The organism is Colwellia sp. MEBiC06753 (assembly GCF_053470325.1).
Genome location: NZ_JBQMTM010000027.1, coordinates 1 through 49,561, shown reverse-complemented (window position 1 = coordinate 49,561; position 49,561 = coordinate 1). Strand labels below are relative to the sequence as shown.

The following is a 49,561-nucleotide window of genomic DNA, read 5'->3' as shown; positions in this document are numbered from 1 at the left end:
TGATTAATGACATCTAGGGCTTGAGAAACGAGCATAAAAAATCCGATAAACAATGTTTATCGGATTTTTACATACTCAGAAGATCGTTCAATTGATCTGTAAATAAATGCCTAACTGATCGGCATTAGAGCCTACGGCCCCTTTTTTTGCAACACCTTGTGTATTAGCCTTTTCTGAAACGGCGTACACCGAGCAAGCCAAGCGCCAACAAACCAAGCGTCGCTGGCTCCGGGATATCATTAGGATCAATGTTGGCTACAAAAAATACGCGACTATCACTTCTCGTAACAAATTCGAAATCATTGCCGGTCACATTAAATCCCCAACCCGGAGACAGGTCGCCACCACCATTTGCATGTAGGTGATAGCTTAATCCACTGGCCGCCTCTCCACCGGCGGCAGCCTCGCGATAACCAATGCCATTAGAAAGTGCAACATCTGCTGAACTCAGATCCACCACATCAGCAGTTGTGAAGCCCCAGGAGCCATGCCCTGACGTTCTGTACCAGTTAAGACCATTGCTCCAGTTGTCCAGGGCGCCGTTGACGATATCATCGTTATCGGCACTATAAGAAGAACTGTACGAGGCGTAGGTGATACCAGTTACAATGTCAAACTCACCTGCTCCGGCAATGGCGTATACACCCTCACTTGCATCCCACAATGCCATCATCATATGACTGCCAGTGCCACAGGCATCGAGTACACCCTTCGTGGAAGTATTGTCATAGCCACCAGAGCGATGACATTCCGTCCATCCCCAGTTATCAATATCAGATTGGCTCAGGTCTGACTGAAGACCAAAAGGCAAAAATGAAGCGAACGCATTCGCTGACAGGAAGATGGTTGCGAGCAGTACTCTTTTTAGTGTTGAATACATTGTTAGACTCTCTCCGGTAATTGTTTGTATTTTATACAAATAGTATTTCTCAATGTTGCCACCCACTATGCATCATCCATGCCCATATTTATACTCAACTGTTTTAGTTGGATTTTTCTATCAGCGGGCACGAATTATGCTGGCAACTGTAAACTATGCTGACAATTTTTCACTCTAGTGCCCACACGGAATTTGCTTTGTGGGAGGTTAGATTTAACGGCAGCAACACACAGGAATCGAAAGCTGAAACACACTCCCAATGACTGGCTGCTTGTTGTCTGAAACAGACCACAACCTTCGCGGTAGTGACGGTCTGAAACTCGCTCTAAACAGCCATTGAGTTTCCACTAAAAAGCAAGCTAAGATTGTGTAGATAACGGATATCGACACAAATAGCAGACAGCCTACTCTACGGATTTTTGTGTCAGCTGTTTGCTGATAAAGTTTCGAGTATCTTTTAACAGTGACACTCTCGCAGGTTCATGCACATACATCATATGTCCACCATGGTAGTAGTAATAATCAATTTTATCAGCGTGTATTCCATGTCGGTTTAATGTGTATTCGGCATCAAAAAAAGGCGTAACCATATCGTAATAACCTGAGGCAACCATGACTTTCATCTCTGGATTGCTTCGTAGCGCATAAGATAAATCTGGTGCAGTATTTACGTATTTAGGCTCCCAGCTTTTACCATCAGGCTTCGTACGCCAGCGCCAATTATCTGATAATTCCGGATCAGAAGGGTTTAAGTATTTTCTTGTCCAGTCAACATTTAAGTCTGTCCGAATATAATGCATTAATGCCGCTTTATATGCCGGTGAAATAACGGTCGCGGCGTCTATCTTAGGGTCAGCGGATATATCATCTCTTTCATCCATTTTATAGCGACCATCTAAAAGCCCAATTGCAACACCGTCTGCGCGTAACAGTTCTTTGGCGAATCTAAAGGCATTAATACGTAAATCAACCCGTTCTATGTATTGTTTGCTTAGTCCGGTATAGCGCTGTAACCCCTGAACAATTTGCTCTCTTTCTGCCAAGGTTAAGGTATTGCCCTTAAATAATGCCGGAAGCAACTCATCAACAGCGAATTTGCGGCTAGCAGTTATAAACGCTTCAAAACTTCCAGAGGTGTCGACTTTTTTATGGTGCCAAGCGGTTGCGGCTAATGTCGGTATATAGGTGATGTAGGAGATAATGTTATCGTCGACATAAGGGCTAGAGCCTTGATAGTCCAAAGCCTGAGAAACAAAAATTATCCCATTTACATTAATAAGGTGTTTGTCCATAAGTACTTTAGTGACCGCGGCGGCCCTTGTCGTACCAAAGCTTTCTCCCAATAAAAATATTGGTGCATTCCAGCGATTTTCGGCAGTCAGCCACTGTGCGATAAAGTCAGCAATAGAAGAAGCGTCTTCATTCAAGCCCCAAAAGGCTTGGCTTTTAGTTTCGCCCAATGCGCGTGAAAACCCTGTGCCGACCGGATCAACAAATACCATGTCAGTAACATCTAAAATGGTCTCAGGCGCTGCTTTTATTTCATAGGGAGCGGTGCCAGGATGCGAGGCATCACTCGGTACAACAATACGTTTAGGCCCATAAGCGCCCATGTGTAACCAATTAGAAGATGAACCAGGACCACCATTCCATATAAATGTAACTGGCCTGTTTTTTTTGCCATTTTCTACCATGTAATCAAATGAAAAAATTGAGGCTGTCGGTTCTTCGTCTTTATCTAATAAATAGGTTTCACCTGCGACAACCTTATAGCTTAGTTTTTTACCATTAAAGGTGCCTTTGTGCTGTGTTACAAATTTAGTGGCTGCGACATTGGGTTTCTTACTTTTATCAGTTTTTGGTGTTTCTGCGGCAAATACGCCATTTGCAAGCAAGGCTAACCATGTAAACAGTACTATCGTTTTGCAACTCGTCAAATACGCCATGTATTATTCTCCCTTCGTAATTTATCTAGATACCTGATTTATCTACATACCTGTTTTGTACAGTACTGCGGCGACCTTTTACATTAGTTATACCACTACATTGATAAATTGGCATTTTTATGCGGGAAGTAATACGCCCTATGTAACTTCTATCTCGACTTGATCTGAAGAAATAACCTTAACATTGGCGAGCTTATTTCTGGCTAGAGCTTCAAAAAAAGAGTCATAAGCAAACGTTGACTAGTTTGAGTTATTGTCAGTATTTATTTGCTCGACTTTTTCTAACATTGCCCTAACATTTTGTTCTGTAACACTTTTAGTGTCATCAATAATATGAATTTTACGCTGGGTTAATCTTAATGAGGGCAAGCTATCTTTGTGTGGTGGGTAATTAACGAGTAACTTTAGGTAGTTGTTATTTTGGTTAAGCTTATTAAGACCATATTCAATGCGCTCAGCAAGTGCATCATTATGCTTAGCGACAAAAAAATATATGTTTAATGGATAAACGATCAAATGGTTTTTATCCATTGCTAAATTAGGCGATTGATAATTTTTTAGCTCAGAGCTTACTTCAAAAACTCCCCTTAACACATAATCATACAGTCCCTTTGCCGTATCATTGTATAAATACTCATACCAATTAGTTTCTTGAACATTAAATTGATGACTCTTCAAAATGGTGGTATCCGGCCAGTCATAGCCTTGCACAAGTATGAGTTTTTTTAAGTCATTTATAGAAGATGATTGAGTAAACTGTGCTTTAACTTTGTTGTTATAAACCGCTATTCGATAACCTAATAGGCCTGCCATCAGTGGAAATTTAATTGCTTTTGCTTGGTGCTCTCTTTGGGGGGTGGATGCTGTCCAAGTGATGTCTAGCAAGCCAGTATTTAAACTTTTCAACTGTCGCTCTTGCTGCATTGGTATTTCGACCGTTTTTAGCTTACAAGGGCCATATTTATCTTCTGAGGCCTTACATGCTAGATCTAAAATATACAGATAGAAATTCTTTTGCGGATCATTATTTTCTAACGCCGTAACGTGCTTAATAACGGTAATTTCAGCATAGGCCAATGCGCCAAAAGGATTGAAGGCACATATCGATATCACTACTAAAATAAGTCCCCTAGTTAACATCATTTGACAACTCGATACCTTGCTCCATCACCAATAGACATCCCGCTAATTGTTATCTGATAATGGCTTGAGCAAAGTGCGCAATTCACTCAAGCTTATATTTCATTAACCCCTACTGTTTTGTGAGTTTTCCAATAAACTCACAAAACAGTAGAAGCAATATTGATTCACACCAAGTATAACTTGTTTAACAAATTAATCAGGTCTTTACTTGCTAACGGCTTTGATTCATTGAGGCTATGCCAGCATTTAGATTAAGCTATTCGATGTTAATAATAACGAGATTTATGTTAGCTTAGAGCAAACAGTGTCTAGTGAGCCAGCAGGTTTACTGTAATTAAAAAAAGGACAAACAATGAAACTTTATACCTTCCCCGTAGCACCAAATCCAATGCGAGTTGGATACCTTTTAAAATACAAAGGCATTGAAATAGAGACAATAGAAATAAACTTAAAAGAAAAACAACAATTTACCCCAGAATTCCTAGCAGTAAATCCAAATGCAACCGTACCTGCTCTGCAACTTGATGACGGTACCTTACTCACCGATGCCATTGCCATTTGTTTGTACCTTGAACGTAAATTTCCAGACAAACCATTGTTCGGTAAAACTGATGAAGAATATGCCCAAGTTGTTGGCTGGTTACACAAACTTTATGTAGAAGGTTTAGCGGCAGTTGCCGATATATTAAGAAATGGTAGCGAATTTTTTGAAGATAGAGCCCTACCAGGTAAAATTGCCGTTCCACAAATTCCTGCCTTAGTCGAGCGCGGTCAGTTAAGATTGCAATGCTTTTGGGAAATGTTAGATCAACACCTGCAAAATAGAGAATTTATCGTTGGTACAAACTTAACCCAAGCCGATATTGATGCTTATGTGGTATGTAATTTTGCAAGTTGGGTGAAGGCTACTATACCTGAGCAATGCAGCAATTTGCTTCGCTGGCATCAAGGTATTGCAAAAATATTAGATGCTTAGTCTAGCCACAACTAAACTGACATTGCTTTAATCACTCAGCAAACTTTCCCTAAGCCATCTTGTATAACAGCGCAAAATGTTAAAACTTGATGGCAAGGGTCATACTTAACTAGCTCACTTAAATTTTTTAACGAACATTTGACAACAAGCAGCTAGTCTTTTTTATCTAAACTTTCGTCCAGCCCTTTAACTAAACGATAACGCTCAAATACGTCAGCCGTTTTATAACCTAAATTTCGATCAGATTGAATTGGTTCTATCGCTTTACTGCCAACAAAGTGCTCACGTACATCACTGCCATCGTTATCGCAATACGCCAGCATAAATCCTATATTTTTACCCGAATGCAGTGACTCTTTTGATAAGGTATTTTCGCTATTGAACAGCGAAAACTTATCATTGTGCACGGTTATCGCTAATTCCCAATAGACACTATGATTAGCATCTAAACTGCGGCGCCAAACACTTTTTATATGATCGTTCAACAGGGCTGGTTTTCCTTTACCATTTCCCGCGGGCACAATGTCCGTGACCTGATTGTCCAAACCAATATGATAGGCAAACGCGTTGAAATTATTAAGGTGATCACCACCCGATGCATTTTCATCAATAAACACTTCTAAACAATCATCATCCCAATAATTTTGCAATGGATTTGGATGACGGTCATAAAGCACATCATCAACAATATTGGCCAGCAGATAAATATATTGCTCGTCCCATAACAGTTTAAATTTCCCTGAAAAGTCTGATGGTGAAGGCTCTGAGCCTAGAATAATCTGGTCAATCGGTTGCCAGTGCACCGTATTCCATTGTGGGTCCTGTGGGTCACCGTCTATTTGAATAGGATTAGGCGTATATAAAATCTGTTGACTAGTATCATCGGCCCTTTGTGATTTAGTCGGCCCTTTAGTTAGTTCGGTACTTAGTTGTTCAGTACTTAGTTGCTCGGTACTTGGTTCTTTACTTAGCGCTACATTGCTAACATTGGCAACAAAAAACACCAACATAACAAACATCATCAAAATTACTTTACGCATTTATTCTTTCCCATTTAAAAATCACTTGTTACCTTCGACGCACAACGCGATATTGATTTAGTTAATTTGAGCTAAAAGGTTTGCCAACAATTGATCAAAATTTTGGTCAATTTTCAGCACTATCGTGTCTGGATCATCACTATTAATTGCTTCAAATTGTGCTAATTGACTCGGCAGTAATGAAGATGAAGCAAAATGGCCTTGGCGTTGGTTAAGTCTTTGCTCAATAATAGTTTCATCGCCGTGCAATAAGACAAACTGTGACGCTGGTGTTATCGCCGCTATTTGCTTGCGGTGACAGGATTTAAGCCCAGAAAAAGCTAAAACGATTGCAGTAGCCGACTCCCTCAGTTTCAACGAAAGATCTGCAATCAAATTATCTACCCATTGTTGACGTTGTTGCTCACTAATGGCTATTCCCTGTGCCATTAGGTGTTTTGCCTCGTTGGTATGAAAATCATCAGCATCGACATAATAACAGTTAAGACGTTGAGCTAACGCCAATGCTAGCGTTGATTTTCCCGTACCACTAATTCCCATAATGACGATGAGTCGGCTTTCTATAGTTCTCATGGCTAATTTTTCACTACATTATATTTATTGAGTTTACTGAGGCATTTGGATTAATAATTGATAATGTTGGTTTGGCACAATATTGCCTATGGCATTGCCACTAACTAACACTCCATCTAGCCATATTGTCATCTGCTCAATTGTTGATTTTTCGATAGAAAATTCAAACGTTCCGCCCGCAAAGAGACGCTTACCAGCAAGCTTATCAATACAGTCAGGTAGTTTAGGTTGAACCTGTAATCGTCCCTGACGCCCTTTCAAACCACATAGTTCTTCAATAACACAGCGGTACATCCAAGCTGCCGTACCTGTGTGAATTAACTGGCTGCTTCGTCCGGCCATGTCAGGCAGTTGATAGTAAGCACCTCGATAGTAGTTCGGTATAAAGTTTGGAAGCTGGCCTTTAATCAACATATCACTCTCGTCTGGTAACAACCGCGTTAACACTTGAAAGGCTAGATTGTATTCACCAATTTGATAGAGGCTATAGGCATAAAATACCGCGGCATGATTGTATACCGAGCCATTTTCGGCAACGCCAGGATATTTTTGCGTTATCCTGCCAATATCATCAATAAACGATGTATAGCTAGGCGCTAACATCATTACCCCAAAAGGCGTATTTAAGTGCCGTTCAACCTCACTTAATATGCTATTTTTTTTAGTTTCAGTGGCCGCACCACTCAATAACGCCCAGCTTTGTGGGTTTAAGTAAATAGCGCCTTCATGCTCTGTTGCAACACCAAATAACCGTCCATGATCGGTAATGCCTCTAGCGTACCAGTCGCCATGCCAACAATATTTATTTACCGCTTCATTAAGGGATAATTTCAGCGTTTCTAACTGCGGTACTGACTGAGTTACTGACTGAGTTAATGCTGTTACGCCGTTTCCGTAGTGGTTAATGACCTCAATCCAACAACCAATGGCATAAGCCAGCGCTAACGTTAACCAAGTTGATACTCCTTGACCGAGATGACCAACCATATTCATTGGATCACACCAGTCGCCTTGGTGTATCAAACATAAGCCGCGGTGATCGCGTTGCGTCAACACATAATCAATCGCCAATTCAATATGGCGGTACAAAGGGGCTTGTTCTTCGGAATCAGCAAAACCTACTGAGGTAAGTAAACAATCAATATCATTGGTTTCGTTGAGGTAAGCCAATAATAAAATAGGCAACCAAATATTAGCGTCGGCGTGAGGTATTTGATTAATGTATTTAAGCTGGGCACCGCTATTTAATAACACCCCATCAGGCATTTCCCCTGAGCAAGATTGTTGACTCAGTGCTCTAATCAACACTTGCTTGCTGTGCTCAGGTGCGATGAAGCACATCCCTATCGCATCTTGTAAATAATTACGGGTTTGAGGATCTGTTGTTAAACGATGTAAACGACCAAGGCAATTAACTTGATTGGGTAACCAGTAATTAACAAATTCACAAAATACCCCATTACTATCAAAGGCTAACTGTGCCAAAGCGTATTTGTCACAGGCGTGATTTTGAGTATCGTCCAATTGCTGATACGGCTGATTCGACTCAGTATCCTGCGCCACTTTCGGGTCAAGCCACAGGCGTTTTTTTATCGCTAAAATATCACTAGGTGATTTTGCTGGACCAAAGGCAAAGCGATAATCTGAAGAATGTTGCGGCAATAGCTTAAGCTCAAACTGCATGATCGCGGCTGGGTCTTCATAGCGAGCAGGCGCTTTATTTAGTAGACTACCTTTCAAGGCCTCTGGCTCACTTAATTGACCATTACCTTCGAAGATCTGTTGGTTACACAGCCAAGCATCCGGTTGTTGTTCACTTAGTAAAAAGGTGGAATCTTTATATTGAGCCACTTGCGGCTGCTCTTCTAATCGCTGATATGGCGATATTGATTTAGCAATTATTGCTTGTAAGGATGGATCATAATTCGCTTCACGATACATCCAAGACTGGTAGCCAATTGAAAAATAAGGAAAGACACTGAGGTCTCGGCGAGTATCACCATGATTAGTTAATGAAATTTTCCAACACTCAATAGCATCTTTATCATCTAAGGTAAGAATGACTTCAATAGCCAAATCACCATATCGAATATCCCAACTAATCTGATGGTGAGTTAATTTAAATTCAAAGCTATCGGCGTTTTTGCGACAAGGCTCAAAAGGCACCGAAAACAGTTCTCCAGTGTGATTATCTCTAATATAAAAAAAGCGGCCTGGATGATGGCTAAAATAGCCCTGCTCTGGCTGAAAAAAAGTTTTTGCTTCCAATTGTGGACCAAAACTATATTTTGCCGGCTCAGGTTGCATGTGTGTTGCTCTAGCAAACCCTCGACAATTCATTTGAATCATCATTGAACTGTTATACAAAAAACCGGTAGCAAGCGGTAAAGCATTCGCCGAACGTAAAGTTATTTGTCCCTGTTTCATTTCGACATCGGCATTGTGGTGACGCTGGTTCATACTCTGCCCTCGGACGTATTGATAACAGTTTGGTTGTGATGAGCGAGATCTTGAGATTTCTTAGCCAGTTCAAGGTGGATATTGGCCAAGGATTGTGCGGTCAAAGGGTACCGTTGCACAATAATGACCGCCAATAGTGCAAAAGCAGCGGGAATTACCGTCATCAACCAAACTATGCCCTGCTCAGAGCTTACAGACTGAACAGCGTTAGCAATATAGCCCATACTCGATAACATCCAACCTATCATTGCCCCAGCTAACGCGCCGCCTAGCTTCTGAGCGAATGCTGCAGCGGAAAATATCATCGCTGTCGCGCGTCGACCTGTTCGCCATTCACTGTAATCTGCAGTATCAGCATACATTGAAAAAACCAAGGGTGATTTTGGCCCAAGCGCTAAACCAATCATGGCTTGCAAGACAAACATTAAAAAAATTTGGTCTTTGGGTAAAAAGAAAAACAGCCCAGACAGCACTGCAACAATGAGCATCAAAATCAACAACAACTTTTTCTTATCAATATACTTTGTTAACAGCGGCGTAATGGCCGCGCCTACCCCTAACGCAATAAGATATGTCGATGTAAAGCTACCAATGAGTCGTTCTTCTCCAACATAGTATTTAAAGTAAAATGTACCGGCACTTGCACGTAATGAAATAGTCACCATAATGACCAGCGCCAAAACAAATAATACACACCAAGGTTTATTAGCAAATAAATCACTAATATCGGTAAAGACTTTTGTTTGCTTCGATTGAGGAGGCGCTACACGTTCTTTGACAGTAAGAAAAGTGATTAAAAATAATACTCCGGCAACGGCACCATAAAGCGCCATGGTATATTGCCAACCTTTAGCCTCATCACCGCTGCCAAGCAGTTGTACTAGTTCAGGGGTCAAAAATGCCACTAGGCTGCCACCACTAAATGCGCCAATAAAACGAAAACTGGTTAACATGGTTCGTTGCTGAGAATTACGAGTAATAACGCCTAGCAAGGCACCATAAGGTACATTAATAAATGTATAAGCCAGCATCATAAAAATATAACTAGCATACGCCCAAATCACCTTACCTTCGCCACTTAAATCAGGAACAGTAAAAGTGAGTACGCCAGCTGAAAATATCGGAATAATGCCCCAAATTAAATAAGGCCTAAATTTGCCCCAGCGGGTCACCGTTCTGTCAGCAATGGCTCCCATGACAGGATCTGAAACCGCGTCAATTAACCGCGTTACTAGCATCATGGTACCAACGGTTGCGGCAGGCAAACCAAATACATCGGTATAAAAAATAAATAGAAATACGTCGAATACTCGCCAATAAAAGTTAGATGCTACATCCCCCAATGCATAACCTACTTTTTCTAATACTGGCAATCGACTATTGGCTGTTTCCACTTTGCCAACCCTCTTGCTTGTCATTATTGTTATTGATACGACGCTTTCTTTTTCTATAGCTTAAGGACTCAACCTTGAGCATTTCTTTTCTGCCATCAGTTCATTGCTATTTTTTCACTATCTTCCCATCGAGGAACAACTTAATTTGTTGTTTTTTATCCCTTCAATTCACGGTGCGTATAATGATTTATTAAACAGAAACCAATACAAATGTAAGCGCTTTCAATCAATATAAACACTGTACAAAAAAAACACAACCTTAATTATTTGAGTTAACGAAACAGTGCCGACATAAAAATTTATTATTTTTTTACAATCAGTTATCTAACTATATTTATAAGCTGTCAAAAATAAATTGATTAATTGTCAGTCAAACTAGCTAAATTTATTCAAAATTTGAGTTGACTGTATTTTTAAATTAAACTAGCTTAATGTAAGCGCTTTCAAAATTTTTCGGATGTAGTGCTCCGATTTTTTTTGACCGAACATGTAAGCGCTTACAAGTAATCATTACATTATAAAAATGATATAAAAATGAAAATCGAGGGAAATCTGATGACGTATAACAAGTTTAACAAAACAAAGTTGGCGACTAGCCTATCTTTGATTTTGGGGGCTACCGCCGCAGTGCCCGCCTTTGCCCAAGAGCAAAGTGCAGATGCTGAACAACAGGTAGAAATTATCGAAGTACGAGGTATTCGTGGCTCACTTGTACGAGCGATGGATATCAAACGCAGCAGCTCTGGTATTACTGATGCAATCAATGCAGAAGATATTGGTAAATTTCCAGATACTAACCTAGCTGAATCTTTACAACGTATTTCCGGTGTTGCTATTGACCGTGAAAATGGTGAAGGTAGTAAAGTGACTGTTCGTGGTTTTGGCCCTGACAGAAACTTAGTATTATTAAATGGTCGTCAGATGCCGACAACGACAGGTGATCGTTCGTTCGATTTCGCGAATATCGCTTCGGAAATTATCAGTGGTGCCGAAGTACACAAAACCAGTAATGCTACCATTGCTACAGGCGGTATTGGCGCAACAATCAATATTCTTACTCATCGCCCTCTTCAACGTCCTGGCCAAGTTGCAACAATTGGTGTTAAAGCGCTAGACGATACGTCGACAGAAGATGGTAGCGTCACACCTGAAATGTCTGGTATGTACTCAAACACCTTTAACGACGATACCTTTGGCATCTCGATTTCAGGTAGTTATTCAAAGCGTGAAAGTGGTAACCAGCAAGCTGAAGTTGGTACAGGTTGGCGCTCGTTCCCTGCTACTAAAGACCAAGATTGGTCAGGCGCGCCTGGTGCCGATCCTGCATGGGGTGGCGTTCCAAAAGAAAACCAAATTAACCGACCGTTAGGCGCCGATGAAATTTATTCTGTTCCTCAAACCACTATTTACAAATTTGAAGAACAACAACGTGAACGTTTAAACGGTCAGTTAGTGCTGCAATACGCACCAACATCAGATTTTACTGCTACGTTAGACGTAACACATATGCGCAATGAAATTGATCGTCAATATAACGATATTTCCGCATGGTTTACCTTTGCTCCTTCTGAAAACGTTTGGACTGATGGCCCTGTTTCATCACCACTTTATTATTCAGAAGACTACGCTGCCAATGGCATTGGCAACCAAGATTTATCAATGGCAGCTTCTAAGTCAGCTACTAAAGCAGAATCAACATCAGTTGGTTTAAATTTAGCTTGGCAAGTCACTGACAAGTTATGGGTTGAACTTGATCATCACTCATCTGATGCCAAACAAACACCTAATAGCCCGTGGGGTAGTTCAAACACATTATCTACTGCAGGTTTTGTTCGCCAAGCGGCCGCCACTGACTTTACAGGCGACTTACCTATCCTAGCGGTACGTGGCTCATCAGGAGTCTCTGCAGCTGATATGTTGGTAACCGGTTCAGTATTTACTAACGAAGATAACCGCTCAGAAATCGACCAAACTCAATTGAATGCCAAATACGAATTAGACGAATACGGCAGCATTGATTTTGGTGTTGGCTATATGAAAGCGAACAAGCACAATCGCGTTGTTAACGTACAGCGTAACGATTGGGGTGGTGTTGGCGCAGCAGGTGATTTAGCTAATATTGAAGCGGATATTACTGGCGTTCAAAATAAATTTGATGATGTTAGCGGTGGTGACTTTAAAGACCATCCAGATGGTGCAGAGAATTTTGAAATTGTTGATAAGATCATTAAGTTTGATTTTGAAGCACTTCGCGCATTTGCCGCAGCTAACTATACGCCAGCAGACCTAGTTGGCTTAGTGGGCGACTGCGGCAATCAATTCTGTCCATCTTCGGACTATGCAGCTGATACCGATCGTTTTGTTGAAGAAGAAATTACATCGGCCTATTTCCAATATAACTATGAAGGTGAAATTGGCACTATGCCATTTGACCTACATATTGGTGTTCGCTACGAAGAAACGAAAATTAATTCAAAATCAGTGGTGCCAGTTTATAACGGCGCACAATGGGAAGGTGATACTGAAATTGTCTTAACCGGAGACGGCTCTCGTGAATCGCTAAGCAAGAAAGGTAAATATGATCACACCTTACCAAACGTGAACTTTAACCTTGAAGTGACTGATGACTTGATTTTCCGTGCTGCATACAGTGAAACTGTTGGCCGCGCTGGTTATGAACAATTGCAAGGTGGTACTACCGTTGGTACAAACTATAACAAAGGCGGTGGTAGCGGTACTTCGGGTAACCCAGAGCTAGAGCCATTAGAGTCTACTAACTACGACTTATCATTTGAGTGGTATTACGATGACGCCAGCTATGCCTCTATTGGTTACTTTAGAAAAGACGTCACCAACTTCATCACTAATGGTCAAATTCGTAGTACGTTATTTAACATCAATAACCCTATTGATGGTCCTAAATACGATGCTGCGGTTGCCGCGGTTGGTGGTGATGCCGGTCAGCAACGTCAATGGATTTTAGAGAACTTTGGCGATCGTCCAGAAGTATTTATGCGTGACGGCAAGTTAATTATTGAAGGCGTTGCTGAAGATGATTTAGTAGAGTTTCTAATTAACGTACCAGTAAATGACAGCGTTAAAAATGACTTTGACGGCTTTGAATTTGCCATTCAGCACGTCTTTGGTGACACCGGTTTTGGTGCCTTTGCCAACTACACCATGGTTGATGCAGGTGATGACTACAATAACTTATTGTTAGTGGGCGAGTTTGATAATACCGCGTTAATTGGTTCAACCAATGACGGTGTACAAACCGGCATTTCAGACACTGCCAACTTAGTATTGTTCTATGAAAACTATGGTATTTCAGCGCGTTTAGCTTATAACTGGCGTGATGATTATTTAGAAACCGTAGGTAACAATACAGGTGCAAACCCTATTTATGTTGAAGCGTATGACCAAGTTGATTTTAACATCAGCTATGACATTCCAGCATTAGAAGGTTTATCGGTATTCTTCGAAGGTATTAACATTACTAACGAATATCGCCGTAAACATGGTCGTAGTACCACCGAAGTACTTAACGTTACCCAACAAGGTGCTCGTTATAGCTTAGGTGCTCGCTACACCTTCTAATTGTTACTTCAAATATTTATTTGAAACAAGGTAAGTCAAGGCCGTAGCATCTGTTACGGCCTTTTATAAATTAGTTATGAAAGCATTTAATGTTGTCGTTGATTACACTATTCAATCTAGCTAAAACAGGTTACTCCCCCCGTTTAATTTGTGTAGATAGATACCGATAAAGTCGATATAGTCAGGTCACTAGATTAAATGCTTTCATAACTATTTTTATCAGCGCAATGAAGTATATGCAGCAAGAAATTAAACATATTGTTATTGTTGGTGGCGGTTCTGCCGGCTGGCTAACAGCAGGAATCATTGCTGCAAAACATTGTTCTAATGCCCCTGATTCAGTCAAAGTTACCTTGATTGAGTCGCCCAATATTGCCACGGTCGGCGTAGGCGAAGGTACTTGGCCTTCAATGCGCAGCACCTTACATGCAATGGGCATTTCTGAAGCAGAATTTATCATTGAATGTGATGCCAGCTTTAAACAAGCCTCTAAGTTTGAAAACTGGATTACAGGCCAGCAAGACAGCTATTATCACCCTTTTACGCAACCCACTGGCTTTTTCGAAATAAATATCGCCAATTATTGGGCGAACTTAAAAAATGAAGCTGAGCTTTCATTTGCAGATGCCACCACGCCACAAAGCCATATTTGTCAGCTAGGCTTAGCCCCTAAGCAAAGTACAACGCCTGAATATTCGTTTATTAATAACTATGGCTATCATTTAGATGCTGGAAAATTTGGCGCATTTTTGCAAAAGCACTGCACCAAAACGTTAGGCGTTCACCATATTCTTGATGATGTAATTAAGATTAATAACGCCGAAAATACCGATATTTCCTCATTAACTACCGCCAAACATGGTGAGCTAACAGGCGACTTATTTATTGACTGTACTGGCTTTAAATCACTGTTATTAGGCGAGCATTACGGTGTTGGGTTCAACGACGTTGATCATATTTTATTTAACGATCGAGCGCTTGCCGTACAAGTGCCTTATCAAGATGCCGACAGTGCAATAGCTTCTCATACCATTTCAAATGCCCAAGACAGTGGCTGGATATGGGACATTGGCCTGCAATCACGACGCGGTGTCGGTCATGTCTATTCAAGCCAGCACACCAGTGATGAGCAAGCACAACAAGCGCTGGCAAACTATATTGAAAAAACTAGCCATTTAAGCGCGGAATTAATCACTGATAATCTAGATTTTCGCGCCATTCGCATTCGACCAGGTTATCGTGAAAAGTTCTGGCAAAATAACTGTGTCGCCATCGGCATGTCAGCAGGCTTTATTGAACCATTAGAAGCATCAGCACTAGCGCTGATTGAGCTGTCAGCGAAAATGGTGGCAGAGCAATTGCCAGCAAATCGCGCAGTGATGAATATTACCGCCAAACGTTTTAACCAAAAATTTAATCATCGCTGGCAACGTATTATCGAGTTTTTAAAACTGCACTATGTGCTGTCAAAACGGCAAGACAGCGACTATTGGCTTGATAATAAACGCAATGCGTCAATACCTGAACATTTACAAGAATTACTGAGCTTGTGGCAATATCAAACGCCTTATCATTTCGATAGCCATTACACAGAAGAGCTGTTTCCAGCAGCTAGCTTTCAGTTTGTCTTATATGGCATGGGGTTTACCACGCAAGTGCCACCGCACTTGGTGAATCAACAGCAACAACATAGCGCTCGACAGTACTTAAATGAAAACGCTAGGCAAACCCAGCAGATGATAAAAGCGTTAGAGTCAAACCGAGCGGTAATCAATAAAATCAAAGAATTTGGCTTAGCTAGAAGACAGTAACAAAACGAAAATAGCTAATAATAACTAAGATAAATTAAGGCTAAGTTTAACTATATTTTACGGGGGAACACACAATGAATCATGCACTAGTTAATAACGTCGAACATAAAGACCTGCGCATAATCACCAAACGCAGCGCAGAACTAGGCGACAATCTTTGGTACGCATTAACTTTTCCACAAGAGTTTCGCAGCGCGCAAATTCACTATCCGTTATTCTTCACTAAAGATGCTAGCACGGGCGAGTTTGCGGCAGTGGCATTATTTGGTTTTAAAGAGAACGAAAACCTATTTTTAGATGAAAATGGCTGGCACGCTTCTTATATTCCTGCATCTGTATTGCGTCATCCATTTTTAATCGCTACACAAACGGTTACCGAAAATGGCGAAGAAAAACAAAACCGCATGCTAAGTATTGATCTGGACAGCCCAAGAATCAGTAAAGAACAAGGCGAGCCGCTATTTTTACCATTTGGTGGCAACTCTGATTATCTTGATCGAACAGCCAGCATGTTAGAAGCACTACATTTAGGCGCAACAGATGGCGTAAAATTTTGTCAACAAATGGCAGAGTTAGCATTAATTGAACCTTGCTCCTTAGATATCAAGTTAGATAACGGACAAGAACACCAAATGATTGGTTTTTATACCATTAATGAAGATAAGTTTAATGCCTTGCCAATTGATACCATAGAATCGCTAAGGGCAACGGGTTATTTGCAAGCCATTTATATGATGTTGGCCTCACAAGGTAATATTCGCACCTTACTACGTGAAAAAAATAAGCGCGTCGCCTTAGCAACAAATCAATAACTTTTTAAACGGCAACTACTTAACGGCAAGCACCTAACCGCATAGAATTAACGGCAATCAAAATGTTAAATATTACTAACACCACCCAAACAGTTACCGGTATTTCTCCCAATGAAATACCTGACTGGGTATTTAGTTCAAAAACACCATTAGTGCTTAAAGGTTTTGCCAGCGACTGGCCGATTGTTCAGGCCGCGCAAACCTCCAACTATGCGGCTTGTGACTACTTACGCCAATTTTATAATCAACAGCCAGTTAATGCCTGTTTAGGTGCTCCCGAAAATAACGGTAGAGTATTTTATAATCAACAAGTAACAGGCTTTAACTATCAAGCATCTAAAGCGGATTTAAACTTAGTACTTGATAAACTGCTGGCGCACCAGCAAGACCCGAAACCGCCCACGTTATATGTTGCCTCAACCGAAGTGGGGAGTTTTTTACCGGGCTTTAAAGCTGAGCATACAACCAGCATTGATCAATATCGCCCAATAGCCAGCATATGGATTGGTAATCAAAGTAAAATTGCCGCCCATTATGACTTTCCCCATAACTTAGCGATATCTGTGGTTGGTAAACGTCGATTTACTTTGTTTCCCCCTGATCAAGTTGCCAATTTATATCCAGGGCCGATGGAGTTTGCCCCAGGTGGTCAAGATATCTCGATGGTCGATTTTGATAATCCAGACTTTGAAAAATTTCCAAAGTTTGAGCATGCTATCGCCAGTGCTGAAGTTGCCGAGCTCGATACTGGCGATGCCCTGTACTTGCCAAGTATGTGGTGGCATCACGTTGAAGGGCTTACATCATTGAATGTGCTGCTCACCCATTGGTGGCGCGATACACCGTCATTTTTAGGTCGACCGAACAATGCCCTACTCCATGCGATGTTAAGCCTTCGAAACTTGCCTAAAGCGCAACGCCAAGCGTGGCAGGCAATATTTAACCATTATATTTTTGAGCATGATGAGGCCAGTCTCGAACATTTGCCTGAACATGCTCAAGGCGCACAACAAAAGCCAATTGACGAACTGACTGCCAGACGCATTCGCGCTGAACTAATAGAGAAATTAAAACGATGAACGCTACTCCCAACAATACGCCCAATGATGTGCCTAACAACATGCCTGTTAAAAAAGTAGTGATTGCCGGAGGCGGAACTGCCGGTTGGATGGCTGCCGCTTCGTTCAGTAAATTACTGGGTAAAACCATTGAAGTGGTATTAGTTGAATCTGACGATATTCCGACAGTGGGTGTTGGTGAAGCGACTATTCCAACATTGCATATTTTTCATCAATTATTGGGCATAAATGAAGCGGAATTTATGGCAGCAACCAATGCTACCTTTAAGCTTGGCATTTCATTTGAAAACTGGCGCGATGTAAATAAAGATTACATCCACTCATTTGGTTATTTAGGCCAAGATTGCTGGGCTTGTGGCTTTCAGCACTTTTGGTTAAAAGGCTTACAACGAGGTATTGTTTCAGAAATTGGTGATTATTGCCCGGAGCATTTAGCCTGTCGCGAAGGTCGTTTTGCTGTACTCGCCAATCAAGACTTAAACCATGCCTATCACCTTGATGCCGGACTTTACGCCAAATATTTACAAAATATCGCTTATAAATTTGGCTGTCAGCGCGTAGAAGGCAAAATTGAGCAGGTTGAATTAAATCCAGCCAATGGCTATATCAAAGCATTAAAGCTGGCCAATGGCAAAGTGGTTGAAGGCGACTTATTTATCGATTGTACTGGCTTTAGAGGCTTGCTGATCGAAGAAGCCTTGCATACTGGATATGATGATTGGAGCCATTATTTACCTTGTGACAGTGCGGTTGCCGTGCAAACAACCTCTGTCGAAACACCCGTGCCTTATACTCGCTCAATTGCCCGAGATGCGGGCTGGCAATGGCGTATTCCACTGCAAAACCGCACAGGTAATGGCTTAGTGTTTTGCAGTAAATACATGACTGATGAGCAAGCGATTGAAACCTTGCTGGCCAATATTGAAGGTGAGCCAATTAATCAACCGCGGGTGATTAAGTATAAAACCGGTGCACGGCGCAAACACTGGAATAAAAACTGTATAGCGGTAGGGCTAGCTTCTGGGTTTATTGAGCCGCTTGAATCTACCGGCATTCATTTATTCCAAAAAGCCGTGGTTAGGCTAATGCAATTGTTTCCCCATACGGGTATTAATCAATCAGATGTTGATGAATACAATCAGCAAACCAAATTAGAAGCTGACAATATTCGCGATTTCATTATCTTGCATTACCACTTAACCGATCGTCGTGATACGCCATTTTGGCGCCATTGTGCCACTATGCCGATTCCTGATTCTCTAGCACATCGCATGAAGCTATTTGCTGATTCTGGCCGAGTATTTAAAAAAGCCGACGATCTATTTGGCGAAACATCTTGGGTACAAGTAATGTTAGGTCAAGGCTTAATGCCTAAGCAATATCACCCGATTGTCGATATGATGAGTGATGAAGAGCTGGAAAACTTTTTAAATAAAATTAAAAACGGCGTTCAGAAAAAAGTGATGAGCTGGCCTAACCATGTCGACTTTATTCGTCATTATTGTCAGTCCAGTAATGGCCAATCAAGCGCCGTTAACCCAATAAGCGCCAGCCAAGCAAGTGCAGCCAACCAAGCATAAAAGGTTTAGGCACTATGCTTGAGGTTAATCAGCAGTTTACGCCTATGGTAAAAACCATAGGCCATGAACAACCCCCCATCATCGTTATTGATGACTTTGTGCTAAATCTTGATGCAGCCCAACAATTGGCTGAAAGCGCGTCATTTAATCAAGATCCAAACTCATACTACCCAGCTGTGCGCAGCCAGCTGCCCAATCAATACATTATCGATAGTTTACGGGCAGTCTATCAAGGGATTTATAAAATTTATCAAATTCCTCGCACGTTCAAATTACAGCCGCAACTGGCGTATTTTTCATTAATTAATCAGCCAGCAAACACGTTAAGCTTTTTGCAGCGCTTTCCCCATTTTGACACACCACGGCCGTTTTATTTCGCGGTTTTACACTACGTTAATGATCAGCCACATGGCGGCACTGGTTTTTTTCGCCACAGATCAACCCAGTTCGAACGCATTAATGAGCAACGAGTTGATGGCTATATGGAAAAGTGTAATCAAGAAATTGCCGAGCTTGGCGAACCGGCTCCCGCTTATCATATTGACAACTCTGAGATGTATGAACTTTATGAAGTGGTGGATTACAAACCCAACCGCCTGGTTATCTACCCAGGCAATTTATTACATTCAACCATAGTCAATGAAGCCACCGACATTGATGATAATCCCAAAACTGGTCGCGTAACCGCGAATATGTTTGTTGAATTTGTTTGTTAGCTTACTTTTAAACACTATCATTTCTTATCGGTTTATAGTTATTGAAATGATAAATACTTTCAGACGTAGTGTATTATTCTTGTTATATTGTCGGTGTGCCGACAGCACGTAAGAGGGAAAAACGCTTGTTCCCCTCTTACACATTTTGGCAACTGCTCCTGCGTTGCTCTATCACTAACATCCATATAGGCGCCCTCAGCGCCCAAATTCAGTGAAGACGTTGATACAATAAGCGAGCTTTATTGATATACCTGGTGATGACACTTCCTTGAATCAGCATCAGCGTTCGACATCTTGTTTCACGTATCAATTCGCTCTCTCTTATCTTAATCAGCTCACTTCAATGGGAAGATTCCTCACCCGCTACCATAAACTAAATTGTTTAATATAAAGAATAGGTAATAAAACTGGTAATCTGGATTACAGGTATTTTTGTAAAGCGCTACAAAGCAAATAACAAAGCAAAAAAAAGAGACCTAATTATTAGATCTCTTTTTTAAGCATCCTTTTTACCGGAAATTACTATTGGCAGCTAATCGCCTTCGCATCAGTTTGCTCAGGCGTTAACTTGATATCGGCAACACTCAGTGACAACTTGCCTTTTGACGCTATCTCAAACGGGATCACGGTATCTGTCATTTTCATACCGCGTTCACTAAAACAAGATAAATCAACCGAAAGCGTTTGCCAGCTATTTAATGGCAACTGGTTAAGCGTGTCGGTAATATCTAAACTTACGCCACAGCCAGTTTCACCTTCACCATTACAGCGCATTGTAAGCGTCACAACATCCGTTGGCTTTTCACTCACATTCATCATAAAGTTAAGTGCAGAGCCATTTTCTAAACTCGAGATTAAATCTTCTCTAAAATGACTTTTACTGGCGATGCGAATACCGGCAAGTTCGCTGCCATTAAGCGTAATTTTACGAGCATCTTCTTGCACTTCTTTATCAACAGTACGATAAGTTAACGCGCCAATTGAGTGACTATTTGAATTAACTTCAAACTGCTCATCACCTGAAAATAGCCATAGTAACCAAGGCTTTTGCATTGAACCGGTAAAGATATTTTTCGTTAAATTTTGCTCATCAGCGCGATTGACTACTTCATTAAGCGTATTTGATAACGTTGATGTCTCGCCATATTGTAAGCCAAATCCATATGGCAGCAGCGGATCATAGTGTTGATCATGACGATTAACCACCGCTTGCTCGGGTGATTTAGGCCACGAGAACGACAATTTACCGACAAAGTCATGCTGCACTTCACCGTTAGCGGTTTGTAAAATGACATCAGCTACGCCATTACCTTCTGAACCTGGTAACCAAATTGCGGCAAAAGCATCTGAGGCATTAAGCTCGGCGTTTACCCACATTGGTCGGCCACTAATAAATAATGCCACTACCGGAATACCTTGGTCTTTAAACGATTTAAGTAACGCTAAATCATGTTTTTCGCCACGTTGATATTCTAAATCTTCACGATCGCCATGACCTTCTGCGTAAGGCTCTTCACCAAATACCACAACCGCGACATCTGGTTTTTGCTCAAAGCTACCATCAACACTTAAGGTTACTTGACCACCTGCGGCATTAACTTGCTCTGCAATACCGTCATAAATTGAACTGCCACCAGGGAATTCTTCATTGGTATTGCCTGTGCCCTGCCAGGTAATGGTCCAGCCGCCCGATTGCTTACCAATATTATCAGCACCGTCACCTGCCACTAAAATATGCTGCTTAGGGGATAAAGGCAGTAAGTTATTATTGTTTTTCAATAAAACAAGCGATTCACGCACCGCTTGTCGCGCAACTGCACGATGATCAGCAGCACCAATTAGCTCAGTTTTACCGGAAAATGGGCGCTGTGCTGGACTTGGTTTAGTAAATAAACCCGCTCGGAATTTCACTCGTAAAATACGTCTAACCGCATCGTCAATTCGTGCTTGGCTGATTTCACCAGCGTTAACTTGCGCGATAGTGTTTTCATATAATGGCTTCCATGCTTTGGTTGGCACCATAAACACATCTAGTCCAGCATTCACCGCTTGCGGGCAGCTTTCATTGCTACAACCAGCTACTTGGCCATGACCGTTCCAGTCACCAACAACAAAGCCATCAAAACCCATGCGATCTTTTAGCACATCATTTAATAGGTATTTATTGCCATGCACTTTATCGCCATGCCAACTGTTAAATGATGCCATCACTGACTGAGCGCCAGCCGTTAGCCCGCCAACATAACCTTGTGCGTGAATATCAAATAACTCTTGTTCAGACGCTAAGTTATCGCCTTGGTCGTCACCACCTTCAGTGCCACCATCGCCAATAAAGTGTTTTACTGTGCTGATCACGCGATTATCAGCTAAAAAGTCTTGGTCAGCATGACCTTGCAAACCTCTAACAATAGCGGCAGCATAATCACGAACGATATCGGGATCTTCAGAGTAGCCTTCATAAGTGCGACCCCAGCGATCATCTCTCACCACCGCCACTGTTGGTGCAAATACCCAGTCAATGCCCGTCACCATCACTTCAGTCGCGGTTATCTGTGCAATTTTTTCAATTAACGCCGGATTATTTGCCGCACCTAACCCAATATTATGAGGAAATAAGGTGGCGCCAATCACATTGTTATGGCCATGTACGGCATCAGTTCCCCACATAGTCGGGATCGCCATACCATCAAGGCTGTCATCGATTGACGCTTGATACATGGCTTCTGCTAAATTAATCCAATCTTGTGGCGTTGAATGTTTATTATTATTCGGGAATGCGCCACCACCATTTAAATACGAACCAAAGCCATATTTACGCATATCTTCCACGGTAATATCACGAATTTCCGGCTGGATCATTTGCGCGACTTTCTGCTCTAAGGTCATTTTTGCCAGTAATGTCTCCACTTTCGCTTCGATGTCAGCATCTGGTTTCACTTCAATATTAAGTTGTGGCCAAATACTAACATCGCGCGCGGCTTTGTCTTTATTAGCGCCAGCATTTGACTGTTCAATTGCCATTGCTTCTTTTGAGGTAGACGCATTATTTGCAGAATCAGTTGAAGCGGGTTTATTACAACCCACTAAGACCAGTGCAACACTTATTGAGGCGATAGATAATTTAAACGATTTTTTCATGATAAATTCCTTACACTGACTTTATTGGCTGAGGCTTTGAGCCGTTTAATCCGTAAAACACAATAAAGCAGTAACAAACAATTGGCAGGACAAAAGATAACTGCACACCTGCGGCATCGGCGATAAAGCCCTGAATCAATGGCACAATAGCGCCACCAACTATGGCAAGACATAATAAACCTGAGCCTTGTGAGGTATGTGGTCCTAAACCTGTAATAGCTAAACTAAAGATGGTTGGGAACATAATTGAATTACATAAACCCACTAACAAAATTGCCCACATCGCCATTTGACCTGTAGCGACAATAGCAATAGTGATTAAGACAATGGCGCATGCAGCATTAAACGCCAGCACTTTACCGGCCGCGATTTTTTGCATAACGCCAGCACCTATAAAGCGGCCGACCATAGCACCGCCCCAGTAGTAGGCTAAATATTTCCCAGCTTGTGCTTCTTCCAGCCCAGCAATATGTTCTTCACCAAAAAAGCTCACCAAAAAGCTGCCAATTGCCACTTCTGCACCGACATAAACAAAAATCCCCACAGCACCAAGTACTAAGTGACGATATTGCCAAGCACTACCAGTAATCGATACTTCATCATGCTCATGGGTATGTTCCATATTTGGCAGTTTTAATAACGCAAATATCGCTGCCAAGATCAATAACATCGCTGCCAATAACACATAAGGCATTTGCACTGATTGCGCTTCAGCTGCCGCGCTCATACCAGATGCTGCTTGATCCAAAATTAAGTAGGCACCGAAAAATGGCGCAACGGTAGTACCTAATGAATTAAACGCTTGGGTTAGGGTTAAACGTGAAGATGCTGTCGCTGGGTCGCCTAAAATACTGACATAAGGATTAGCAGAAACTTGTAATAACGTAATACCGCTAGCCAGAATAAACAGTGCCATTAGGAAAATATTATAACTTTGCATGGCTGCAGCAGGGTAAAAACATAAGCAACCCACTGCGGCAATAACAAGTCCCAGCACTATGCCTTTTTGAAAACCTAGTTTTTTAACAATGGCACCAGAGGGCACAGACACTAAAAAGTATGCACCAAAGAAACAAAACTGAATCAGCATTGCTTGGCTATAGCTTAAGTTAAACACCCCTTTTAGGTGTGGAATTAAAATGTCATTTAAGCAGGTAATAAAGCCCCACATAAAAAACAATGACGTTAGTGAAGTAAGGGCGAATCGGTAATTACCCGAGCCATGATTGCCCCCGCTCACCAAATTTTCTGAGCTAACTTGGTTTGCAGAGCTAACTGTTGCGTTTGCCATTTGGTTTAACCTTTTATCGTTATAGTAATAAATCGGCGATAATTGATAACTGACTTCACGGTATTCTTCCGTTACACACTAAAACTTATCCCCCAAGCTTTAGGTTTTAGCAATCGAATTAAAGCTATTGATCTTTTTTGAGTTAAGCACTACTCTATCAAAAATGTAAGCGCTTTCACTTTTTATTTAACCCCAAGTTTAGTTTTTTTTCAAACAATTTGTAAGCGCTTTCAAAAAACAATAAACACTCAATCGGTAAAAAGTGTGCGAGACTCTACTCGGATAAAGGACAGTTACTAATGATGTATTCATTGCCAAAAGATTCAGCAATGCGATCTAAAGACTTCACCTATGGCGTTGCTACGGCTTCTTTTCAAATTGAAGGTGGTATTGAGCACCGCCTACCTTGTATCTGGGATACGTTTTGCAATACCCCTGGTAAGATTGCCGACAATTCCAATGGCGACTTCGCTTGTGATCACTTCCACCGCTGGCGCGAGGACATTGAGTTAATCGAATCACTTGGTGTCGACGCCTACCGCCTATCTATTTCTTGGCCGCGTGTTATTAATAAAGACGGTTCATTAAATAACGATGGTGTTCTGTTTTATATTGATATTCTTGATGAATTAAATAACAAAAATATCAAACCTTATGTCACGCTATATCATTGGGATTTACCGCAACACCATGAAGATAATGGTGGCTGGCTGAATCGAGAAACAGCATACCACTTTGCCCACTATGTTGACTTGATCAGTCAGGCATTCGGCAAGCGCGTATTTTCATATGCCACGTTAAATGAACCTTTTTGTAGCGCCTATTTAGGTTATGAGGCGGGCATTCATGCGCCAGGAAAAACCGGCAAAGAAAATGGCAAGAAAGCGGCTCATCATTTATTGCTCGGTCACGGCCTTGCCATGCTTAAATTACAAGAAAACGCACCGCATGCGCAAAATGGCATTGTCTTGAATTTTACCCCTGCCTACCCCGCATCAGAAAGTGACGAAGATATCGCGGCAACGGCGTTTGCTGATGATTACTTTAACCAATGGTACATAAAACCAATTTTTGATAAAGCTTACCCTGAAATTTTAAGTCAACTACCCGCAGAGCATCGCCCTGATATTCATGAAGGTGATATGGAGATAATTGCCACGCCAATTGACTTTCTTGGCATTAATTTCTATACCCGAGCGATTTATCGCGCTGATCAGCAAGAAATTTTTGAACAATTACCACCGCCTGCGCCACTAACCGATATTGGTTGGGAAATTTATCCAAGTGCTTTTACTGAGCTACTTACTCGACTTAATTCGCTATATGATTTGCCGCCAATTTTCATCACAGAAAATGGCGCAGCGATGGCAGATAAGCTCGAAGATGGTCAAGTCAACGATATTGATCGCGTCGAGTATTACCAACAACATTTACTGGCCGTAAATGACGCGATTGAACAAGGGGTTAATATCCAAGGTTATTTTGCCTGGAGTTTAATGGATAACTTTGAATGGGCCGAAGGTTACTTAAAACGCTTTGGTATAGTTTATGTTGATTATGACAGCCAAAAGCGCACAATAAAGCAAAGCGGATTAGCATATCGCGATATGATCACCGCTCGATGATTATCGCAAAACAATACAGCTAAAAAAATTTATAATAACAAGTAGCTCATTATGATAAGTGTAAAAGAAAAAATCGCCTACGGCCTTGGGGACACCGCCAGCAACATCATTTTCCAAACGGTAATGATGTTCTTAATGTTGTATTACACGGACGTGGTTGGTCTTTCACCCGCCGTAGTTGGTACCATGTTCTTAGTGGTGCGGATATTTGATGCAGTCACCGACCCACTTATGGGCACCATTGCCGATAGAACTCATACGAAGTGGGGACATTTTCGCCCCTACCTACTATGGCTTGCCCTACCATTTGCGCTTATTTCCATTTTGGCGTTCACCACGCCTGAGCTTACCGGCACTAGCAAAATTGTTTATGCCTTTAGCACTTATACCTTACTTATGGTGGCCTACACTGCCATCAACATTCCTTATTGTGCGCTTGGCGGCGTATTAACCGCAGATGCTAAAGAGCGTGTCACGGTTCAGTCATATCGTTTTGTTTTTGGCATGCTAGGTGGCGTCATTGTCGCGGCTTGTACTATGCCGTTAGTCGAGTTTTTCGGTCAGGGTGATAAAGCCAAGGGCTATCAATATACAATGATCGCCATGAGCAGTTTAGGCTTTATCATGTTTATCTTGTGCTTTTTAGGTACGAAAGAACGCATTGAGCAACCTAAATCACAGCAAGTTTCATTTATTGATAGTGCAAAATCGCTCTGGCAAAACGACCAATGGCGTATTTTATGTATTGCCGCACTGTTTCTATTAACAGGCCAAGTACTAAGATTTACCTTGGCGGTTTACTATGTGAAGTACTTCTTAGGACGCGAAGATTTAATCACCTCGTTTATGACCGCTGGTGTAGTAGCGAGCATGATAGGCTGCGCAATTGCACAGCCGCTGGCTAAACGCGTATGTAAAATCAAAGCCTATATTTGGTTACAAGCCCTATCGGCCAGTATTTGTGTACTCAGCGTGTTTATTGAAAGTGATCAACTAGTCTTAGCGTTTGTAGCCTTTATTTTTTGGAAATTTTTCCTTGATATGGCAACGCCACTACTCTGGGCCAAAATGGCAGACACTATCGATTACGGCCATGAAAAAACCGGCGTTCGTATTACTGGCTTAGTCTACTCTGGCGTGATTTTCTTTATTAAAATGGGCGTGGCATTTGGTGGCGCTATTGCCGGTTGGTTATTAGCATTTTATAACTACCAAGCAGATATGGCGCAATCGGAAGCGACCAAACAAGGCATTTTGCTTTCGTTTACTGTGTTCCCTGCTGTTGGCTCTTTCCTTGTGGCATTGGTGATGACCAAATACACACTGACCCATGATAAGTTAGATGCCATTCAAAATAAGCTAAAAGTAACAGCTAGTTAAACCACTATGACTACGTTATTATTTCGCCACGACTTATTTAGGATACTCTAAACTTTATGGCAACGATTTACGAAGTGTCTAAACTTGCTGGCGTTTCTCTTGCTACGGTTTCACGGGTGATGAATAAAAACGCCCGTGTTAGCGACAAAACTAAACAAAAAGTTGAAGACGCGATGAAGGCGCTGGGTTATCGCCCTAATTCAATCGCGCAATCATTAGCTTCAAGCCGCTCTAACAGTGTTGGCTTGCTGGTATCTGAGCTTCATGGCCCTTTTTTCGGTCAAATGATGGCGGCAATCGAAGCTGAGCTTAGAGCTGCTGGTAAGCATGTCATCATCACCACAGGTCACTCTGAAGAAGATAAAGAAAAGGACGCTATTGAGTTTCTAATTGGCCGTAACTGTGATGCGATTATCGCGCATGTTGAAGCCGTTACCGATGACTACCTAATAGAAATGAACAAGGGTAAAATCCCTATTTATTTGATGAGTCGTTTTGTTAAAGGCCTTGAAGATAAGTGTATTAGTTTAGACAATGAAATTGGCGGCTACATTGCCACCAAAGAGCTTATCCGTTTAGGCCATCAAGATATTGCTTATATCGCTGGCCCACAGTTCAAAGCCGATGCCAGTAACCGCCTACTTGGTCATAAACGCGCGTTAGCCGAGCACAATATCGATTTCAATCCTGACTTACTTTATATCAGTGACTTTAAAGAAACGGGTGGCTCTGAAGGCCTTAAACACTTTATTGATCATAATTATCAATTTAGCGCCTTAGTTTGCGCTAATGATGAAATGGCATCAGGTGCCATGAAATACGCCAGAGAGCATGGTTACAACCTGCCAAAAGATTTATCAATTATCGGCTTTGATAACGTGATTTTTGCCAATTATTTGTATCCTACGCTAACAACGGTCAACAACCCGATAGATGATATGGGGCATATGGCAGCAAAGTTGGTACTAAAACAAATTTATAATAAGAAAAATATTGAAATCAACCAGGTGTTTGAGCCGACCGTGATCAGCCGCCACTCAGTCGCCCATCGTTCAATTTAATCTAACAACGCAATTTAATCTAACAAAGCAGTTTTAATAAGCCGGCGAAATAGGGCTAGGGGTTTTGCTGGTAAATTGCCTTGATTTGTATGTCAATTGGTCAGCGAATGTAAAACTTCATGTCACCTTAATAACAGTGTTGAATTTTACATTGTTTTATTTTCAATTACTTAGCGTTGAACTGCTAGTTATTTACGACGGAGTTTTTTACATCCCGTCGCCTTGCATTAACAACTTTTTTCACCAAACCAGTCACTATTAACTTGTACGCACTTACTCGTACAGTTAAATCAAATGGAGATGGAACAATGAACAAAGTTAATAAATCAAGCATTCTAGTGGCAACTGGCGTAGCACTTTCTCTAGCTAGCTCAGCAAGCATGGCGTTAGATCGTCAGGTTGAAGTTGCCTTAGTCAAAGTATGTAAAGCTGCCGCCAGCGATGTACCAATTCGCATGAAAAATGCAATGGATGATTATCATTTAGATACTCGCGATGTAGCGTTAAAAGTAATGTGTAATGGTGACGACATTATCACTTTTGCTGAAAGTCATGGCGCTAATAAAACCGCATCTCGTTTAGAACATAGCATTGGTGGCGTTAGTATTACCGATGTCGCCGCTATCAGTAAAATTAACGTATCGTTTAAAGAATAAAGTCTACCGTTATGCCTCATTTTAGAAAAAAGCGTGTGCTCATTTAGTAGCAGAGCACACCACTTTTCATTTTGAGCTTTACAGTAAGTTTTAAAGCTTTATCACTTACTAACCGCCAACGTCATATTTTTCAATAATACCGCTTAATGCCTGCTGATAATTGCGCCAAGCACCTACTGACTGATTAGAAATTCCACTACGAACTTGTGCTGCACTTGCCGTTGCAACTGGGCTGGTATTGGTTGATAAATTCAAATAGCTTTTTTGCCATGGTTCATCAATAAACTGATAAAGCGCTTGTCCATACTGAGCAGGATCGTTAACAAAAGCTTGATAATTTAACCGGTAAAAATTGTCGGGAAAACGCTGCTGCCAAAACATCATTAACCGGTTAAATGCTTGATAATACTGCGCACAATCATCTAAATCATAACTGTATCGATAAAATGAAAAGTCAGTGGCAAATAACTGGCGATAATTACTAACAATGGTGTCGAGCGGGTCGCGATCTAAACAAATGATCTTGGCATTAGGTAGCGCGGTTAAAATAAAGCCGACATATAAAAAGTTAATGGGCATTTTGTCAATAAATCGCTCAGCCCCATGCGTTAAGGCTTGTGTCCTTGCCAAATATCCTCGCCCGAGTTCCTGCCAATCAAGACCTTGGCATGCGTTAATCGTTTCAACATCTAATAATGCTGAGGATTGCACCTTAGTTTGTTGCTTTAATTGCACAGCGAAATGCTGCATTTCACCGGCAGAAAGAATGTTTGGTGCTTGAGAGATTAACCGCTCCACCACTGTTGTTCCTGTCCTTGGCATGCCGACGATAAATATCGGTTGCTGCGAGTCTTGACTGGTTGCGGTCGATAGTGCTGTTGAGACGGGTGTTGCTTGAAAAAATTGTTCGAGACTGGAAAATATCGCTGCATCAGTAGCGAACTGGTAACCAATTTCAACTTTTTTACGCTGTTTTACTTGCTTAAGTAGCGCAAATGCTTGGCTAAAGTTCTTGTGCTTTTCGCTATGTCTTGCCAATGCGTGAGCTATATAGAGTTGTTGATTCACCTCTCGCTCATTGGTTAACGCATGCTCCAGATAAGCAACTTCTTCAGTAGTTAACCGGTCAAGTGTTGTTATTGCTAAATAGGCTTTTACACAATGCTTATCTTGCTTAATTGCTTGACGATAACATTCAACCGCCTGATTAAACTGGCCACAAAAATTATAAGAAGCGCCAAGGTTAAGATAAAGCTGGGGGTTAATTCGATCAGATGCCGTAAGTTGCTCTGCCTTTACAAAGTAACTGATGGCATTTTGATGTAAGCCCATTTGGCTATAAATCACCCCTAAATCATCACAAAGTTGAGCGGATAAATTAGCGTTATTTGTCGCTTTATCAGCATAATTTTTTGCTTGAACATGATCATGCATAAGCAGGTATTGCTTAGCAATAAACACCGCATATTCTATTTGCTCACTCAGTTGAATAGCCTTAGTCGCTAATTCTATCGCTTTAATGTAATTTCGATGATCACTAGCAATGATTGCCAACAGGTAAAAGGCGCCAGCATGCTGGCGGTCTTTTGACAAAATAGTTAGCAGGCACTGATGTGCCTGCTGATAGGCTTTTTGATTGATTAAACGTTGTGCTTGTTGATAGTAGTCTTCAATCAAAATATTTTTCCTGCCGAGTTACAGTTGCTTGTAAATCGCACCATCTTTCATCACGAAATTAACTTGCTCAAGTGTTGAAATATCGGTTAATGGATTAGCATTTACCGCAATTATATCGGCAAACATGCCAGGTTTAATTTGCCCAACTTTGTCTTGCCAATTAAGCAGTGCTGCTGAATTCATTGTGGCCGCCTGTAACGCTTGCAACGGTGTCATACCAAAGCGTGTCATTCGATTTAATTGCTTAGCATTGTCGCCATGCGGATAAATACCGGCATCAGAGCCCAATACCATTTTAGCGCCGGCTTTTACCGCGGCAGTAAAACTTTCACGCTGACGGGTACCTACGAGCTTTTCTTTATCAATATTTTCTTGTGGCACACCATTTTTTACCCCTTCACTTAAGGTGTATTCGGTGTTGTAAATATCCATTGATAATACCGTACCATGCTTTATTGCTAATTTAATCGCATCTTTGGTTAAATAACTCGCATGCTCAATCGAGTCAACCCCAGCTTTGATGGCAAATTCAATACCCTCAGTGCCGTGTGCATGGGCTGCAACCGTGCGACCATGAGTATGTGCTTCATCAATAATTGCCTGCATTTCTTCAAAGGTATATTGGCGCTGGCCAACTTTAGTGCCTTTAGAGAATACCCCACCAGTGGCGCAAAACTTAATTAAGTCCACTTGATACTTAACATTTTCACGCACTTGTTGACGTACTTGCCAAGGACCATCGGCAACACCATCCGACTTTTCTTCAAAGCTATGATTAAGCGCATTACTATCACAATGACCACCGGTGATACCAAGTGAAGGACCTGATACCGCCATGCGTGGACCAGGCACTTCACCCGCATTAATGGCATTACGTAATGCCACATCTTGAAAATCTGCCGCGCCAACGTTACGAATGGTGGTAAAGCCTGCTAGCAATGTGCGCTCAGCATTCACCACACCGCCAATCACTGCTCGATGTGGAGATTGAAAATATCCGTCATAAAAAGATTTAGATAAATTGCGCACGACATGAGTGTGCATATCCATTAACCCAGGCAATACATATTGATTCGACAAATCAATTTGTTTGGCATCTGGCGCAGGGTTTTTATCAGTAATTTTGACGATTTTATTATCATCAATAAGAATAAATTGGTTTTGACTGACCTTGCCAGAGGCAACATCAATTAGATAGCCGGCATTAATGACTTGTTGTTCGCCATGAACTGATAAACTTGCAAGTAAAGCTGCGCCAGCTGCTAAAGTTCTTGTTATTTTTTTCATCATTTCTCTTCCAAATAAAAAGGCACCAATACTTATTTAAGGTGCCTTTTTAGCAAGGTTTAACCTAACGTTAATTACAATTCAAACAAGTAATTAAAGCGAATACCTACAGTACGAGGTTTGGTAATAAAGTGACCATATACACGCTCAATTTCAGGCAAGTTCTTATTTTGATCTTCAAAACGAGCCATGCCCGCCCAAGACTTGTCTCGACGGTTCGCGGTAAACGCATATTTATCAAACATGTTATCAATGTAGAACGTAGCTGACCACTGATCGCCTGATAACTTAGCAGCAATATTACTTAAGGCATAACCTGGTAAGGTTTCACCGTCAGCCTTTAACCCTACTTTAGTGATCAAATCACTTTGCGCGGTTAGACCGTAAGTAATGTTTAGCATTTTGTCACCAAATACTTCAGTTTCATAATCAATGCCCATAGAGAATTGTTGCTCTGGTGCACCTGGTAAACGATCACCATCTTCACCGTCATAGAAGTTTTGCAGCTCGCTTCCCTGATCGCCTTTAACACCAAATAAGTAAGGCGCGTCAGAAGTTAACTCTGCTTTAGCGTATGAATAAGTTGCATAAGCAATCACCCCAGAAGTTACGACTCCGCGCACCGATAATTCAACGCCGGTAGAGTTAGCTTTACCCGCATTAGCAGTAATGATTTCTTGACCATTGACCGTTGTTGCCTGAATTTGTGCATCTTCCCAGTCAACGCTAAATAAAGCACCGTTTACATGTAACTTGTTGTTAAACCAAGAGCTCTTAACACCAATTTCATAGTTAGTGGTTTTATCTGGTTGGTAATCCATTTCATTCGGCAACGCACACACTTGAATTGAGCCATCGTCAGGACAAGGTACTAGGCCATTGGAACCACCAATACGGTAACCTTCACTAACCGTGAAATAAGTTAATAACTCATCACTGTATTGGTAACTCGCATTAAATTTCAGCAAATTACCATCATCTTTGGCTTTGCTTGTTGAACGCTCTATTTCATCGATAGAACTGATCTCACCATTGTAAAATGGTGCGTGGTTACCTGAAGTTGATTTCACTTCATACTCATACAAACGTGCACCAGCAGTTAAACTAAGTTTGTCAGTGACTTGGTAACTTACTTCACCGAAAATTGCTGATTCTTCAAGTTTTTGTTTATTCAGCGCAACATACTCTAGATCATATTCAATGTTGGTGTATTGGCCGTCAAACCAGAAATCGGTTAAGCCCGGTGTATATTCGCGATCATCAGAAGATGACTCAAGCTTGTTATAGAAGTAGCCAACAATGTAGCTAAATGGCGAGTCAATAGTTGAAACTAAACGTAACTCTTGAGTAAATACATCATTATCGCCAGTATCTAAGGTATATGCAGTAAACGCTGGGTAATCAGCATAGCCACTCCAGATATCACCAAACAATAAATCCGTTTGGTCACGTTGACCTGATTGCTCATAGTCAGACCAACCTGATGCTGAGACTAACTCAGCAAAACCTAAATCTAACTCCATTTCTAAACTAAGTAGTTGATCTTCTTTTTTATTTGGTTCAACTACACGGTAGGCTGAATCATATTTACCAATAAATTCGCCCAATGGATTTTCTGCTGGCATAGAATTGTATTGAACAATTGAGTTACCGCCATTTTCTTGTTTTTGATAGAAGTAAGTTAACGTACCATCAAACCAATCAGTTGGTGCCCAACGAAGTGCAATGCGAGATGTGGTAATTTGCTCATCGTTAACATCATCAACACCACAAATATTTTGCGCGACCGCATCGCTATCATGCCAATCAGGATCTGGTAACGAGACGCCAGGCTCACATACTGCAGCGCTGTAATCGATAAAACCTGGAGTGTCGTAATAATTAACGTTCACACGGATTGCTAATTGCTCATCAATAATTGGCGTATTGAAAATAAAGCCAGCTTCGCCACCCATATCATCACTTTCTTTTAGCGAGAAAATATCGCCAGAAATTGAGCCTTCAGTAACGTCTAACTCAGGCTTATGTAACAAGTAACGAATCGCACCACCTAGCGTGCCTGCGCCATAAAGTGTACCTTGTGGCCCAATTAACACCTCAACACGCTCTACATCTTTTAAACGTAAATCAACAGTGAGTGGAATTTCGCCAACGTAAGTTGCAACCGTACCGCCATCAGAAATACGCTCAGACGAGTTAGTGTTTAGCCCTCGAACAATAATAGATGCGCCTTCTCGGCCACCTTGATCAGCAATACTTAAACCTGGCACCCAACGGGCTACATCTTCTGGGGCAGCAATGTTTTGATCTTTCATTACGTCGCCATCAAGTGCGGTAATGTTCATCGGTGCTTCTTGGACACTTGAAGCGCGGCGAGATCCTGTTACTTGAATACGTTCAATACCTTCTACAGCCGCATCATCTTGCGCCATAACAATCGTCGGTGCGCTGAAAATCGAGCTCAAGGCTAAACATAAGGCAGATTTTTTAAATAACTGCTGTCTGTGCGTTGTCATGTTATTCTCCTAAAAGTAAATTTTTATTCTTTATTTTTTGCCTTTTTGGCACTTTTTATTGTTATCACTGCAAAAAATTGCGGCTTTATAGAATTTTTATGCAACCTTTTCAAGTAAAAATTCAGATAAATACGCAAATACCGCTCTCGTTATTCCAACCGTTGAAAATTTATTCAAGGTTTGAAGAATAAACCATCTCCCCGTCAGAAAAATCGCTTGGCCAAAACTTTACCTTGGGCCATTAAACACTGGCCTTTGGCAAACACTTGTTCAATCGATAAGTCATCTTTATTTAACAAATTAATATCGGCATCAAACCCGACGTCAATTTGCCCCTTTCTCGGCAGTTTTAATAACCTTGCTGGCGATTGGCTAATACTGGCCAACGCATCACTCAGCGCGACATCATATTTACAAACCGCCTCGACCATGGCTTGATGCAAACTCGTTACTTGCCCTAACTGTAAATCGGTTAACCTGCCTTGATCATCAAATAACGGTAAACTGGCATTGCCGTCTGAGCTCATGGTTAATTGTGAAATGGGCACACCTGCATCTAATGAAAGTTTAAGCGCTTGTGCTGCGGGTAACTCACCCGCTGCCAATATTTGTTCATTCGTGCTGGTGGTAAAATCAATCGTGCCCCCCAGCAGAGCAAAGGCAATACCTTGCGCTAATAGATCGGCATGGCGATTAATATGAGTCGGATAAAATTGATTGAGTGGTATATCTGTTAGCTCTGCCACTTGATGCAAAAGCGCTAAGCCCGATGGCTCATCACCAACGTGCACACTAACAATTCCCGCCTTACCCGCTAACATACCACCTACTCTTGATTCTGAGGCTAGTCGTGCCAGTTCATGCACGTTTAGTTGTGAGCCGCGATGATCGCTAATAGCCACTTCGCCAATACCAATAAACTTGTCAATTAACATAATATCTTTGGTGACAGATCCTGTTATTGTTACCGCCGGAATATGATAAGAGCCGGTATAGCAATAAACCGATAAACCTTGTGCTTCTAACTCACCGCTTTTAGCTAATAAATTTTCTAAACTACGCGTAATAGAGTCGGTTCCTAAAACCCCAACGACAGTAGTAACGCCACCTAAGGCTGCATCATCTATGGTCATTTCAGGTGTGCGTGTAGCATATCCACCTTCACCACCACCACCGGTAATATGAACCAGCGAGTCAACAAAGCCCGGCGCCATAATCAAGCCACTGCCATCAATAACGTCAACCCCTTGTTGGGCAAAACACGTTAAATCAGGTGCAATCGCGGTAATTTTTCCACCAGCTATCAATACGTCATTGATCCCGAGTGGCTGAGGAGCATAAATATCTACCTGCTTAAATAACTTCATGGTTGATTCCATTAAATAGTGTTCCTGTTAGCTGAACTACTGATAGTTAGTGAGTACAGCAAAGACAATAAATGCACTGGCTACTGCCATCAGCAGCAGCAAAAATCGTCCGATAAATTTTGCCCACACCAGCCACTCTATGCGAGCCACACCGAGACAGCCAATTAAAGAAGCTGATGTAGGAATAATTAAATTAGTGAGGCCATCACCTAGTTGAAATGCCAAAACTGCCACTTGCCGACTAACCCCGACCAAATCACTTAACGGCGCCATAAGCGGCATAGTCAGGGCAGCTTGACCTGAGCCTGAGGCAATAAAAAAATTAAAGATTGATTGGAATACAAACATCAATAATGCTGAAAACATCGCAGGCAACTCACCAATTAATGACGCTGCCCCATGTAGAAGTGTATTTAACACCGAAGGCTCATTTGCTTGATCGCCCCCTAATATAATGACAATGCCTTTAGCCATGCCAACAATCATCGCCGCTGGTAGTAGCTCTTTTGCGCCATGTTTAAAGGCGTCAGCCACTTGATTAACGGTAAGACGGTTACTAATCACCGCGAGGATGCCAACAACTATACCTATGGTAAAAAACTGACTGGCTATTTCCGGAATATAATAGCCCCTTGCAATAACCCCCCAAATTACCCAGCAAATCCCAGCGAAAAAACTTATTAAAATGGCGCTATCAACAATGCTAAACTCACCTGCAATCGCAACAGTACCTGACTGCTTATATGCCTTATCGACATGATAATTAGGCGATAACTGCGGTTGTGCTTTAATTTTGTTCGCGTAGCGCATGGTAAATACAACACCTAAGGTTGTGAACACCAACCAAATAATCACTCTTAATTCTAATCCCGACAATAACGGGATATTGGCTATTCCTTGGGCAATGGCGACGCTAAACGGGTTCATCCAAGACGCGGCAAAACCAATTTGTGTGGCAACATAAGTCACCAATACCGTGGTAATTGCGTCATAACCAATCGCTAGCATCAGCGGCAACAGTACAATGCAAAAAGCTATAGCTTCTTCGCCCATGCCAAAAACGGCACCACCTAAAGAAAAAAGGCTAAATAAGATGGGGATAAACAATTGCTCTAAGCGCTGGGTTTGAGTGATCAGTGCTAACACGCCATTATCAATAGCGCCGGTTTTCATGACGATGCCAAACGCCCCGCCGGTTAATATAATAAACATCATTACACCAACTGCCGAGCCCCACTTGTTACCTGAAACCATGCCCTCGAAAGCAAAATTGAGAAAGCCAATACCACCGCCGTCTGCAAATAATGGTACCCCTTGATAATCGTCCACTTGTTGAAAGCTGTCGGCGACTAATACTGTTTTACCTGTCATAGGCTCGGTCACGATATCGAACTTACCTGCGGGCACAATATGTGTTGCTATAGCCGCGATAAGCACCACAAAAAATAAAATGATAAAGGCATCAGGCATCGATTTTTCAGCAGACTTTATCGGTTTTTCACTCATCATATTCGCTCAATTACTCTTAGGTATTACTGTTGGGTATTACTATTGTTTTTCGCTTTAACAAAAATAAAAAATCGACAATAAAAATCATAAATAAAAAAATTGGCTGAAAGGTGTTTTAGTTTTCCAATCAGCCAATAACAACCTATTTAAATAAAATAAGTTACAGGGAGCTGAAAGCCGATTATTTACAATGATTTTTATTATTTTAGATGCTAAACCGCCGAAAAACGGCAAATACATCATCGATAAAATACGTTAGTTTTTTTGCTAATGAGGCGGTAGTTTAAAAAATACCTCTCGAAACAATCACTTGCTCCAAGGTTTATTCGTCAAACCACTCCGAAAGGTAGTAGTTTTGATAAGAATATGTTGTCAGCGAAAAGGCTTTCTTGTACATATATAAAACGCTTATCTCAAAACTTATTAGATGATAGCCTGTTGAGCAAAGCTCTACATTGCTAAGTTAAATATCATGCTTGTTGGCGCAAGCACAATTTCGTTGTCTTTTTAAAGAAATACTCTGGTTAGAAATTCTTGTCAATAACAAATTGCAGTTTTTTTCACCAACAACTGATTTAATTAGGTAAAATAAAATGACAATAAAATGCGCCAACTTAGTGACTAAGTTGCTGCTATTTGCAGCTATCTCTCCACTTTCTCTAGCGAACACTCTTGTTTCGACTACAAACGCTAATCACCATTTAACTACCGAATTAACTACCGAAAAGTTCAGCACGCTTTTTCTTGTCGGTGGCGGATTAAAAACCTGCTCGTCAGTAGCTCCATTGCAATGCATCGAAGACAAGCACGTCACAACTGATACAGTAAAACAATCACCGATTTACCAAGTAACCGACGCCAATATTAAGTTACTAGAAAGTAACTGGCCTAAAGAGCGTTTGGCCAATCAACGGCAACGGGTTATCGCATTGTTGCAAAAATTAGTTATCTCAACCAAAGGCCAGTCGCTAACCAAAGCACAGTTAAAACAGCACTGGCACTCGCTGACGGACAGCACTATTGTCAACCAACTTGCTGATAACGAATATTTCTTAATGTTAGATGCGCTAGAAGTTGGACAATTTAATCAACGCGGCCATCGACTTAAAGAACAAGTTGCACTAAAAGCCAGCACCAACCCACATACGGTCGAAATTTTTCAAAGGTTTACCGAATTGGCCAATAAAATTCAGCAGAACAAGTCATTAACCCATTCCTTTGAATTGCCTCACATCTTGGTAGTTACCGCGTCTGCTCGAGATCCATATGAAGCGGTAGATTTCTATCAACAAGTCTTTGAACAAACCAATGCTAAGGTCACTTGGCTACCAATTGATGCAGCGTTAAATAATTTATGGCAAGACATAGGGCACTCTCCAACAGCTTGTAATGAACTTTCAAACTATCAAGCGACTATTTTAAGCACTATTAAACGTAAAATTACCTACCCAGATCTCTATCAACATCAATTCACCATGTGCCAAAACCCTGAGGAGTTTATTCGCTTAATTAATAGCGCTGACGGTATTTTTATCAATGGTGGTGACCAATCACTTACCAGGCAGGCCTTTATTCTTAATGGTGGTGAAGACAATGCAGTATTAACTGCAATTAAAAAGCAATTAACAACAGGTAAGCTAATTGTTGGCGGAACTAGTGCCGGTACGGCAGTGATGTCGGGTGGTTTTTATCTATCTCATCAAACACCAATGATAACTAATGGTACCAGTGAAACGGCGCTAGTTCGCGGCAGTAAAAAAGACCTTTTACCCAGTAGTGGCTGCCATCGAGCGAACCTTTGTTCGCCAAATGTGTTAAACGACGATCTGACCTATCACAGCAAGGGCGGCATAGGCCTTTTCCCTTGGGGAGTATTAGATACCCATTTCTCTGAACGTGGCCGACAAGGACGGCTAGCACAATTGCTATTAGATACTGGCAGCCAATTTGGCTTTGGTATTGATGAAGCAACAGCGTTAATCGTTAAAAGCCGTCCTGTAAGTGACTATGCGGGAAATAATGATAATTCACCACTGACAATGGAGGTACTTGGTGAGCATGGTGTGTTTATTATCGAAAATCCGAAAAAAGCTAATGAGAAACAAGTCGTTACCCACTATTTACACCAAGGAGACAAAGCAGAGCTAATCAAAAACCAGCTCAACATTGACTTAGTTGGTCAGCCCATATCGAATAACAGCCAACTCATTAAAAAAGCAGCAAATAACAAAAAAATATTTAACGATATTTTTGTCAGCAACCATTATAAACAAGCCATTAATACACTGTGTCTGTCAGTAGACAAAAAGCTGAACGCACGCAGCCAATGGCAAAATAACCAAACCAATATTGAATTAACGAAAGCTGAAAATTGGCAAGCAGCCGAAATTCTCGACCGAACATCATCGTCACAACAAGTGAATTGTAGTTATGCAAATTTAGTTTTTTCTGTGCAAGATGCGATTGATTCTGATAACTTTTAGCTAAACAGATAGCAGTTAACTAACTGATCGCTTAAGGAAGATTTATGGTTGGTCGCAATATTTTGCGAGTTGCTTGGTTAGTACCTTTGTTAGTGCCCTTGTTTGTATTGAGTGTAAGCGGCCTGTTCCCCGTTTGGGCACAAGAGTCCACCATACGTATCCCCAAACCACGAACAAGTTTTGATATTTCTCACGATTATCATGTGCAATTATTAAAACTGGCGTTGACCGCCGCTGATCCACAGTGGGCTAAAAACGTTAAATTAGTGTCGGTTACAGAAATGGTGCAAGGGCGAGCAGAGGCCGAATTAATCAAAGGTAAATTAATCGATATCTATTGGCTAGGCGCGCATAGCGAGCGTGATTCACGCTTAATCGCGATTAAAGTACCAACATCAAAAGGTTTGATTGGCTTTCGAAAATTTATTGTAACCAAAGCCTCAAAAGACAAAATTGCCAACATAAACCATATTGAACAGTTGCAAAAGCTTATTGCCTGCCAAGGAAGTCACTGGCCAGATACCGAAATCCTTAATCATAATAAAATACCGGTAACTACCAGCCCTGTATTTAGCCAACTATTTGAAATGCTTGATAAAGGCCGATGTGATTATTTTCCTAGAGGCTATCATGATGCTGATCGTGAAGTCGTAAGTTTAGCCAGCCAATACCCTGATTTGGTTAGTAGTGAAGCGCTCTATTTTTATTACCCGTTTGCCATTTATTTTTATACGGGAAAACAAAATCAAGCGCTTGCCAATAGACTTGCCAAAGGCATGGAAATTATTGCCAACAATGGCTTGTTGCAAAAACATATTGAGTCACATCCGCTCACCGCACATATTTTCCCTCTGTTTAAACAACAGCAAGCTAAGGTTATTGTGCTAAACAACCCTTTAATGCCCAGCAATAGTCAATTAAATAATGCCGACTATTTTTTCCAACTTAACCAATTCAACTTTAAACAACTTAACTAACTTCAGATTAACAAGCCAATTAACTAGTAAATTCAGTAACTAATTCGGTAGTAAACACATTAGATTCGTACGGCAATATTACTCGATGATGAGCTTATCAAATAGCTCTATGGTGACCAATTCGCCTTTGGCAACATTACCTTGTTCTTGCGCTAAAATAATAAAGCAGTTTGCTTTAGTTATACTTGAGAGTATTCCTGAACCTTGAGACCCAGTAGATGTAACCACTAACTCACCTGATGAACTTAGCTGCCAAATACCACGTTGAAAATCTTGCCGACCTGAAGCTTTTTTTAGCGGCGTTTGTGTTTTCGCCTGTAAGCTAATTCGATTAGGTAACTCTCGCCCCTGCATTTTACAAAGCGCCGGCACCACCAATTGATAAAAAGTGACAAAAGCAGATACGGGGTTACCCGGTAATCCAAAAAACTGACTATCTGCTAGCTGACCAAACGCAAAAGGCTTCCCTGGCTTCATCGCTATTTTCCAAAAACCAATTTCCCCTAACTCTTCCAATACTGTTTTTGTGTAATCCGCTTCACCAACTGAAACACCACCACTTGAAATAACAACATCCGCTTGCTGGTTTGCCACTTTAAAAGCCTGACTAATCTGAGTTTTATCATCTGGAATTACCCCCAAATCAATTACCTCAAACGACAACTTTTTTAGCATTGCCGAAAGAAAATAACGATTGCTTTCATAAATTTCACCGTCAGCAAGTGCTTGGCCTGGCTGTTTTAATTCATCACCGGTAGCAATAAGGGCTACGGTTAGTTTTCTGACCACGTTAACATCTGGAATTCCAATAGATGCCAGCGTGCCAATATTGGCGGGAGTTAATACGGTTCCAGCCTCAATTAACACTTGCCCTTGGCGAATATCTTCTCCACACCGACGAACATGTTGACCTCCCCGCACGGGTTGCAGCAAACGAACCTGCTCTAGCGAGACTTCTGTATTTTCTTGCATTTCAACACTGTCACAACCCAATGGTAATTTTGCGCCCGTCATAATGCGTACACACTGCCCCTTATCGACAATGCCTTGATAAGGATTACCGGCAAATGCTTTACCAACAAGCGTTAACTCGCTATTAGCTATAAGACCTTGGCTGTTAAATGCGTAGCCATCCATTGCTGAATTATCGTGAGGCGGCACATTTACCGGGCTAATAACGGCTTCTGCCAATGTCCGGCCACATGCTTGCTCGATAGCAATTGTTTCATTTGCAACAAGGGAGGAAATATTATCAAGAATAATGTTTTTAGCCTGTTCAAACTTAAGTAAACCCGGCTGGCTGAAACAATGAGTCATAAAATGCCTTTTATAGTGAAAATTTCTTGGCCTAATTGCCAATATACTGGCTTTTTCCGCTAGTTAACAATCAGTTCAGTCTTGTAGTTTAGTAAATACTTGTTATGCTTTAAACAAGATATAAATTCGCCGAGCTTATCTACCCTACGTTTTGCCTTAACACGGTTTAAATAGTGCAAAATATGGTTGCTAAGCCGTAGCTCATAGAGTTGCCAGGGTTAACAAGGAAACGCGTTGGCCTCCCGCATTTGGAAAGGTGAGATGTTACAAGACGCTTTTGGCCGCAGGTTTAACTACCTGAGGTTATCAATTACTGACGTATGCAACTTTCGTTGTCAATACTGCCTACCTGATGGTTACCAATGTGATCATGATCGGCAATTTCTTACCTTGACTGAAATTCAAAAAATTGCCGAAGTCTTTGCCTATCTTGGCACCAAAAAAATCAGAATTACTGGCGGTGAGCCTTCATTACGAAAAGATCTGCCAGCAATAATTGCCGCCTGTAAACAAACGAAGGGTATTGAGCAAGTAGCCATTACCACCAATGGCTATAAATTACCTAGCCAACTTCCACTGTGGCTGGATGCTGGACTTGATGCGTTAAATATCAGTATTGATAGTTTAGATCCTAAACAGTTTCAGTTAATTACCGGTCACGATAAGTTACAAACCATTCTTGATGGTATTGAACGAGCACAGCAATACCCTGAACTCAAAATAAAAATTAATACAGTGTTAATGAAGCGCTTTAATTTAGAGCAACTTTCCCAGTTTTTAGCTTGGGTTAAAGTAACTCCCGTTTCACTGCGGTTTATTGAACTAATGCAAACCGGTGACAATACACATTTTTTTGAGCAACAGCATGTTAGCGGCGAGTTTATCAAACAGCAGCTATTGCAAGATGACTGGCAGGCAGTGATCAAAGAAAGTACCGCTGGTCCTGCGCAAGAATTTTTTCATCCAGATTATGCTGGCCGAATCGGTTTAATCATGCCTTACAGCAAAGATTTTTGTCACAGTTGCAATCGCTTACGAGTAAGCTCGCTAGCTAAATTGCATTTGTGTTTATTTGCCGAGCAAGGCCATGAGCTGCGACCACTACTACAACAGTCAACCCAAGAAGTAGCGGAAGCCATTACTGCGTTATTAGGCGATAAAAAAGTCAGCCACTTTCTGCAAGACAGGTTAACTGGCGCCACTAAGCATTTATCAATGTTAGGAGGATAATTGGCGTGAATCATGGCTGCATAGGCATAGTGTTAGCGGGTGGACGTTCCAGTCGAATGGGCACGAATAAAGCGTTACTTAAGCACAACAACCAAACCATGCTGGAATTTTCTAAATCACTATTAGAAAAAGCTGGCGTTGACCAAATTCTTGTTAGCGGCGAGGCACTAGCCGATACAAAAGTTATCGCCGATATACAGCCACATTTGGGGCCAGTTGGTGGTATCTACAGTGTATTTAATCAGCAAGTGGTGAAAGCAGCATTGATCATTCCAGTAGATTTACCGCTAATGACCGTTGATGTATTGAAGCAATTAAAGCAAGCCGGACAATTACTAAATAAAGCCGTTGCTTTTAATGATCATAGTTTGCCGCTGTATCTACCCAATACCGCTTATAGTGAGCTGTTTTTTAATCAAGCATTCAAGGCAAATCAGAGTAATGGCAAGGGCCCGTCGATAAAAGCCTTACTCAGCCAAGTGCCATTTCAAAACATAGTTTGCAGCGCCCCTAAAACGCTCACTAATGCCAATACCCCTGAACAGTGGCAACACATACAATCTCAATTAAATTCGCCCATTAGGAGCAAATAATGGCAAAAGCGAGCCTAGATAATTTTATTCCGTTAAATATTGCCGTATTAACGGTTTCTGATACCCGCGATGAAGCAACTGACACCTCGGGGCAAACCTTGGTTGAACGGGTTGGCCAAGCAGGCCATCAAGTTATTGACAAAATGATAGTCAAAGATGACGTTTATCAGCTGCGCGCCATCGTGTCAAAATGGATCGCCAGTGATAATGTTCAAGTAATATTAACAACTGGTGGCACTGGCTTTACCGCTAGAGACAATACGCCTGAAGCCTTGTTGCCATTATTTGATAAGAATATAGAAGGTTTTGGTGAAACTTTCCGCCATATTTCACTAGGTGAAATAGGCACCTCAACAATTCAGTCAAGAGCACTAGCTGGCATGGCAAATGGCACGGTCATATTTTGTATGCCTGGCTCAACCAATGCCTGTAAAACAGCGTGGGATAAAATTATTCAACAACAATTAGATGCCAGTCATAAACCGTGCAATTTTGCCCCGCACTTGAAGCTGATTAACCCCAATTGCCCAACTCGAGGTTAACTAATGAGCAATACCACGCTTTCTCACCTAAATGCTCAAGGTGAAGCCAATATGGTGGATGTCACCAACAAAGCCATTACCCAGCGACAAGCCGTAGCGCAAGGCTTTATCACTATGTCGGCAAAAACGCTGGCAATGATCACTGAGGGCCAACATAAAAAAGGTGATGTCTTTGCCGTTGCCCGTATTGCCGGAATTCAAGCAGCGAAAAAATGTGGTGACTTAATTCCGTTATGTCATCCGTTAATGCTCACCCAAGTACAAGTCGATTTTGAGCCGCAACCTGAGCTTAGTCGCGTAAAAGTCACTAGCCTTTGTAAATTATCAGGGCAAACCGGTGTTGAAATGGAAGCCTTAACCGCGGTATCTGTCGCCTGCTTAACACTATTCGATATGTGTAAAGCGGTAGATCCAGCAATGATCATTAACGACATAGGCGTATTATCAAAAAACGGCGGCAAAAACGGACACTGGGAGCGCAGCCAATCATGTTAACGGTATTATTCTTTGCTCGCCTGCGAGAACAGCTGGGTCAAGAAAAAGTGTCTATTGAGCTCAACAACCAAACTATTACCATTAGCCAATTAACTGAACGTTTAATTGCTGACCATCCCCAGTGGCAAAAATACTTAACCGATCGCAATGTGCTAGTGGCAATTAATCAATCGATTGCCTGTGCAGACGATACCGTTAGTGCAAGTGATGAAGTAGCTTTTTTCCCGCCGGTGACTGGAGGTTAATTGTGATCTGCGTCAACGAACACGATTTTAATATTGCTGACGAAATTGATCGTTTAACTAACGGTAATACACAAGATGGTGCGGTGGTCACTTTTAGTGGCCGAGTGCGAGAGCGCAATGATAACTGCCTAGTGACTGGGTTATTTCTGGAGCACTACCCAGCAATGACCGAGAAGCTCCTCTCAAGCATTGTTGAGCAAGCGCGCCATAACTGGCAACTAAACCGCATCAGTGTCATTCATCGCGTTGGTCAACTGCAAGTAGGCGATAATATTGTTTTTGTGGGTGTTACTAGCCCTCACCGGGGTGACGCCTTTGCCGCAGCAGAATTTATTATGGACTATTTAAAGGTCAAAGCGCCGTTTTGGAAAAAAGAAACTCGGGCAGAGGGCGATATCTGGGTAGACGCCAAAACACAAGACCAACAAAAAGCAGCAGCTTGGGACTAAGGCTTGGGACTAAGCATGCTAGCCAAACAAATTAATACTTTTAGTAAACACTTCAACACTTTACTGATTAGGGTGTGTGTAACTTTACTTTTATTATTTTGTGCGTTTTTTAATGCGTTAGCCAGTGCAGAATCTCTCCAAGCGATTACTCTTCGAGTAGCAGTTGCTAGTAACTTTGTTAACACTGCCAAAGCCTTAACGACTGAATTTGAACAGAATCATCAGGTCAAACTGCAATGGATAAGCGGTGCAACGGGAACATTATTCCAGCAAATTAGCCATGGCGCGCCGTTCGACGTATTTTTCGCAGCAGATAAGTTGCACCCAATAAAATTAGCACAACAAGGGTTGCTAGTATCCAACTCTGTTAATCCATATACCATCGGCCAGTTAAGTATTGCCGCGCCCAACATGGCGAGCCTATCATTGCAAGAATTGCCCCAACTACTGACTAAGGCTAAGCGTATAGCAATTGCTAATCCGAGAACCGCACCTTATGGCAAAGTCGCAAAATTATGGCTACAGAACAATCAATTGTGGAATGAAGTTGTCGGCAAAACCATAGTCGGTAGCAATGTCGCCCAAACCTTTCAACAAACACGCTCTAAGGCTGTTGATTTCGGTTTTGTTGCCACAAGTCAAGTATTACAACTGCCTTTCGCTAGCAACATACTCACACTTGCCGCCCCTGAGATGCTCAGCCAATATGCTGGTGTTGTTAGTCGCAGTGAAAACCAATTACTGGCGACTGCGTTAATTGATTACTTTCGCTCACCACAAATACAAAGTCGATTGTCAACGATGGGCTATTTGCCCATACCAGAGCAAGACTCGACTGATTTAACCCAAACAATAAGCAAAAATTAATCATGACCGAATTAGACTGGCTCGCAACATTAACCACGTTAAAACTGGCCACGGTAACAACGATTATCTTATTAATATTAGGTACGCCATTAGCGTGGTGGTTAAGCCGTATACAAAGTAAATGGCGTATTGTAATCGAGGCACTAGTCGCTTTGCCTTTGGTATTACCGCCAACAGTATTAGGCTTTTATTTACTCATTGCCTTTTCGCCAACAGCCCTACCCGGAGAGGTTTGGCAAAGCATTACAGGTCAACAACTGGCTTTTAGTTTTCCTGCCATTGTTATTGGTTCAATATTCTATTCGCTACCTTTTGTTGTTCAACCACTGCAAAAAGCCTTTGAAGGCCTAAACCCGCAATTATTAGATAAAGCCAGCATGTTAGGTGCGAGCAAATTTGATCAATTTTTTTCAGTGGTACTCCCGTTAACCAAAGCCAACTTTATTATGGCCGCCACTTTAGGGTTTGCCCATACCATAGGTGAGTTTGGCGTAGTGCTAATGATTGGTGGCAGCATACCTGATGAAACTCGAGTACTGTCAATTGCTTTATTTGAGCATGTTGAAGCCTTTGACTATCAACATGCGCACCAACTGGCCTTTGGCTTGCTAATCACCTCAATGGTTGTGTTATCGCTAATTTATCTCCTTAACTTTAACCAACAAACTCAGCACGCCAAACGGATTAGAGTTTCAGGGCAAGTTAGCAAGCAGGAAATGCCATAATGACAACGCTAAGCCTTTCATTATCAGCCACGCTTGATAACTTTACCTTAGATATCACACAAGAGATTAACTTAAACGGCATAGTTGGACTGTTTGGTCATTCCGGCGCAGGCAAATCAAGCTTACTTAAAGCGATTGCAGGATTAAATGGTAATGTACACGGTGTAATTAAGTTTAATAATAAGCTATTTCAAGATAGCGCTAACTCATTACACCTAGCCTGCCAACAGCGAAAAGTTGTTGGCGTATTTCAGCAAGATTGTTTGTTTCCTCATTTATCGGTAAAAGACAATTTGATGTTTGGTCGTAAGCGCCTTGCTCAACCTAGGTTTGATGCCAAACAACTAATCGCTCAAACAGGATTAGAGCACCTACTACACAGAGATGTAGCTTCACTTTCAGGCGGTGAGCGTCAGCGCGTTGCCATAGCTCAAGCAATTTTAGCTGAGCCAGAATTACTGATACTAGATGAGCCTGTCACGGCGTTAGATAAGCAGAATAAATCGTTGTTACTGGCCATGATTAAGCAATTACACCAAGCGACACAGCTACCGATTTTATACGTCAGCCACGATATTCATGAGCACCAACAACTTTGTGATCAGCTATATGTAATGGCCTTAGGAAAAATTATTCACCATGGCGATATTTTCCAAGTAATTCACTATTTAACTAACAACGAACAAATCAATGCCCAGTGTTTAATCAATGCTAAAGGTTTAATTAACGCTAAATGCCAGCAACAACATAGTGACAATGGTTTAATTGCCTTAATTACCGACAATCAAAATCAGCTATTTACCACATTAAATAACCAACAGCCTATACCAGCAAATGGACGTTATCTCATCAGTGCAAGTGACATAAGCATCTGTACACAACCGCCTCACCACAGCTCTATTGTCAATCAAATTGCCGGAGTTATAACTCAGATAAAAACGTCACAGCATCAAACCCTACTAACCATAAATTGTCAGGGTGATGTATTTTTCTCAAACATTACAACCTACTCACTGAACCAACTTGGATTAACCTTGAACCAAAGCGTTTATATTCAGTTTAAGGCAAGTGCCGTGCGAGCTCTGGTCAACTAGAACAGATAATTCAGAATATACACAATTAAGCACATACATAATTAGGAACTTATATGTTATCAGCGCAAGAACATATTCGATACGGCCGCCAAATCCTGCTTAGCCAAATTGGCGAGCAAGGCCAATTAGCACTGCAGAATGCTAAAGTGTTAATTGTCGGTATTGGCGGCTTAGGCTGCCCTGTAAGCCTGTATTTGGCAAGCGCAGGTGTTGGTAAACTCATCTTATGTGATGGCGATACAGTTGAAGCTTCTAATTTGCAACGCCAAATTTTATTTAGCCCAAATGATATTGGTCAGAATAAAGCGCAAGTAGCTGCGGATTATTTAACCAAACAAAATCCGCTGATCGATATTGAAGTGCTTGATGAAGCATTAACTGGTGAGTTGGCAGAGCATTATTATCAAGACTTAGATTTAGTGATTGATTGCACCGATAGCCTAAGCAGCCGCTATCTACTCAATAGCTCTAGTTTTCAGTATCAAGTACCACTTGTCATTGGCGCAGCCACTGGCTTTGACGGGCAAATATTTTTTATCAATCCTAAACAGCAAAGCGCATGTTACGAATGCCTGATGCCGCAAACACCAGATAACAGTAACTATTCACAAGATAATTGCCAAACGCTTGGTATTTTAGGGCCTGTACTGGCAATTGTAGCTGGCATGCAATCGTTAATTGCAATTAAGTATTTAGCTAAGCTATCACCACCCACTGACCAATTACAGTTGTTCGACGGCGTTAGCCAGCAATGGCAGCAATTTAAGGTAAGTAAACAAGCAAGTTGCCCCGCTTGTCAGTCAAAGTAATTCACATAACTAAAGTCAAAATTAACGACAAAATTAACGGCGCCTGAACATTAGCAAACTAAATTAACAAACTAGGTTTTAAACGGCGAAATCGAAAAAGCCCACATAACGTGGTAATACCGATCAGTTAGGCATTTATTTACAGATCAATTGAACGATCTTCTGAGTATGTAAAAATCCGATAAACATTGTTTATCGGATTTTTTATGCTCGTTTCTCAA

At 41.5% G+C, this 49,561-nt stretch carries 38 protein-coding genes and 1 riboswitch; of the genes, 23 read left to right on the top strand and 15 right to left on the bottom strand.

What is annotated here, in order from left to right:
* Positions 1 to 163: 163 nt before the first annotated feature.
* The 3 genes from ACOB82_RS16900 to ACOB82_RS16890 form a co-directional block, all read right to left on the bottom strand.
* Positions 164 to 946, bottom strand: a complete 783-nt coding sequence (locus ACOB82_RS16900) for a PEP-CTERM sorting domain-containing protein (protein WP_448214174.1) — start codon at positions 944 to 946, stop codon at positions 164 to 166.
* A 338-nt stretch (positions 947 to 1,284) separates the two neighbouring features.
* A complete protein-coding gene (locus ACOB82_RS16895) occupies positions 1,285 to 2,826 on the bottom strand; it encodes a S10 family peptidase (protein ID WP_448214173.1) in 1,542 nt (513 codons plus the stop codon).
* A gap of 240 nt (positions 2,827 to 3,066) precedes the next feature.
* Positions 3,067 to 3,969, bottom strand: coding sequence for a hypothetical protein (locus ACOB82_RS16890; RefSeq protein WP_448214172.1), 903 nt, complete (start codon positions 3,967 to 3,969; stop codon positions 3,067 to 3,069).
* A 352-nt stretch (positions 3,970 to 4,321) separates the two neighbouring features.
* On the opposite strand from ACOB82_RS16890, the gene ACOB82_RS16885 reads away from it, so the two are divergent.
* The gene (locus tag ACOB82_RS16885; RefSeq protein WP_448214171.1) at positions 4,322 to 4,945 is read left to right on the top strand and encodes a glutathione S-transferase family protein; all 624 of its coding nucleotides are present in this window, start codon (positions 4,322 to 4,324) and stop codon (positions 4,943 to 4,945) included.
* Between the two features lie 152 nt (positions 4,946 to 5,097).
* Here the strand turns inward: ACOB82_RS16885 and ACOB82_RS16880 are convergent, their stop codons facing one another.
* The 4 genes from ACOB82_RS16880 to ACOB82_RS16865 are packed head-to-tail and all read right to left on the bottom strand — an operon-like array spanning position 5,098 to position 10,412.
* Positions 5,098 to 5,985, bottom strand: a complete 888-nt coding sequence (locus tag ACOB82_RS16880; RefSeq protein ID WP_448214170.1) for a sugar-binding protein — start codon at positions 5,983 to 5,985, stop codon at positions 5,098 to 5,100.
* A 57-nt stretch (positions 5,986 to 6,042) separates the two neighbouring features.
* A complete protein-coding gene (locus ACOB82_RS16875) occupies positions 6,043 to 6,558 on the bottom strand; it encodes a gluconokinase (protein ID WP_448214169.1) in 516 nt (171 codons plus the stop codon).
* 33 nt (positions 6,559 to 6,591) lie between these two features.
* Positions 6,592 to 9,018, bottom strand: a complete 2,427-nt coding sequence (locus ACOB82_RS16870) for a GH36-type glycosyl hydrolase domain-containing protein (RefSeq protein ID WP_448214168.1) — start codon at positions 9,016 to 9,018, stop codon at positions 6,592 to 6,594.
* Positions 9,015 to 10,412 carry an MFS transporter gene (locus ACOB82_RS16865; RefSeq protein ID WP_448214167.1) on the bottom strand — a complete coding sequence of 466 codons (1,398 nt, stop codon included), beginning with the start codon at positions 10,410 to 10,412 and terminating at the stop codon, positions 9,015 to 9,017. Before ACOB82_RS16865 ends, ACOB82_RS16870 begins: the two co-directional genes overlap by 4 nt.
* A 555-nt stretch (positions 10,413 to 10,967) precedes the next feature.
* Here ACOB82_RS16865 and ACOB82_RS16860 point away from each other — a divergent pair.
* The 6 genes from ACOB82_RS16860 to ACOB82_RS16835 all read left to right on the top strand — a co-directional run bounded on the left by ACOB82_RS16860 (position 10,968) and on the right by ACOB82_RS16835 (position 20,007).
* Positions 10,968 to 14,009, top strand: coding sequence for a TonB-dependent receptor (locus ACOB82_RS16860; RefSeq protein ID WP_448214166.1), 3,042 nt, complete (start codon positions 10,968 to 10,970; stop codon positions 14,007 to 14,009).
* Positions 14,010 to 14,245: 236 nt separating this feature from the next.
* Positions 14,246 to 15,820, top strand: a complete 1,575-nt coding sequence (locus tag ACOB82_RS16855; RefSeq protein WP_448214165.1) for a tryptophan halogenase family protein — start codon at positions 14,246 to 14,248, stop codon at positions 15,818 to 15,820.
* Between the two features lie 74 nt (positions 15,821 to 15,894).
* The gene (locus ACOB82_RS16850; RefSeq protein WP_448214164.1) at positions 15,895 to 16,632 is read left to right on the top strand and encodes a SapC family protein; all 738 of its coding nucleotides are present in this window, start codon (positions 15,895 to 15,897) and stop codon (positions 16,630 to 16,632) included.
* Between the two features lie 62 nt (positions 16,633 to 16,694).
* The gene (locus tag ACOB82_RS16845) at positions 16,695 to 17,711 is read left to right on the top strand and encodes a cupin-like domain-containing protein (protein WP_448214163.1); all 1,017 of its coding nucleotides are present in this window, start codon (positions 16,695 to 16,697) and stop codon (positions 17,709 to 17,711) included.
* The gene (locus tag ACOB82_RS16840) at positions 17,708 to 19,291 is read left to right on the top strand and encodes a tryptophan halogenase family protein (RefSeq protein WP_448214162.1); all 1,584 of its coding nucleotides are present in this window, start codon (positions 17,708 to 17,710) and stop codon (positions 19,289 to 19,291) included. The genes ACOB82_RS16845 and ACOB82_RS16840 overlap by 4 nt, the downstream gene beginning before the upstream one ends.
* Positions 19,292 to 19,305: 14 nt before the next feature.
* The gene (locus tag ACOB82_RS16835) at positions 19,306 to 20,007 is read left to right on the top strand and encodes a DUF6445 family protein (RefSeq protein WP_448214160.1); all 702 of its coding nucleotides are present in this window, start codon (positions 19,306 to 19,308) and stop codon (positions 20,005 to 20,007) included.
* 522 nt (positions 20,008 to 20,529) lie between these two features.
* Here the strand turns inward: ACOB82_RS16835 and ACOB82_RS16830 are convergent.
* Positions 20,530 to 23,145 carry a glycoside hydrolase family 3 protein gene (locus ACOB82_RS16830; protein ID WP_448214159.1) on the bottom strand — a complete coding sequence of 872 codons (2,616 nt, stop codon included), beginning with the start codon at positions 23,143 to 23,145 and terminating at the stop codon, positions 20,530 to 20,532.
* Between the two features lie 10 nt (positions 23,146 to 23,155).
* Positions 23,156 to 24,436 carry a sugar MFS transporter gene (locus ACOB82_RS16825; RefSeq protein ID WP_448214158.1) on the bottom strand — a complete coding sequence of 427 codons (1,281 nt, stop codon included), beginning with the start codon at positions 24,434 to 24,436 and terminating at the stop codon, positions 23,156 to 23,158.
* A gap of 299 nt (positions 24,437 to 24,735) precedes the next feature.
* Here ACOB82_RS16825 and ACOB82_RS16820 point away from each other — a divergent pair, with 299 nt between their 5' ends.
* The 4 genes from ACOB82_RS16820 to ACOB82_RS16805 all read left to right on the top strand — a co-directional run bounded on the left by ACOB82_RS16820 (position 24,736) and on the right by ACOB82_RS16805 (position 29,158).
* Entirely contained in the window at positions 24,736 to 26,061 is a 1,326-nt protein-coding gene (locus ACOB82_RS16820; protein WP_448214157.1) for a GH1 family beta-glucosidase, read from the top strand.
* A 51-nt stretch (positions 26,062 to 26,112) separates the two neighbouring features.
* Positions 26,113 to 27,441, top strand: a complete 1,329-nt coding sequence (locus tag ACOB82_RS16815; RefSeq protein ID WP_448214156.1) for a glycoside-pentoside-hexuronide (GPH):cation symporter — start codon at positions 26,113 to 26,115, stop codon at positions 27,439 to 27,441.
* A gap of 56 nt (positions 27,442 to 27,497) precedes the next feature.
* Positions 27,498 to 28,502, top strand: coding sequence for a LacI family DNA-binding transcriptional regulator (locus ACOB82_RS16810; RefSeq protein WP_448214155.1), 1,005 nt, complete (start codon positions 27,498 to 27,500; stop codon positions 28,500 to 28,502).
* A gap of 308 nt (positions 28,503 to 28,810) precedes the next feature.
* Positions 28,811 to 29,158, top strand: a complete 348-nt coding sequence (locus ACOB82_RS16805) for a DUF3718 domain-containing protein (protein ID WP_448214154.1) — start codon at positions 28,811 to 28,813, stop codon at positions 29,156 to 29,158.
* Between the two features lie 108 nt (positions 29,159 to 29,266).
* On the opposite strand, the gene ACOB82_RS16800 is transcribed toward ACOB82_RS16805, so the two are convergent.
* From ACOB82_RS16800 to yfcC, 5 genes are all read right to left on the bottom strand, one after another.
* Positions 29,267 to 30,835, bottom strand: a complete 1,569-nt coding sequence (locus ACOB82_RS16800) for a tetratricopeptide repeat-containing sulfotransferase family protein (RefSeq protein ID WP_448214152.1) — start codon at positions 30,833 to 30,835, stop codon at positions 29,267 to 29,269.
* 18 nt (positions 30,836 to 30,853) lie between these two features.
* Positions 30,854 to 32,125, bottom strand: a complete 1,272-nt coding sequence (locus ACOB82_RS16795; RefSeq protein WP_448214151.1) for a Xaa-Pro dipeptidase — start codon at positions 32,123 to 32,125, stop codon at positions 30,854 to 30,856.
* Between the two features lie 71 nt (positions 32,126 to 32,196).
* Positions 32,197 to 34,638, bottom strand: a complete 2,442-nt coding sequence (locus ACOB82_RS16790; protein ID WP_448214150.1) for a TonB-dependent receptor — start codon at positions 34,636 to 34,638, stop codon at positions 32,197 to 32,199.
* A gap of 203 nt (positions 34,639 to 34,841) precedes the next feature.
* Positions 34,842 to 36,005: a beta-aspartyl-peptidase gene (gene iadA, locus ACOB82_RS16785; protein ID WP_448214149.1), complete on the bottom strand. Its 1,164-nt coding sequence runs from the start codon at positions 36,003 to 36,005 to the stop codon at positions 34,842 to 34,844.
* 36 nt (positions 36,006 to 36,041) lie between these two features.
* Positions 36,042 to 37,511 carry a putative basic amino acid antiporter YfcC gene (gene yfcC / locus ACOB82_RS16780; RefSeq protein ID WP_448214175.1) on the bottom strand — a complete coding sequence of 490 codons (1,470 nt, stop codon included), beginning with the start codon at positions 37,509 to 37,511 and terminating at the stop codon, positions 36,042 to 36,044.
* Between the two features lie 596 nt (positions 37,512 to 38,107).
* Between yfcC and ACOB82_RS16775 the strand changes: the two genes are divergently transcribed.
* Together ACOB82_RS16775 and ACOB82_RS16770 are read left to right on the top strand one after the other, a co-directional pair.
* Positions 38,108 to 39,997 carry a cyanophycinase gene (locus tag ACOB82_RS16775; protein ID WP_448214148.1) on the top strand — a complete coding sequence of 630 codons (1,890 nt, stop codon included), beginning with the start codon at positions 38,108 to 38,110 and terminating at the stop codon, positions 39,995 to 39,997.
* Between the two features lie 44 nt (positions 39,998 to 40,041).
* Complete coding sequence (locus ACOB82_RS16770) at positions 40,042 to 40,974, top strand: hypothetical protein (protein WP_448214147.1); 933 nt, start codon at positions 40,042 to 40,044, stop codon at positions 40,972 to 40,974.
* A 78-nt stretch (positions 40,975 to 41,052) separates the two neighbouring features.
* On the opposite strand, the gene moeA is transcribed toward ACOB82_RS16770, so the two are convergent.
* Positions 41,053 to 42,291: a molybdopterin molybdotransferase MoeA gene (moeA, locus tag ACOB82_RS16765; RefSeq protein ID WP_448214146.1), complete on the bottom strand. Its 1,239-nt coding sequence runs from the start codon at positions 42,289 to 42,291 to the stop codon at positions 41,053 to 41,055.
* Positions 42,292 to 42,406: 115 nt separating this feature from the next.
* A riboswitch (molybdenum cofactor riboswitch) is annotated at positions 42,407 to 42,566 on the top strand.
* On the opposite strand from moeA, the gene moaA reads away from it, so the two are divergent.
* The 10 genes from moaA (at position 42,553) to ACOB82_RS16715 (ending at position 49,340) form a co-directional block, all read left to right on the top strand.
* Positions 42,553 to 43,521: a GTP 3',8-cyclase MoaA gene (gene moaA, locus ACOB82_RS16760; protein ID WP_448214145.1), complete on the top strand. Its 969-nt coding sequence runs from the start codon at positions 42,553 to 42,555 to the stop codon at positions 43,519 to 43,521. It overlaps the preceding riboswitch by 14 nt.
* 5 nt (positions 43,522 to 43,526) lie before the next feature.
* Positions 43,527 to 44,114, top strand: coding sequence for a molybdenum cofactor guanylyltransferase (gene mobA / locus ACOB82_RS16755; protein ID WP_448214144.1), 588 nt, complete (start codon positions 43,527 to 43,529; stop codon positions 44,112 to 44,114).
* A complete protein-coding gene (gene moaB, locus ACOB82_RS16750) occupies positions 44,114 to 44,656 on the top strand; it encodes a molybdenum cofactor biosynthesis protein B (protein ID WP_448214143.1) in 543 nt (180 codons plus the stop codon). Before mobA ends, moaB begins: the two co-directional genes overlap by 1 nt.
* A 3-nt stretch (positions 44,657 to 44,659) precedes the next feature.
* A complete protein-coding gene (moaC, locus tag ACOB82_RS16745; protein WP_448214142.1) occupies positions 44,660 to 45,151 on the top strand; it encodes a cyclic pyranopterin monophosphate synthase MoaC in 492 nt (163 codons plus the stop codon).
* Entirely contained in the window at positions 45,145 to 45,396 is a 252-nt protein-coding gene (moaD, locus tag ACOB82_RS16740; RefSeq protein WP_448214141.1) for a molybdopterin converting factor subunit 1, read from the top strand. The genes moaC and moaD overlap by 7 nt, the downstream gene beginning before the upstream one ends.
* A 2-nt stretch (positions 45,397 to 45,398) precedes the next feature.
* Entirely contained in the window at positions 45,399 to 45,845 is a 447-nt protein-coding gene (gene moaE / locus ACOB82_RS16735; RefSeq protein WP_448214140.1) for a molybdopterin synthase catalytic subunit MoaE, read from the top strand.
* Positions 45,846 to 45,860: 15 nt separating this feature from the next.
* Entirely contained in the window at positions 45,861 to 46,712 is an 852-nt protein-coding gene (modA, locus tag ACOB82_RS16730; RefSeq protein WP_448214139.1) for a molybdate ABC transporter substrate-binding protein, read from the top strand.
* A 2-nt stretch (positions 46,713 to 46,714) separates the two neighbouring features.
* A complete protein-coding gene (modB, locus tag ACOB82_RS16725) occupies positions 46,715 to 47,437 on the top strand; it encodes a molybdate ABC transporter permease subunit (protein ID WP_448214138.1) in 723 nt (240 codons plus the stop codon).
* The gene (modC, locus tag ACOB82_RS16720) at positions 47,437 to 48,531 is read left to right on the top strand and encodes a molybdenum ABC transporter ATP-binding protein (RefSeq protein WP_448214137.1); all 1,095 of its coding nucleotides are present in this window, start codon (positions 47,437 to 47,439) and stop codon (positions 48,529 to 48,531) included. Before modB ends, modC begins: the two co-directional genes overlap by 1 nt.
* A gap of 53 nt (positions 48,532 to 48,584) precedes the next feature.
* Positions 48,585 to 49,340: a HesA/MoeB/ThiF family protein gene (locus ACOB82_RS16715; protein ID WP_448214135.1), complete on the top strand. Its 756-nt coding sequence runs from the start codon at positions 48,585 to 48,587 to the stop codon at positions 49,338 to 49,340.
* Positions 49,341 to 49,561 lie beyond the last annotated feature (221 nt).

Coding starts and splice junctions, on each gene's coding strand:
- modC (WP_448214137.1), top strand. CDS start 47,437: ATGACAACGCTAAGCCTTTCATTATCAGCCACGCTTGATAACTTTACC.
- ACOB82_RS16810 (WP_448214155.1), top strand. CDS start 27,498: ATGGCAACGATTTACGAAGTGTCTAAACTTGCTGGCGTTTCTCTTGCT.
- ACOB82_RS16860 (WP_448214166.1), top strand. CDS start 10,968: ATGACGTATAACAAGTTTAACAAAACAAAGTTGGCGACTAGCCTATCT.
- moaA (WP_448214145.1), top strand. CDS start 42,553: ATGTTACAAGACGCTTTTGGCCGCAGGTTTAACTACCTGAGGTTATCA.
- ACOB82_RS16845 (WP_448214163.1), top strand. CDS start 16,695: ATGTTAAATATTACTAACACCACCCAAACAGTTACCGGTATTTCTCCC.
- iadA (WP_448214149.1), bottom strand. CDS start 36,005: ATGAAGTTATTTAAGCAGGTAGATATTTATGCTCCTCAGCCACTCGGG.
- ACOB82_RS16820 (WP_448214157.1), top strand. CDS start 24,736: ATGATGTATTCATTGCCAAAAGATTCAGCAATGCGATCTAAAGACTTC.
- ACOB82_RS16855 (WP_448214165.1), top strand. CDS start 14,246: ATGCAGCAAGAAATTAAACATATTGTTATTGTTGGTGGCGGTTCTGCC.
- ACOB82_RS16870 (WP_448214168.1), bottom strand. CDS start 9,018: ATGAACCAGCGTCACCACAATGCCGATGTCGAAATGAAACAGGGACAA.
- ACOB82_RS16715 (WP_448214135.1), top strand. CDS start 48,585: ATGTTATCAGCGCAAGAACATATTCGATACGGCCGCCAAATCCTGCTT.
- ACOB82_RS16835 (WP_448214160.1), top strand. CDS start 19,306: ATGCTTGAGGTTAATCAGCAGTTTACGCCTATGGTAAAAACCATAGGC.
- ACOB82_RS16875 (WP_448214169.1), bottom strand. CDS start 6,558: ATGAGAACTATAGAAAGCCGACTCATCGTCATTATGGGAATTAGTGGT.
- ACOB82_RS16805 (WP_448214154.1), top strand. CDS start 28,811: ATGAACAAAGTTAATAAATCAAGCATTCTAGTGGCAACTGGCGTAGCA.
- modB (WP_448214138.1), top strand. CDS start 46,715: ATGACCGAATTAGACTGGCTCGCAACATTAACCACGTTAAAACTGGCC.
- ACOB82_RS16795 (WP_448214151.1), bottom strand. CDS start 32,125: ATGATGAAAAAAATAACAAGAACTTTAGCAGCTGGCGCAGCTTTACTT.
- ACOB82_RS16840 (WP_448214162.1), top strand. CDS start 17,708: ATGAACGCTACTCCCAACAATACGCCCAATGATGTGCCTAACAACATG.
- ACOB82_RS16830 (WP_448214159.1), bottom strand. CDS start 23,145: ATGAAAAAATCGTTTAAATTATCTATCGCCTCAATAAGTGTTGCACTG.
- ACOB82_RS16895 (WP_448214173.1), bottom strand. CDS start 2,826: ATGGCGTATTTGACGAGTTGCAAAACGATAGTACTGTTTACATGGTTA.
- yfcC (WP_448214175.1), bottom strand. CDS start 37,511: ATGAGTGAAAAACCGATAAAGTCTGCTGAAAAATCGATGCCTGATGCC.
- ACOB82_RS16815 (WP_448214156.1), top strand. CDS start 26,113: ATGATAAGTGTAAAAGAAAAAATCGCCTACGGCCTTGGGGACACCGCC.
- ACOB82_RS16790 (WP_448214150.1), bottom strand. CDS start 34,638: ATGACAACGCACAGACAGCAGTTATTTAAAAAATCTGCCTTATGTTTA.
- moaC (WP_448214142.1), top strand. CDS start 44,660: ATGAGCAATACCACGCTTTCTCACCTAAATGCTCAAGGTGAAGCCAAT.
- modA (WP_448214139.1), top strand. CDS start 45,861: ATGCTAGCCAAACAAATTAATACTTTTAGTAAACACTTCAACACTTTA.
- ACOB82_RS16770 (WP_448214147.1), top strand. CDS start 40,042: ATGGTTGGTCGCAATATTTTGCGAGTTGCTTGGTTAGTACCTTTGTTA.
- ACOB82_RS16880 (WP_448214170.1), bottom strand. CDS start 5,985: ATGCGTAAAGTAATTTTGATGATGTTTGTTATGTTGGTGTTTTTTGTT.
- ACOB82_RS16775 (WP_448214148.1), top strand. CDS start 38,108: ATGACAATAAAATGCGCCAACTTAGTGACTAAGTTGCTGCTATTTGCA.
- ACOB82_RS16885 (WP_448214171.1), top strand. CDS start 4,322: ATGAAACTTTATACCTTCCCCGTAGCACCAAATCCAATGCGAGTTGGA.
- moeA (WP_448214146.1), bottom strand. CDS start 42,291: ATGACTCATTGTTTCAGCCAGCCGGGTTTACTTAAGTTTGAACAGGCT.
- ACOB82_RS16890 (WP_448214172.1), bottom strand. CDS start 3,969: ATGATGTTAACTAGGGGACTTATTTTAGTAGTGATATCGATATGTGCC.
- ACOB82_RS16850 (WP_448214164.1), top strand. CDS start 15,895: ATGAATCATGCACTAGTTAATAACGTCGAACATAAAGACCTGCGCATA.
- moaD (WP_448214141.1), top strand. CDS start 45,145: ATGTTAACGGTATTATTCTTTGCTCGCCTGCGAGAACAGCTGGGTCAA.
- ACOB82_RS16825 (WP_448214158.1), bottom strand. CDS start 24,436: ATGGCAAACGCAACAGTTAGCTCTGCAAACCAAGTTAGCTCAGAAAAT.
- moaB (WP_448214143.1), top strand. CDS start 44,114: ATGGCAAAAGCGAGCCTAGATAATTTTATTCCGTTAAATATTGCCGTA.